This is a genomic window from Mesorhizobium sp. L-8-10 (genome assembly GCF_016756635.1).
In the GTDB taxonomy this organism is placed as follows: Bacteria; Pseudomonadota; Alphaproteobacteria; order Rhizobiales; family Rhizobiaceae.
Genome location: NZ_AP023263.1, coordinates 1,367,501 through 1,422,986, shown reverse-complemented (window position 1 = coordinate 1,422,986; position 55,486 = coordinate 1,367,501). Strand labels below are relative to the sequence as shown.

Annotated in this window: 55 protein-coding genes, 1 tRNA gene, 2 rRNA genes and 2 pseudogenes (2 of these 60 cut by a window edge); 20 read left to right on the top strand and 40 right to left on the bottom strand. The window is 64.0% G+C overall.

The window, feature by feature from the left end; genetic code table 11:
- The 3 genes and pseudogenes from JN280_RS40250 to JN280_RS06485 form a co-directional block, all read right to left on the bottom strand.
- Nucleotides 1-409: pseudogene (locus tag JN280_RS40250) on the bottom strand (flavin reductase family protein) (it extends 143 nt beyond the left edge of the window).
- 10 nt (nt 410-419) lie between these two features.
- Complete coding sequence (locus JN280_RS06490) at nt 420-1,418, bottom strand: ABC transporter permease (RefSeq protein ID WP_202310868.1); 999 nt, start codon at nt 1,416-1,418, stop codon at nt 420-422.
- Nucleotides 1,415-2,176 (bottom strand): ABC transporter permease, encoded by a 762-nt coding sequence (locus tag JN280_RS06485; RefSeq protein WP_244743048.1) that lies wholly within the window; start codon nt 2,174-2,176, stop codon nt 1,415-1,417. The genes JN280_RS06490 and JN280_RS06485 overlap by 4 nt, the downstream gene beginning before the upstream one ends.
- Here JN280_RS06485 and JN280_RS06480 point away from each other — a divergent pair.
- Complete coding sequence (locus JN280_RS06480) at nt 2,166-2,399, top strand: hypothetical protein (RefSeq protein WP_210387844.1); 234 nt, start codon at nt 2,166-2,168, stop codon at nt 2,397-2,399. The genes JN280_RS06485 and JN280_RS06480 overlap by 11 nt on opposite strands.
- On the opposite strand, the gene JN280_RS06475 is transcribed toward JN280_RS06480, so the two are convergent.
- From JN280_RS06475 to JN280_RS06425, 11 genes are all read right to left on the bottom strand, one after another.
- Entirely contained in the window at nt 2,384-3,877 is a 1,494-nt protein-coding gene (locus JN280_RS06475) for a sugar ABC transporter ATP-binding protein (RefSeq protein ID WP_202310864.1), read from the bottom strand. The two genes, JN280_RS06480 and JN280_RS06475, sit on opposite strands and share 16 nt — an antisense overlap.
- Before the next feature lie 44 nt (nt 3,878-3,921).
- The gene (locus JN280_RS06470) at nt 3,922-4,899 is read right to left on the bottom strand and encodes a sugar ABC transporter substrate-binding protein (RefSeq protein WP_202310862.1); all 978 of its coding nucleotides are present in this window, start codon (nt 4,897-4,899) and stop codon (nt 3,922-3,924) included.
- Between the two features lie 86 nt (nt 4,900-4,985).
- Nucleotides 4,986-5,861 carry a polysaccharide deacetylase family protein gene (locus JN280_RS06465; RefSeq protein WP_202310860.1) on the bottom strand — a complete coding sequence of 292 codons (876 nt, stop codon included), beginning with the start codon at nt 5,859-5,861 and terminating at the stop codon, nt 4,986-4,988.
- 35 nt (nt 5,862-5,896) lie between these two features.
- Complete coding sequence (locus tag JN280_RS06460; RefSeq protein WP_202310858.1) at nt 5,897-6,535, bottom strand: isochorismatase family protein; 639 nt, start codon at nt 6,533-6,535, stop codon at nt 5,897-5,899.
- 96 nt (nt 6,536-6,631) lie between these two features.
- A complete protein-coding gene (locus tag JN280_RS06455; RefSeq protein WP_202310856.1) occupies nt 6,632-7,693 on the bottom strand; it encodes an LLM class flavin-dependent oxidoreductase in 1,062 nt (353 codons plus the stop codon).
- 308 nt (nt 7,694-8,001) lie between these two features.
- Complete coding sequence (locus JN280_RS06450) at nt 8,002-8,787, bottom strand: maleylpyruvate isomerase N-terminal domain-containing protein (protein ID WP_202310854.1); 786 nt, start codon at nt 8,785-8,787, stop codon at nt 8,002-8,004.
- Between the two features lie 18 nt (nt 8,788-8,805).
- Nucleotides 8,806-9,900: a cupin domain-containing protein gene (locus JN280_RS06445; protein WP_202310852.1), complete on the bottom strand. Its 1,095-nt coding sequence runs from the start codon at nt 9,898-9,900 to the stop codon at nt 8,806-8,808.
- Between the two features lie 45 nt (nt 9,901-9,945).
- Complete coding sequence (locus JN280_RS06440; RefSeq protein WP_202310850.1) at nt 9,946-10,452, bottom strand: MarR family winged helix-turn-helix transcriptional regulator; 507 nt, start codon at nt 10,450-10,452, stop codon at nt 9,946-9,948.
- A gap of 14 nt (nt 10,453-10,466) precedes the next feature.
- A complete protein-coding gene (gene maiA, locus JN280_RS06435; protein WP_202310847.1) occupies nt 10,467-11,117 on the bottom strand; it encodes a maleylacetoacetate isomerase in 651 nt (216 codons plus the stop codon).
- Nucleotides 11,114-11,812, bottom strand: a complete 699-nt coding sequence (locus JN280_RS06430; RefSeq protein WP_202310845.1) for a fumarylacetoacetate hydrolase family protein — start codon at nt 11,810-11,812, stop codon at nt 11,114-11,116. Before JN280_RS06430 ends, maiA begins: the two co-directional genes overlap by 4 nt.
- Nucleotides 11,813-11,850: 38 nt before the next feature.
- The gene (locus tag JN280_RS06425; RefSeq protein ID WP_202310843.1) at nt 11,851-13,044 is read right to left on the bottom strand and encodes a 3-hydroxybenzoate 6-monooxygenase; all 1,194 of its coding nucleotides are present in this window, start codon (nt 13,042-13,044) and stop codon (nt 11,851-11,853) included.
- 365 nt (nt 13,045-13,409) lie between these two features.
- Between JN280_RS06425 and JN280_RS06420 the strand changes: the two genes are divergently transcribed.
- Nucleotides 13,410-14,540: an LLM class flavin-dependent oxidoreductase gene (locus JN280_RS06420; protein WP_202310841.1), complete on the top strand. Its 1,131-nt coding sequence runs from the start codon at nt 13,410-13,412 to the stop codon at nt 14,538-14,540.
- Nucleotides 14,541-14,545: 5 nt separating this feature from the next.
- Nucleotides 14,546-15,307, top strand: coding sequence for an SDR family NAD(P)-dependent oxidoreductase (locus JN280_RS06415; protein ID WP_202310839.1), 762 nt, complete (start codon nt 14,546-14,548; stop codon nt 15,305-15,307).
- 93 nt (nt 15,308-15,400) lie between these two features.
- Here the strand turns inward: JN280_RS06415 and JN280_RS06410 are convergent, their stop codons facing one another.
- The 4 genes from JN280_RS06410 to JN280_RS06395 form a co-directional block, all read right to left on the bottom strand.
- Nucleotides 15,401-17,107, bottom strand: a complete 1,707-nt coding sequence (locus tag JN280_RS06410) for a M28 family peptidase (protein ID WP_202310838.1) — start codon at nt 17,105-17,107, stop codon at nt 15,401-15,403.
- Between the two features lie 3 nt (nt 17,108-17,110).
- On the bottom strand, nt 17,111-18,016 hold the full coding sequence (locus JN280_RS06405; protein WP_202310837.1) for an alpha/beta fold hydrolase: 906 nt from the start codon (nt 18,014-18,016) through the stop codon (nt 17,111-17,113).
- A 14-nt stretch (nt 18,017-18,030) separates the two neighbouring features.
- Nucleotides 18,031-18,888, bottom strand: coding sequence for an alpha/beta fold hydrolase (locus JN280_RS06400; RefSeq protein WP_202310836.1), 858 nt, complete (start codon nt 18,886-18,888; stop codon nt 18,031-18,033).
- Between the two features lie 151 nt (nt 18,889-19,039).
- The gene (locus JN280_RS06395; RefSeq protein ID WP_202310835.1) at nt 19,040-20,077 is read right to left on the bottom strand and encodes a LysR family transcriptional regulator; all 1,038 of its coding nucleotides are present in this window, start codon (nt 20,075-20,077) and stop codon (nt 19,040-19,042) included.
- A gap of 293 nt (nt 20,078-20,370) precedes the next feature.
- On the opposite strand from JN280_RS06395, the gene JN280_RS06390 reads away from it, so the two are divergent.
- Genes JN280_RS06390 through JN280_RS06380 form a run of 3 tightly spaced genes read left to right on the top strand, consistent with a single transcriptional unit; the run spans nt 20,371 to nt 23,662 of the window.
- Nucleotides 20,371-21,390 (top strand): TRAP transporter substrate-binding protein, encoded by a 1,020-nt coding sequence (locus tag JN280_RS06390; protein ID WP_202310834.1) that lies wholly within the window; start codon nt 20,371-20,373, stop codon nt 21,388-21,390.
- Nucleotides 21,387-21,947, top strand: coding sequence for a TRAP transporter small permease (locus tag JN280_RS06385; protein WP_202310833.1), 561 nt, complete (start codon nt 21,387-21,389; stop codon nt 21,945-21,947). The genes JN280_RS06390 and JN280_RS06385 overlap by 4 nt, the downstream gene beginning before the upstream one ends.
- Complete coding sequence (locus JN280_RS06380; RefSeq protein ID WP_202310832.1) at nt 21,947-23,662, top strand: TRAP transporter large permease; 1,716 nt, start codon at nt 21,947-21,949, stop codon at nt 23,660-23,662. Before JN280_RS06385 ends, JN280_RS06380 begins: the two co-directional genes overlap by 1 nt.
- 34 nt (nt 23,663-23,696) lie before the next feature.
- On the opposite strand, the gene JN280_RS06375 is transcribed toward JN280_RS06380, so the two are convergent.
- The 4 genes from JN280_RS06375 to JN280_RS06360 form a co-directional block, all read right to left on the bottom strand.
- Nucleotides 23,697-24,206, bottom strand: a complete 510-nt coding sequence (locus JN280_RS06375) for a flavin reductase family protein (RefSeq protein WP_202310831.1) — start codon at nt 24,204-24,206, stop codon at nt 23,697-23,699.
- A gap of 144 nt (nt 24,207-24,350) precedes the next feature.
- Nucleotides 24,351-24,860 carry a flavin reductase family protein gene (locus JN280_RS06370; protein ID WP_202310829.1) on the bottom strand — a complete coding sequence of 170 codons (510 nt, stop codon included), beginning with the start codon at nt 24,858-24,860 and terminating at the stop codon, nt 24,351-24,353.
- A 123-nt stretch (nt 24,861-24,983) separates the two neighbouring features.
- Nucleotides 24,984-25,484 (bottom strand): MarR family winged helix-turn-helix transcriptional regulator, encoded by a 501-nt coding sequence (locus JN280_RS06365; protein WP_244743045.1) that lies wholly within the window; start codon nt 25,482-25,484, stop codon nt 24,984-24,986.
- 108 nt (nt 25,485-25,592) lie between these two features.
- A complete protein-coding gene (locus JN280_RS06360) occupies nt 25,593-26,198 on the bottom strand; it encodes a flavin reductase family protein (RefSeq protein WP_202310827.1) in 606 nt (201 codons plus the stop codon).
- A 218-nt stretch (nt 26,199-26,416) separates the two neighbouring features.
- Here JN280_RS06360 and JN280_RS06355 point away from each other — a divergent pair, with 218 nt between their 5' ends.
- The 6 genes from JN280_RS06355 (at nt 26,417) to JN280_RS06330 (ending at nt 31,911) form a co-directional block, all read left to right on the top strand.
- Complete coding sequence (locus JN280_RS06355; protein WP_202310825.1) at nt 26,417-27,172, top strand: ABC transporter ATP-binding protein; 756 nt, start codon at nt 26,417-26,419, stop codon at nt 27,170-27,172.
- Nucleotides 27,173-27,223: 51 nt separating this feature from the next.
- Nucleotides 27,224-28,222 (top strand): ABC transporter substrate-binding protein, encoded by a 999-nt coding sequence (locus tag JN280_RS06350; protein WP_202310824.1) that lies wholly within the window; start codon nt 27,224-27,226, stop codon nt 28,220-28,222.
- 75 nt (nt 28,223-28,297) lie between these two features.
- On the top strand, nt 28,298-29,125 hold the full coding sequence (locus tag JN280_RS06345; protein WP_202310823.1) for an ABC transporter permease: 828 nt from the start codon (nt 28,298-28,300) through the stop codon (nt 29,123-29,125).
- Nucleotides 29,118-29,945, top strand: a complete 828-nt coding sequence (locus tag JN280_RS06340; protein WP_202310822.1) for an ABC transporter permease — start codon at nt 29,118-29,120, stop codon at nt 29,943-29,945. The genes JN280_RS06345 and JN280_RS06340 overlap by 8 nt, the downstream gene beginning before the upstream one ends.
- Nucleotides 29,945-31,057 carry a ketopantoate reductase family protein gene (locus JN280_RS06335; protein ID WP_202310821.1) on the top strand — a complete coding sequence of 371 codons (1,113 nt, stop codon included), beginning with the start codon at nt 29,945-29,947 and terminating at the stop codon, nt 31,055-31,057. The genes JN280_RS06340 and JN280_RS06335 overlap by 1 nt, the downstream gene beginning before the upstream one ends.
- The gene (locus JN280_RS06330; protein WP_202310820.1) at nt 31,054-31,911 is read left to right on the top strand and encodes a polysaccharide deacetylase family protein; all 858 of its coding nucleotides are present in this window, start codon (nt 31,054-31,056) and stop codon (nt 31,909-31,911) included. Before JN280_RS06335 ends, JN280_RS06330 begins: the two co-directional genes overlap by 4 nt.
- A 65-nt stretch (nt 31,912-31,976) precedes the next feature.
- On the opposite strand, the gene JN280_RS06325 is transcribed toward JN280_RS06330, so the two are convergent.
- Entirely contained in the window at nt 31,977-32,924 is a 948-nt protein-coding gene (locus JN280_RS06325) for an AraC family transcriptional regulator (protein ID WP_202310819.1), read from the bottom strand.
- Nucleotides 32,925-33,255: 331 nt separating this feature from the next.
- Here JN280_RS06325 and JN280_RS06320 point away from each other — a divergent pair, with 331 nt between their 5' ends.
- Nucleotides 33,256-34,137: a polysaccharide deacetylase family protein gene (locus tag JN280_RS06320; RefSeq protein ID WP_202310818.1), complete on the top strand. Its 882-nt coding sequence runs from the start codon at nt 33,256-33,258 to the stop codon at nt 34,135-34,137.
- A gap of 143 nt (nt 34,138-34,280) precedes the next feature.
- Here JN280_RS06320 and JN280_RS06315 read toward each other — a convergent pair.
- The 4 genes and pseudogenes from JN280_RS06315 to JN280_RS06300 all read right to left on the bottom strand — a co-directional run.
- A pseudogene (locus tag JN280_RS06315) lies at nt 34,281-34,445 on the bottom strand (transposase); the annotation flags it as partial.
- A gap of 142 nt (nt 34,446-34,587) precedes the next feature.
- Nucleotides 34,588-35,478, bottom strand: a complete 891-nt coding sequence (locus JN280_RS06310; RefSeq protein ID WP_202310816.1) for an alpha/beta fold hydrolase — start codon at nt 35,476-35,478, stop codon at nt 34,588-34,590.
- A gap of 10 nt (nt 35,479-35,488) precedes the next feature.
- Nucleotides 35,489-36,412, bottom strand: coding sequence for an alpha/beta fold hydrolase (locus JN280_RS06305; protein WP_202310814.1), 924 nt, complete (start codon nt 36,410-36,412; stop codon nt 35,489-35,491).
- A 10-nt stretch (nt 36,413-36,422) separates the two neighbouring features.
- Entirely contained in the window at nt 36,423-37,577 is a 1,155-nt protein-coding gene (locus JN280_RS06300; RefSeq protein ID WP_202310812.1) for an LLM class flavin-dependent oxidoreductase, read from the bottom strand.
- A gap of 220 nt (nt 37,578-37,797) precedes the next feature.
- On the opposite strand from JN280_RS06300, the gene JN280_RS06295 reads away from it, so the two are divergent.
- Nucleotides 37,798-38,589: an SDR family NAD(P)-dependent oxidoreductase gene (locus JN280_RS06295; RefSeq protein ID WP_202310810.1), complete on the top strand. Its 792-nt coding sequence runs from the start codon at nt 37,798-37,800 to the stop codon at nt 38,587-38,589.
- Nucleotides 38,590-38,616: 27 nt separating this feature from the next.
- Here the strand turns inward: JN280_RS06295 and JN280_RS06290 are convergent, their stop codons facing one another.
- The 8 genes from JN280_RS06290 to JN280_RS06255 all read right to left on the bottom strand — a co-directional run bounded on the left by JN280_RS06290 (nt 38,617) and on the right by JN280_RS06255 (nt 46,082).
- Complete coding sequence (locus JN280_RS06290; RefSeq protein ID WP_202310808.1) at nt 38,617-39,276, bottom strand: potassium channel family protein; 660 nt, start codon at nt 39,274-39,276, stop codon at nt 38,617-38,619.
- Nucleotides 39,273-40,454: a low temperature requirement protein A gene (locus tag JN280_RS06285; protein WP_244743039.1), complete on the bottom strand. Its 1,182-nt coding sequence runs from the start codon at nt 40,452-40,454 to the stop codon at nt 39,273-39,275. The genes JN280_RS06290 and JN280_RS06285 overlap by 4 nt, the downstream gene beginning before the upstream one ends.
- A 30-nt stretch (nt 40,455-40,484) precedes the next feature.
- Nucleotides 40,485-41,039, bottom strand: a complete 555-nt coding sequence (locus JN280_RS06280) for a DUF924 family protein (RefSeq protein ID WP_202310806.1) — start codon at nt 41,037-41,039, stop codon at nt 40,485-40,487.
- Between the two features lie 2 nt (nt 41,040-41,041).
- Nucleotides 41,042-41,293: a hypothetical protein gene (locus JN280_RS06275; protein WP_202310804.1), complete on the bottom strand. Its 252-nt coding sequence runs from the start codon at nt 41,291-41,293 to the stop codon at nt 41,042-41,044.
- Between the two features lie 348 nt (nt 41,294-41,641).
- Nucleotides 41,642-43,825, bottom strand: coding sequence for a xanthine dehydrogenase family protein molybdopterin-binding subunit (locus JN280_RS06270; RefSeq protein ID WP_202310802.1), 2,184 nt, complete (start codon nt 43,823-43,825; stop codon nt 41,642-41,644).
- An 11-nt stretch (nt 43,826-43,836) separates the two neighbouring features.
- A complete protein-coding gene (locus JN280_RS06265; RefSeq protein WP_202310800.1) occupies nt 43,837-44,292 on the bottom strand; it encodes a (2Fe-2S)-binding protein in 456 nt (151 codons plus the stop codon).
- Nucleotides 44,293-44,339: 47 nt separating this feature from the next.
- Entirely contained in the window at nt 44,340-45,113 is a 774-nt protein-coding gene (locus JN280_RS06260) for an Isoquinoline 1-oxidoreductase subunit (RefSeq protein ID WP_244743035.1), read from the bottom strand.
- A 45-nt stretch (nt 45,114-45,158) separates the two neighbouring features.
- Entirely contained in the window at nt 45,159-46,082 is a 924-nt protein-coding gene (locus tag JN280_RS06255; RefSeq protein WP_202310798.1) for a LysR family transcriptional regulator, read from the bottom strand.
- Nucleotides 46,083-46,192: 110 nt separating this feature from the next.
- Between JN280_RS06255 and JN280_RS06250 the strand changes: the two genes are divergently transcribed.
- Together JN280_RS06250 and JN280_RS06245 are read left to right on the top strand one after the other, a co-directional pair.
- Nucleotides 46,193-47,185 carry an aldo/keto reductase gene (locus JN280_RS06250; RefSeq protein ID WP_202310796.1) on the top strand — a complete coding sequence of 331 codons (993 nt, stop codon included), beginning with the start codon at nt 46,193-46,195 and terminating at the stop codon, nt 47,183-47,185.
- Nucleotides 47,186-47,390: 205 nt separating this feature from the next.
- Nucleotides 47,391-48,266, top strand: coding sequence for a helix-turn-helix transcriptional regulator (locus tag JN280_RS06245; protein WP_202310794.1), 876 nt, complete (start codon nt 47,391-47,393; stop codon nt 48,264-48,266).
- 78 nt (nt 48,267-48,344) lie between these two features.
- Here JN280_RS06245 and JN280_RS06240 read toward each other — a convergent pair whose 3' ends face one another.
- The gene (locus JN280_RS06240; RefSeq protein WP_202310792.1) at nt 48,345-49,271 is read right to left on the bottom strand and encodes a LysR family transcriptional regulator; all 927 of its coding nucleotides are present in this window, start codon (nt 49,269-49,271) and stop codon (nt 48,345-48,347) included.
- Nucleotides 49,272-49,368: 97 nt separating this feature from the next.
- On the opposite strand from JN280_RS06240, the gene JN280_RS06235 reads away from it, so the two are divergent.
- From JN280_RS06235 to JN280_RS06225, 3 genes are all read left to right on the top strand, one after another.
- Nucleotides 49,369-50,100: a class II aldolase/adducin family protein gene (locus tag JN280_RS06235; RefSeq protein WP_202310790.1), complete on the top strand. Its 732-nt coding sequence runs from the start codon at nt 49,369-49,371 to the stop codon at nt 50,098-50,100.
- A 321-nt stretch (nt 50,101-50,421) separates the two neighbouring features.
- Nucleotides 50,422-50,760 carry a hypothetical protein gene (locus JN280_RS06230; RefSeq protein WP_202310788.1) on the top strand — a complete coding sequence of 113 codons (339 nt, stop codon included), beginning with the start codon at nt 50,422-50,424 and terminating at the stop codon, nt 50,758-50,760.
- Between the two features lie 26 nt (nt 50,761-50,786).
- On the top strand, nt 50,787-51,386 hold the full coding sequence (locus JN280_RS06225) for a hypothetical protein (RefSeq protein WP_202310786.1): 600 nt from the start codon (nt 50,787-50,789) through the stop codon (nt 51,384-51,386).
- A gap of 15 nt (nt 51,387-51,401) precedes the next feature.
- On the opposite strand, the gene JN280_RS06220 is transcribed toward JN280_RS06225, so the two are convergent.
- Nucleotides 51,402-52,214: an IS5 family transposase gene (locus JN280_RS06220; RefSeq protein ID WP_202310785.1), complete on the bottom strand. Its 813-nt coding sequence runs from the start codon at nt 52,212-52,214 to the stop codon at nt 51,402-51,404.
- Nucleotides 52,215-52,535: 321 nt separating this feature from the next.
- Between JN280_RS06220 and JN280_RS06215 the strand changes: the two genes are divergently transcribed.
- On the top strand, nt 52,536-54,197 hold the full coding sequence (locus JN280_RS06215) for a recombinase family protein (protein WP_202314584.1): 1,662 nt from the start codon (nt 52,536-52,538) through the stop codon (nt 54,195-54,197).
- On the opposite strand, the gene JN280_RS06210 is transcribed toward JN280_RS06215, so the two are convergent.
- The 3 genes from JN280_RS06210 to JN280_RS06200 form a co-directional block, all read right to left on the bottom strand.
- Nucleotides 54,154-54,230: transfer RNA gene (locus JN280_RS06210), tRNA-Met, on the bottom strand. The two genes, JN280_RS06215 and JN280_RS06210, sit on opposite strands and share 44 nt — an antisense overlap.
- A gap of 69 nt (nt 54,231-54,299) precedes the next feature.
- A 5S ribosomal RNA gene (gene rrf, locus JN280_RS06205) occupies nt 54,300-54,414 on the bottom strand.
- A 180-nt stretch (nt 54,415-54,594) separates the two neighbouring features.
- A 23S ribosomal RNA gene (locus tag JN280_RS06200) occupies nt 54,595-55,486 on the bottom strand; it runs 1,977 nt beyond the window's last position.

Genomic DNA, 55,486 nt, shown 5'->3' with positions numbered 1-55,486 from the left:
CGAACATGGCCGCCGCCCCCGCGATCAAAACGGCACCGCTTTCTGTCTCAAGCCATTCCAGACCTGCAAAACGCTCGCCAAGCTTCGACGAGAGATTTCGGCAAACCAGAACCTGATCATCGCCGAGGACACTGATGCCGATGTGCCGGGCAGTCCGGAGTTTTGGCCAGGTTGTCGAACTGCGTTGGATTCATACTGCGACGAGCGGCGGCTCGAGAGATGCGGACGTAAAAGACGACGCAATGATGCCTGTGGGCGCGTCTTCTACCGAGGCGCACAATGCCGCTACACCACTCGGGAAGCGGGCAAACGCATCACGAAGAGAGCGTGAGCTTTCCGGCGGCACAAGCTTGGGAATGCTGTCCGCAGAGGCAGGATGACCTGCATGAGGCCCGCGCCTTAGCCGCATAGTGGAAGGCTCAACCACGCGGCAGTCGCCGCAGCGGCTTGAGCGTTCGGACGGCCTCATGGACGCGCTGCCGGAGCGCCTCGCCGTCAAGGACGGCGACTGACAGAAGCAGTAGCCCCGTGACGATGTCATGGGCATGAGGCGGCAGGCCGAGGATCGTCATCCCCGTCCGCAACAGGGAGAGGATGAGGACTCCGGCCGCGATCCCCAAGGGCAAGCCCGTTCCGCCGGAAAGCGATCCGCCACCCAGGATGACGGCTGCGATGGCCGGGATTAGCACAGCAGTCAGGCCCGAGGGCGAAGCCGCGGCCAGACCGAAGGAGAGCAGACCGCCACCCAGGGCCGCGAGGGCGCCCGAGGTCGCGAACACGGCCATCACGACGGCATTGGTGTTGATGCCGGCTATTCTGCTCGCCCGGGCGTTGCTTCCCGTAGCAATTACGTCCCGCCCAGGCCGCGTGTAGGAAATCAAGAGAGCTGCGACGACGAACACCAGCAGCGTAATGGCGCTGTGGATGGAGAACATTCCCGCAAGCGGCGTGTTGATCCAGAGTGCAAGATCCAAGTTCGTGAACGGGATGCTCCGGTTGCCAGAGATCACTACGGCAATGCCGTTAAACGTCAGCAAGCCGCCAAGCGTGATCGGCACCGAGCCCAGTCCGAATCGGACCATGCAGAACGACTGCGCCAAGCCGCCCGCAAGGCCGATTCCGACGGCAGTCGCCAGCCCAATGACGGGATGGCCGTTCCCAACCAAGACCGCCACTATTCCGCCGAGGCCGAACATGCCGGCGACGGAAAGGTCGAACTCGCGGATAAGCATGGTGATCCCAAGCCCGAGGGCCACCAGTCCGACGACTGCGAAGTTCTGAAAGATGCTGAAAGCAGTGGCAGCGCTCAGCTTCGCCCCGGTGGAAGCGGCGAGCCCGACGAATATCGCGAGCACCACGACAAGGAGAGCAAATGCGCGGATCGTCGGATCCTGCAGGCGACGCCTCGTCGCGCTCATGACTTCTTCCTTTGCAGCAATACCGAAATGAGCACGACCAGCCCGAGGACGAGTGCCTGATATTCGCTCGACACGCCATACAGAACGACAACGGATGAGAGCACGGCCAGTAGCGTCATGCCCGTCACGGCGCGGGTCGCGGACCCCTCGCCCCCACCGATGAATATGCCGCCGACGAGTACCGCCGCTATCGCCTGATAGTCGTAGCCGAGACCGAATTCCATGTTGGCCATGCCGTAACGTGCCGCCAGCATGATGGCAGCGAGGCCTACGAGCAGGCCCGCGCAGGCGTAAACGCCAACGACGACCTTCCAAACGACCAACCCCGCGGCATCGGCGGCCCGCACATTGCTTCCGACCATGATCAGTTTCCTGCCGAACCTGGTCCGCAAGAGCATGATCTCGACCAGAAGGGCGGCGACAATGAAGACGAGGATCGTCATCGGCACGCCGTAAACATTGGAGGAGAGCCAGCCCAACAACCTCTGGCCCGCATAAATCGTGCGGCCGCCCGCGGTGATCTCGGCAAACCCGGCCGTCAGCCCCAGAGCCGCGATGCTGACAATGATCGGGTTGGCGCGAAAATAGCCGACGATGAAACCCTGAACGCCGACGACAGCGATCGAAAAGATTACCGTTCCCAGCACCGCGACAACGGCACCGTGACCGCTGAGCGCCGAGAACACCATCGCGGCCGCGCCGGTCGTCACGCCCAAGGAAAGCGATAGGACATTGCCACTCATGGTAATGAGCGCCATTGCCAGGGCGACCGATCCGACGATGGCAATATTATTCAAGAGGGAAAAGATGCTTGGCGCCGAAAGGAACTCCGGCTTCAACACAACAAGGGTGCCCAAAATGACGCACAAAGAGGCATTGAATATGTTCGGCTTGAGCCCTCTTCCGCTCGAAGGGAGAACCGATGAACTTCTCGATTTGCTCACAGCCGATTCCTGCATCGTCGATCAACCCGCACTGTGAGTAATGTCCATAAGGATGCGATCGCGGGACACCTCTCCCCGAGAGTACTGGTTGACCTTCCTTCCGCGATACATCGTGACGATGACGTCGGACAATCCGATCAGTTCCTCCATGTCTGTCGTAGCCATGACAATCGTGTAGCCGACGTCGCAGAGCCGACGAAGCGTCTGGTAGATATCGGCGCGCGCACCCACATCCACGCCCCTGGTCGGCTCATTCATGATCAAGACACACGCCTCGCCGGGCACCACGGAGCGGGCAATCGCAATCTTCTGTTGATTGCCGCCGCTCAGATCCTGACATCTGGCATCGAGGCGCGCCGTATCGAAGGCGACCATTCCAGCGAGCGCATCCGCGTGTTCGTGGACACGGCTCGAGGCGATCAAACCGCGTTCCACAACCGTATCGAGCTGCGTTGCATACAAGTTCTCGGAGGCCTTCAGTTTCAGAAAGACCCCTTCGGCCGCCCTGTCTTCCGAGACGAATCGGACGTTCGCCTTCAGAGCGGCCGGCACCGACCCGAGCCTAAAATCCCGCCCCCATGAACTCGCTGCGCCGGTTGCGTCGTAGCGCAGGCCCGCAATTGCACGCAGCGCCATGAAGGCGCCGGATCCGATCTGTCCGGCAATGCCGGTGATGTGTCCCTTCGGCGCTGCAAAAGAAAGTCCCGACACATGCCCCTGAACGGACAGGCTCTCGACGATCAAGCCTGGCTGGCACGCGCTTCCCGTCTCGCCTTCGGGATAGAGCTCGTCCAGCGGTCGACCCAGCATGTGACGAACAAGCAGGGGGCGATCGACCTCCGACGTCGGCGACGACCAGACATCGGCCCCATTGCGCATCACAGTCACCCGGTCGCAGGTCTCCAGCACTTCGCCAAGACGATGTGTGATCAAAACGATGGTCTTGCCCTGATCCCGCAGTCGCTTGAGCGCGGCGAAGACAAGCTCGATCTCGTGATCGGATAAGGTAGCCGTCGGTTCGTCCAGCAGCAGCACCTCGACATTGCGGATCAACATGCGCGCGATCTCGAGCAACTGCTGCTCGCCGATGGAAAGACTGCCGGCGCGGTCCGTCAGCGAGATGGAGTTGAGGCCGATGGCCTCCATCACTTCCTTCGCCCTTGCAGCAAGGTACTTGCGGCGATGCAGCAAGGGAACTGCGCGATAGCCCAGCCAAATGTTGTCGTAGACCGACAGATGGGGCGCGATGCTCAGTTCCTGAGAAACAAGGCCGATTCCCAGGGACTGAGCCTCTGCGGGATCCCTGATCGATCGCACCTGCCCCTGCAGTGCGATCTCGCCGGCGTCAGGCTCGATGACGCCCATCAAGATACCGAGCAACGTGCTCTTGCCGGCTCCGTTTTCACCGCAGACGGCATGAATCTGGCCCGGCAGCGCCTCAAACGAGGCGTTGGCCAGCGCCTGCACCGCGCCAAAACTCTTGCTCACATGGCTGACCTTGAGAGCGGGTGTCATCGCTTATCCATCACCTTCGAGACGAGACGTCGGCCGTGGGGTTCTCAGAACGTGCAGTCATTGAGGAAGCCCTCGGCGTTCTCCTTGGTGATCGGCCCAATGGGCAGATTGTCGACCTTCTTGAGCTGCTGGCCGCCAAAATGCTGCACCACAGCCTCGACCGACGAGCGGCCAATACGGATCGGGCTGGAGTCGATCGTGCTGTACTGCTCACCAGCCAGGATCGCATTGATTCCGAGGTTGTGGCAGTCGCTGCTGACCACCGTCAGTTCGCCCTTGCCGGTACCCAGCGGAACTCCGGCCGACTTGGCCGCCTGTATGACTGCAAAGGCCATGTAGTCGGCCATACCGAACACGACATCGAGCCCGCCCGATGCCTGGAAGCGCGCAAAGAGTTGTCCCGCGATCTGCTCGCTCCTCGCCATGTCCCAGCGAGCATCCTCGACGGCCACGATTTTCATGTTGGGGTTCTCACCGATCGCCTGCTCGAAACCGGCAAGCCGCTTTTGCGGGGTGCTCTCCGAGAGGCTGCCAGCAATGACCGCAACTTTCGCGTCCTCACGGCCTGCCACGGCCGCGGCCGCCTGTTGGGCAGCGATACGCCCCATCTCGACCTGGTCCGTCCCGATCACCGAGACGAAGAGGTCGTCGTGGCCTTCCGCGATAGTCGAATTCACGAGGAAGACCGGAATGCCTGCCGCTTTCGCCCTCGTCAGGGCCGGAAGCAGCGCATTGGGATCGGCGGGGAAGACCAGCAGCGCATCGTAGTTCTGGGCTATCGCGTCGTCGATCTGGCGCGATTGCAGCGCGGCGTCGAACGGACCGGAGAATACCTGAGCGGTCATGCCGTGCTGGGTGCTGGTCTCCTCGATCGCCCCGGCGACAGCCGATACGAAGGGATTGTTCAACGCCAGGGTGATATGCGCCAGCCGCTTTCCATCCACCTGGGCATGCGCGCCAAGCACGGTCGCCGCGACCACGCTGGTTGAAACGGCGATTCCGATTATCAGCCTCTTTATCATGCTGTTCCACTCCCCTTGCTCTGTGGCATGTCGATGTCGTTCAACGAAGGTTCCGAGCGCTCCCTGTCGACGTTCGAACCCGCTACTTATTTTCCGGTATAGTTCTCGTAGTACCAGTCGGAGATTTCGCCGCCTGTAGAGATCCAGACCTTTTCCTTTTTCGAGATATACTCGAACGCCTTCTCAAGATACTTGGCGCGGAAGCCATGACCGATCAGGAACGGATGGAGGCACACCGCCATTATCCGAGGGTTCCTTTCGCCATCGGCGTAAAGGACATCGAACTGATCCACGATCATCTGGCCGAATTGCTCGGGTGACATACCGCGGTCGAGGAAGGCTGGAATGTCGTTCACCTCGATCGAGTAGGGTACCGAGATCAGCTTGCCGTTTCTGACGTTGAACTCATAAGGCTGTTCGTCGTTACACCAATCGCATAGATATTCGATCCCGTTCTCGGCGAGAATGTCGGGAGTGTTGTGGCTTTCGGTCAGCGCCGGCCCAAGCCAGCCCTTGGGCTTCACGCCGGTGCCCAACGCGATCGTGTCGACCACGCTCTTGACGATGACCCGCTCCTGCTCCTCGCTCTGGCCATTGAGCAACTCGGAATTGGTGCGACCATGCGCCATCCACTCCCAGCCCAGCTTGTTTCCGGCGTCGATGATCTCCGGATAGTACTCACAGACTTCGGCGTTCAGCGCGGCGGTTCCCTTGAAGCCATGACGCTCCATGATGTCCATCAGCCGCCACACGCCGACTCGGTTGCCGAAGTCGCGCCATGCGTAGTTCAGCACATCCGGCTTCAGATGGGCCGTTATCGGCGTGATCGAAGTGGAAGGCTTGTCGAAATGGAAGTGCTCGATATTCGGGATCACCCATACCGCTATCCTGGCCCCACCCGGCATTTCCAGCCTGCGCCTGCGGCTGATCGGGCTGAAGCCGAACCTCTGATGATTTTCCATTGTGTCCTCCGATTGTTGGTGCACCTGGCAGGTTGTCAGCCGATTGCCCGCAGACGGGCCGTGACTTCCTCTGCCTTCACGACATCGGCGTATTTCGCGTTCAGGTCGAAAAGGCTCTGATTGTGCGCTGCTGCCGACCGGTCTCCCACGGCCTCGCTTACAACCATCGGCCTGAAGCCGTTCTGGCAGGCATCGACTGCAGTCGCGCGCACGCAGCCGCTGGTCGTGCAGCCGGCGATGACGAGCGTGTCCACGCCCTGGGTCGTGAGCTTCGGCACCAGATCGGTGCCAAAGAAGCAGGACGCGTATTTCTTGACGAGGATGCGATCCTGCTGCCACCGATGAAGGCGTCCATCCACCTCGACCTCGGGCGACCCCGCCCGCAGCGTGGTCACGCCCTTCTGCTTGAGAGCCCAGATGCCGGCATCCTTCAGGTCGGTGTCTTCATACATCACGGTGCTGAAGATCACCGGCAAGCCTCGCTCATGGAACGCATCGAGCAGGCGGTTCGTGTACTCCACCTGCTCGTCCATGTTGGCGCCGAGCATCATGCTGCTGTCCGTGAAGGCGTTTATGAGGTCCACCACCAGCAGCAGCGGAGCCGTTCCGAAGCCAATTTTCTGACCGAAGCCGCGCCGCGCGAAGAAGACGTCATCGGCATTGTCGTTAGGCATCTGGGTTCTCCGCTTCAGCAGCGATTTGTCAGCCAACCGGGAGCATTGCCTTCGGCGCCGGGGGGGGGAATTCGCTATTGACACGCGAACGCGACGTCAACTCGCCGACAATCGCGGCCGGATGCGCTCGCCGAAGTTGTGGATTCCGTTCACGAAGTCAGGAAAGCTCAGCAGCATGCCGTCGATGCCGGTGTCCCTGAAAATCTGCTCGATCTTCTCGGCCGCCGTCTCATAGGAGCCGTGAATGACCGGTATCGTCATGAAGGCGCTATTACCTTCTTCCGGCGGGCGCGACATGCCGGTCGCCTGGAACTCCGAGATCCCCTTGGGGTTGGTGTCCAGACGGGCACTGGCGATGAAGTTGTTGATCGCGCCCAGATCCGCTCGTTCGACAATTCTCCGGGTTATCGCCGCTGCCTTCTCGTCCGTCTCGTCCGCGATCAAATGAAAGACGGCGAAGGTGCCTACCTTGCGCCCGAACTCGGTGCCGGCCTCCTTGAGGTTGGCGACGATCTGCGCGAGCCTGTCGGGGCCGGCCTGCACGAAGTTGCGATCGCCGTGCTCGGCGACGAAGCGAGCACCCGCTGGCGATTGCCCCGCACACACGATACGGATCGGATGTCGCGGCTGCGGATAGGCTTGGCAATCCGACACGTGAAAATGCTCGCCTTCGTAAGAGAAGCTACCGTTTTCCCAGAGGCCCTTCATCACCGCGAGGAACTCCTTCGCGTAGTCGTAGCGGCTGGTGTAGTAGCCGCTTCCGCGCCAGAGGCCCATTTGCTCATATTCGGCCTTGTTCCACCCGGTGACGATGTTGAGGCCGCATCGACCGCCACTGATGTCGTCGATCGTCGCAACCATTCGCGCCACTACGGCAGGATGGTGAGCAGGCAGCGTCACTGACGGGAAAAGCTCCACGCGCTTGGTTGCTGCAGCCAGTCCAGCCATCAAGGTGAAGGATTCGAGGCAGGAGTCCCAGAAGCCGGTCTCCCCACCAAAACCCCGATACTTCATCATCGAAAGGACCATATCGAAGCCCTGGCGCTCCGCCTCAACAGCAACCTGCAGGTTGTGTTCATAGGTCGGCATGTATTGCGGGCTTCCCGAAGAAATAATGTAGCCGTTTCGGCCGTTTGGAAGGAAGATTCCGAATTTCACCCGACTATTCCCCTGAGTGGCTGCATACAAGGCCGCACGCCGCATTGACGACCGGAGCTACTGCGGGAGACGGTAGATCGCCGGGGAGCGATATGGAAATTAGTTGTATTGATCAGGTTATTAGCAAATGAGGCTTCCAGCACGATCAAAATGTACTCCCCGAGAAACCACCCACTTTGCTAATCTCGACAGGCCGGCCGGCATGGGGTCGTGGTCATTCTGGCGAGTGTGCACAGCAGGTTAGGATGACGCGGCAAGAAGTGGTTAGGCTGCGCCCCTGCTTTGCAAACGTGGGCACTTCGACGCCGTCAGTTTCGCGCCGGCACCGGGTTCGCCGGCAGGTCGGGCAGGCGGGACGTGCATGAGAGCCGCCGCGCACCACGTCCGCAAAGCCAGCGGACGATGTCCGCCATCGTGCCGGACACGCGCGGGCCGCCGGTCCCGACGACCGTCTCCCCATCTCGGTCGGCCGCCGCCAGGATCATGCCCGGCAGCCGGGCCCCGTCGCCGGTGCCACTGGCGACCGCTTCGTCGCGCAGCGCGTCGAGCAGTTCCGGCGGGAAATCGGAATAGGAACCGCCGTTGTCGAGATCGACGGCCCGCTGCCAGATCGCGCGCGCCCGCAGCCATGGCGTGCGGCCTGCCGACACCGCGACGCCCTGCAACGTGCGCACGCTGGCCCTCCAGGCAGCCTCGTCGAGGTCGCGCCATTCGACATTGAGATGCACTTCCGAATGGTGGAAAAGATAGCGCAGCGCATGGGCAGGGAGCGTCGCCCCGAAGGCGACGTCTTCGCGCTGGTTCTCGGGCTCGCTCAGGATTTCCTGCGGCCGGCCCTGGCGTGCCGCCTCGACCAGCCTGGCCAAGCCGCGCGCGTGATAGCCGACATCCGCGACCACGTACCGGCGGCTCCAGCCGGGAACGAGCGAGGGAGCGTCGAGCGCCGCGTCGGAAAGCTCGTTCAGCTTGCGGGCAAAATAGGCCGTGCCCCGCCGCGCGAGGATAAGGTCCTGCGCGGGCGCGGCTACCGAGTCGTAGCGCGCACCCGCACCCTGCCGCTCGCGCAGCTGCGCGCGAGCCTCCTCGTCCGTCATGGCCGCCATCGGAGGTACCTAGCGCTCCTCCTGCTCGACATGGACGCGCCCGAAGTTGAGACGCTCCATGATTGGCGCATCGGAGAAGCGGAACAGATCGAACTGGGATTGCGCCTGCAGCGACCAGGCGACCCAGGACGGCACCACGAAGAGATCGCCCTTCTCGAGCCTGGTCTCGACCCGGTTCAGCGTTACGCTCCCCGAGCCCTCGAAAACCTGGAACACGGACGAGCCGACCTCGCGTCGCGGCGGCGTGGCCGTGCCGGCCCGCAGGCGGTGGAACTCGGCGCGAATCGTCGGCATCACGTCGCCCCCCGTCGTCGGATTGACGTAGCGGATGGCCGCATGCCCTTGCCCGACGGTCGCCGGCTGCCCCTCGTCCTCGAGCAGAAGCTGCTCTGTCAGCGCCCGGTCGGTAAGTTCCCAGCGGTAGGCTCCGAGCGGCGAACTGACCGTGTCCTTCAGCTCTGACAGCGGCCGCAGCCCCGGATGGGCCCACAGGCGCTCGCCGCGCGAAAATCGGGGCGTTGCATAGTCGGTGACGCGGTCCGATCCGAACTCGAAGAAGCCGACGTCATTCTGGTAGGAGAACGGGATGTCGAGGCCGTCGATCCACGCCATCGGACTGTCGGTGTCGTTGTGATGGCCGTGGAAGTGCCAGCCCGGGGTGAGCAGAAGGTCGCCGCGGCTCATGCGCACGGGATCGCCGTTCACGACCGTCCAGACGCCTTCGCCATCAACCACAAAGCGAAAGGCGTTCTGCGCGTGACGATGCTCCGGCGCGGTTTCGCGTGGGCCAAGATACTGGATCGCGGCCCACAGGGTTGGGCTGACATAGGTCTTGCCGCCGAGGCCGGGGTTGGCGAGGCCGATAGCGCGGCGCTCGCCGCCGCGCCCCACGGGAACGAGGTCGCCGGAGCGCTGCGCCAGCGGAAACAGGCGCGACCACTTCCAGACATGCGCCACAGCCTTGGGATTGGGGACCGGAGGCATCAGGTCGTCGATCTGCGTCCACAGCGGCTTCAGATGCTCGGCCTCGAAGTCGGCATAGAGCTGGCGCAGCTCCGGCGTGTCCTCCGGCTTCATCATATTGCTGTGTCCGGCGTCGTTCATGTTTTCCTCCTTCGTCGGTTGGTCAACCGGACGCCAGGGCCGCTTTCAAGGAAAGCGATGCGGCGCGCGGCTAAGACGATTGTTGCCTTCGGCCATCTTGCCGAGCAGCGCCAGAAGCTGCGCCTTTTCGCGCGCGTTCAGCGGCGCGAGCATGCGTTCCTGCGCCGACAAGACGCTGGGCATTACCTCACGCACGACCTTGCGGCCTGCCTCGGTGATGGCGACGATCTTCGCGCGCTTGTCCTTCCGTGAGGGCGCCCGCGTGATGAGCCCCCGCTCCTCGAGTTTCGTCAGCACGACAATGATGGTCGTCCGATCGAGCGCGGTCACGCCGCCCAAGCTCGCTTGGTCCATCGAGCCGAACCTGTCCAGCGCCGCCAGCGTGCTGAACTGGAGCGGCGTCAGCTCGAAAGCCCGGCACTCGTCGAGGAAAACCGCGACGCCGATCTGATGACAGCGCCGCAGCAGATGGCCGGGCATGGCCAGGAAACTGGCGGGCTCGCCCTCGGCACCGTCCGCGTCCGGCTTCGCCTGCCCATTCGCCGCTGCCATGTCATTCTCCATCTCTATTCCGCGTCCGGCTGTCGCTCGGGCGCGGCGTCAGCGAAGGCGGGAACCGCCGCACAGGCGTCGAAGATCCGCTGGATCGTGGGATAGGGGCCCATGTCGACTCCGAAGCGACGGTTGTTGATCACCTGCGCATAGAGGCACAGGTCGGCAAAGCCCGGCGCGTCGCCATGACAGAAGCGTCCCGTCCGCGGATCGGCGGCGAGCATCGACTCCAGCGGACCGAAGGTGTCTGCGACCCAGTGACTGAACCAGACGGCGGCCGCCCGGTCATCGGCGCCGAACTCGGACTTCAGGTAGCCGAGCACGCGCAGATTATTGACCGGATGAACCTCGCAGGCGATGGCGAAGGCGAGCGCCCTTACCCGCGCGCGGTCGAGCGCGTTGTCTGGCAGGAGTGGAGGTTGCGGGTGGGTTTCGTCCAGATATTCGATGATCGCGAGCGACTGCGTCAGCACAGCGCCATCACCAAGCACCAGCGCCGGCACCAGCCCCTGCGGATTGAGGGCGAGGAAGTCGGCCGATCGCTGCTCGCCCTTGCGCAGATGGTGGGCCACATAGTCGAAGGACAGCCCCTTCAGGTTGAGCGCCGCGCGCAGCCTGACGGAGGTGGAGGACCGGAAATAGTTGTGCAGGACGAGCCCGGTCACGTTGCGGCCTCGCCAACCGTCGTGGTGAGGTTGCCCAGCCCCTCGATCTCGACCACGCAGACATCGCCGGGGATGAGGGCGCCGACGCCGGCCGGCGTGCCGGTATAGACAAGGTCACCCGGCAGCAGCCTGACGGCCCGCGACAGAATCGAGACGATCTCCGGGACCGACCAGATCAGATCGGCGATGTCCGCCTGCTGGCGAATGGCGCCGTTCACCGTCAGCTGGATAAAGCCCTGTTCCAGCCGACCGACGTCGGTGGCCTTGCGGATCGGCCCGCATGCGGCCGAATTGTCGAAAGCCTTGCCCCAGTCCCATGGCCGACCCTTGTCGCGCGCCTCGAGTTGAAGATCGCGGCGCGTAAGATCGTTGCCGACCGCATAACCCCAGATCAGGTCCCAGGCATCAACCTCGGACACGTTGAAACCAGGCTTTCCGATCGCCAGCACGAGCTCGGCCTCGTGGTGCAGGTTCTTCGTCAGCGGCGGATACGGTACGGTTGCGCCGTCATCGACGACCGCATCGGCCGGCTTGGTGAAGAAGAACGGCGCCTCGCGCGTGGGGTCCTTTCCCATCTCGCGCGCATGCGCCTCGTAGTTTCGACCGACGCAGAAGATGCGCCGCACCGGAAAGCGGGCGCTCTCGCCCCCGACAACGACGCTCGGTGTCGGCTGGGGTGGGAATACGAACGTCACGTCGATGCTTCCTTTCGTTCGATTAGGGCGAGGACGCGTCACTGCGCCCCGTCCGCCGGAGGCAGGATGCCTCCACCATAGAGCCATTCGAGGCGGTTGTAGTACTCTTGCGGCGACCACGACCGGAGGATGTGGTTGCGCGCGAGCGCCGTCGCACCTGCCGGATGGTAGATGTACTGGCCGATCGCGCGGGAGCCGATCTGCACGCGCGCGGTGTGGGGTACGCGAATCCGCTGATAGGCCAGCAATGCCTTCTCCAGCTCGTCGGGGTGGGCAGCCACCAGTTCCGACAGCGTCACGCCGTCCTCCATCGCCATGCAGGCGCCCTGAGCAAAATACTGGAGCATCGGATGGGCGGCGTCACCAAGCAGCGCGACGCGGCCGTCGACCCACCGCTCGACCGGATCGCGGTCGCAGAGCACCCAGAGCTTCCAGTTCGAGCCGTGCTCGATGATCTTCTGGCCGCGCGGATGGATGTGCTCGAAGCCGCGCTTTACCTCCTCCACTGAAACCGGCTTGCCGGCCACCGCCTCCTTGACGTCGTTGTGATAGGTCACAACCAGGTTGAAGACCTTCCATCCCTTGAGCGGGTAGTGGACAATGTGGCACTTGGGGCCGGCCCACAGTGTCGCCGCGTTCCAGCGCAGGTCCTCCGGCATCTGCTCGACGGGAATGACGGATCGGTAGGTCGTATGACCGGAGACGATCGGCTCGCCGTCGGCCAGCATCTGCGCACGCACCGGCGATCGCAGCCCGTCCGCGCCGATGAGCGCGACGCCCCGGATCGGCTCACGGCCGGAGCAGAACACGGTCACCGAGGAACCGTCCTGCTCGTAGCGCTCCACCCGGTGGCTTGTCCTTATCTCGACCAGCCCGGTGGCGTGAGCCGCCTCCAGCAGTGCGGCGTGGAGGTCGGCCCTGTGCACCACCGCGTACGGATTGCGGAAACGCGCGCGAAAAGCGTCGTCGAGCGGGATGTGGACGATCTCTTCGCCTGTCAGTCCGTCCATCAGACGCAGCCTATCGACGAAGACGGCCTGCGAGCGCGCCCGGTCGCCGACGCCGAGGCGGTCGAAACAGTGGAACGCGTTGGGTGCAATCTGGATGCCAGCTCCGATCTCGCCGAGCTCGGCGGCCTGCTCGAGCACGATCGTGCGGATCCCCTTGCGCGCCAGTCCGAGCGCGGCCGCAATGCCTCCAATGCCGCCGCCGGCCACGATAAAGGAATTCATCGGCAGATCCTCCATTTCGTCAGTATTATGCACATATGACTGATTAACACAAGCAGGTAGAACCTTGGCGCGGTGCGTCGGTCCGTCGCTCCGGGGACGCACGCTCGCCTGCCGCAGCGCGGAGCGTATTCATAACCTTTTGGTTAATTCCACCCAAGGATCATTCCATTTCTGGTTTAGGCTCGGTCCGCTACAGATGATCGACCAGCGTAAGCTGGCCCCAATCTTCAATGCCGAGCCGGACGTCTGGCCGTGTGGGCGCCCTGCGCCACGGCCGGGCTCTCGCCCGATAGACGAAACGAGGCACCATGCGAGAACTTGCCCGCGGCGCGCAGCACGAAAAGCCGAGAAAGATCGACGACAAGATGCGCTTCGGCCTGATGTGGCCGAATTCACCCTCCCCGAACGTTACCTCGGCGGCCGTGGCGGAGCGCAATCCCGACGTTCTCGATGTAGATGCCCATATCGCACTTGCACGCACGGCCGAGTCGATCGGCGTGGATTTCGTCTTCTTCGCCGACGGTTACACCAACCACGGCGAACACAACGCCCGCGTGGGCCATGGCGAGCCCTGCATCTCGGCGCCCGTATGGGCACCCCTCGTGATGGCTTCCACTGAGCATATCGGCGTGGTGACAACCATGCACGCGCGCTATCTCTCCCCGGTGGTGTTGGCGCGTCTGGGCGCCAATCTCGACGTCCTGAGCGGCGGCCGCTGGGGTTGGAACATCGTTCCCGGCGCGAAGGGGTCGGAGGCCAAGCTGTTCGGACTAGCCGACGACGTCGAGCACGACGAGCGCTACGCGGTCGTGGCCGAAACGCTAGCAGCGGTGCGGACATTGTGGGACGCGAGGGGCAAGCCCGTCGACTTCAAGGGCAAATATTACCACCTCCAGGGCGTGCCGCGCGGTCCCTATCCGGTGCAGCAAAGTCCGCTGATTTTCAATGCCGGCGTGTCCCCGGCGGGACAAGAGTTCATTGCGACCAACGCGGACTACGCCTTCTTCGCGGTCGTGGAGGACCTGAACAAGGTCGCCTCTGCGGTCAAGCAGCTCGGCGACCGGACAGAAGCGGCGGGGCGCTCGCGCCTCGAGGTCAATCTCGCCGGCTCGATCGGGTACGTTCTCGACTCGTCGTCGTCGGCCGCGCGCGAGAAATACGAATGGGTGCGCGAGTCCGTCGACATGGACGCCGCGCGGGGTTGGGCGAAGGGCTTTCTCTCCGGCAGTCAGACGTACCAGCAGAATTTTGGCGGCGAGTTTGACGAGGCGGCGCGTAAGATCGGCCTCGCGGCGGGCAGCCAGGTCCTGGTTGGGACCCCGGCGGAAGTCGCCGAGCAACTGATCGAGATCCACCGCATCACGGGGCTGCGCGGTTTCATGTGGCTGAGCCTGCTGTGGGATCCAGCCGAAGTCGCCCAGCTCGGCGAAGTCTTTCCCTATCTCGAGAAGGCAGGGCTGTGGGAGCCGCCCGCGACCCGCAGATGGTCATGGTGACGTCGATGAGCGGTTTTCAAGGACGCTGCGCCGTCATCACCGGCGCCAAGGGGGATATCGGCGCCGCCATCGCCGCGGAACTCGCGCGCCGCGGCGCGCACGTGTTCGCGGTCGACATCGGGTACCGGGAGCGCTCGGGGCCGGAAACGGCGGGCGCCGGGCAGATCGTACGGCTTCCCCTCGACGTGACCGATGCGGCTGCCGTCTCGGAGACATTCCGCGAGATCTCCGTGCAAGCAGCGCCGATCTCGCTGCTGGTCAACGCCGCGGGCGGACCGGGCAACGTGCGCGTCCCGGTCGACCAGGTCACGGATGCGGACTGGCACCGCGTCGTGTCCCTCAACCTCGACGGTCTCTTCTTCTGCTGCCGCGAGGCCGCCCGCGCCATGAAGCCGATAGGCGGCGGTGCGATCGTGAACATCTCTTCGGGAGCCGGTCGCAACTGGACCCGCACCGGTGTGCAGGCCTATGCCGCGGCAAAGTCGGGCGTGATCGGACTGACCCGACAACTCGCCCGCGAACTCGGCCCGGCGGGCATCCGCGTCAACTGTATCGCACCGGGCCTCATCGAGGTCGATGCGACCCGCGAGGAGATTGCGCGCATTCCCCCGGAGGACCGCAAGGCTCACATTGCCAATATCGCCCTGGGCCGCCTCGGCAAGGCGACCGATCTCGTCGGGCCCACCCTATTCTTCCTCGGCGACGACGCGGCATTCGTCACCGGACAGACGATCAGCGTCGATGGCGGGTCGATCATGCTGGGCTGATGCCGGCGGAAAGCCAGACCATTGGTCGGTCGGCGCGCGAGCCTTCCTCGAAACTGCCGATGCGCGCCTCGCCGGCAGGCGAACAACGGTGGTTCACCCGATTTCCACAATCGCCTTGTCGAGCGCCGCGATGGCGAGGTCGAGCGCGTGCGCGACGCGGTTGCGCGCGCGCAGGGCGTCAACGGCAAGAAAGCGGGCTTCGTAGGCGTCCTCACTTCTGCCTGCGAGACGCCGCAACGGGTCGAGTGGCGGGAAGGCCGGCTGCGGCAGCGCGGGATCCTGGCCGAACCTATCGCCCGTGGTGAATTGCATGGGCACGATGGCGCGCGAAATCCCGACGAACGCCCGGTTGATCGCGTTGGTTCGCGCGTCGGCACCGCGGGCCGCCGCCGCATCGATCTGCCCCAACAGCGTGGTAAGCCGGGACAACCGGCTTGTAAGCGGCGACAGGTCGAGCCAGCCGAACAAACTGTCCGCCAGCTTCTCTAGTTCCAAACCCAGCTCGTCAACCGCCGCGGCGAAGTCGAACGGCAACACAGGTTCGCAAAGCGCGCGCATCACGACGTTGACGTAGAAGCGCGCGTCCCGGACAAGGATGTCCGGGTCGATCTTGTCCAGCGTATCGCCGGTGGTGTGCCACCACCAGCCGAGCGGATGCGGAAAATGGGCGTGCATGCCGCTGGAGGGCGGCTGCTCGCCGAAGGCCAGCAGGGCGGGAATGCCGATGCCCCAAAACGACTGGTCCCCGAATCGTCCGAGCCGCTTCAGGTGGATCGGTTCATCCGAGACCTCGGCCATCGCCGCCTTTGCGGTCGTCCAGAACTCGGGGCCCGAAAGCGAGACGAAGTCGCGGTTGTCGCGGCCTCCTGTGGAATCGATGTTCACGTGCAGCACGCAGTTCCGATCGAGGTCGCTCCAGAAGGCATCCGCGTACCAAGTCGAGCCTGCGTACCGGCCCTGGGAATGTCCGGACCAGAATGCCAGCTTCAGCCCGCGCCGGAGCCGGTCGCGGTGCAGCGCCGCGATTCGCGCCACCTCCAGCATCGTGACGTTGGCGGTGCCGTTGTCCATCACGCCGTAGTGCCAAGTGTCGTGGTGGCCGGAGAAGAGCACGAAGCTTTCGTCGGTGGGCGCCTCGGCATCGAGGTCGGCGATCAGGATCGGGATGGCCCGCCAGCGGGTGTCAACCTCGGCATGAAGAACGACGCGCAGCGCTTCCCCCGCCGCCAGACGCGCTCTCAGTCTCCCGCCGTCGGACCGCGCGACGGTGCATGCGACCGTTCGCGGCAGATAGGACCTGGTGTCGCCGCCGGGGTTGCCCCAGACTGGCGACAGCGTCATTTCGTGCCTGTGCTCGTCCGGGCTCACATGGAGCTGGCCTGCCGCGCCTGCCGCGGTCAACCTCACCGCGGTCGCGGGCGTCGCGAGCCCGTCAACCAGCGCGATGCACCCTCGGAGGTCATTGCCGGCAAGGTCGTCGGGACCCGCCCGACCGACATCGACCAGGCGTCCTTCGAGCCCGCCTGCCGGAGAGGAGCGCGAGAAGGAATGCGTGATGCACTCCATCGTGTCGCCGGCAACCTCGATCCGCGCCGCGCCGGGCAGGCTGATGTAGGCGTCATGAAACAGGATCTGCGTCCGCAAACCGCTGCTTGCCGCCTGTTGCTCGATATAGCGAAGGCTTTCGATTTCGTCCTGGCTACCGGGATATTTCTGCCAGCGCGCGATCGCTTCCAGCTGATCCATCATTGTCGCGCGGTTTACGGCGTCCATCGCCGCGCTACGGGTCGCCTTGTCCATCTCTTACTCCGTGGTGGGAGGCCCGGGTCGCGCGCTGGCAGCCTCCAGCGCGCTGACGAATCCCGATACGATTCCGTTGAAGGCAGCGGATTGCTCGCGAAACGGCATGTAGCCCGCGCGGCCGATGATCCGCAGCTGCGTGTCGCGCTGCCGCTCCGCGATCAGCCGGAACAGCGCCATCGCGTTCTGCACCGGGCTCAGCGGGTCCTGTTCGCCCCAGACCAGCATGACCGGCCGCGGCACGCCCTGCTCGCGCAAGCGCGTCCAGTTGTCGACCCGCATCCGGGACAGCGACGGCCTCATGACGGCGTCGAAGGTGCTGTCGCCATGCAGGGACCTGAACGCTGGCTCGCCTGCGATCTCCATGGCTTCCGCGAGGAACCGGCCCGCGTCGATATGGTCCACGCGATGGCATATCCGCTCCATCACCCATGTCTGGCCGATCCCGCTGTAACGGGGCTCGAGCGGCGCCGAAAGCGTGAGGTTCGACACGGGATCCCCAGCCGGGGCGACGGCCTTCCCGGCGACGATTGTCACCGAACTGACCATCGCCGGCTCCTCGAAGGCCAGCCTGAGCGCTGCCAGTCCGCCTTCGTCGTGCCCGACGAGGTGGACCGGACCGGAGGCGATCGCCCCGATGAAGGCGCGGGCATGGCCGATGACGCGGTCAAATCCGAATGGCGCATCCGGGGGCGCATCCGTACGCCCCTGGCCGAGGGCGTCAAAAGCCACAACGCGAGCGCGGCGCGCCATGTCCGCGATGTTCGCTTCCCAGATCCGCAGGTTGTGGCAAATGCCCTGATCGGAAAGGCCGCTCGCGTGTAGCAGGACGATCGTCGGCCCCGAGCTTCCCGCCTTGACATAGCGGGTCCGTACGCCACCGATGTCGATCCATCTATCTTCCAGCATCATGCGTATCCGTCCTAGCGCCGCAGGCGAGCGAGGAATTCGAGCAGGATCGCGTTGAACTGCTCCGGGTGTTCGTGAAACGGGTGATGGCCCGCCTCGTTGATGAGATGGAATCCGGCACCGCGGTCCCGCGACGAAATCAGGCGGAAGAGGTCAACCGCGGCCTCCAGCGTCGTCGTGTGGTCGTTGTAACCCCACACGATCTGGGTCGGGCGGCCCAGCCCCGCGTCGGCGATCCACTGCAGGGTTTCCCGCTTCAGCGGCGCCAGCCGCCTGAGAAAGAGCGTCTCGGCCAGCCCGCCGACGGTCATCTTGCTCACCGCCTCCTGGTATTTGGGCAGGCACATCACTTCGTGGCCGGCCTCCACGAGCGGATCGATGATGCTGTCGGCCCGGTATGCGCAGCGCTCGAAAACCCATCGCTGCGACTCGCGCGAGACTGCCGGATACGGACATCCCGAGAGTTCGACCTCGTTCAGGCCGACGCCGGGAGAAAGCGTGCCCGTGTTCACCAGAGTGCAGCTGCGGATACGCTCGGGGCACTCCAGCGTCAGCCGCGCCGCGAGCATAGCGCCGCGCGACTGCCCCACGATGTGAATGCCGCGCAGGTTGAGCCGCGCCAGAAACGACCTGGCATGCGCCACGACCGCTTGCATGGTGTAGTCGTCGTCGCGCGGGTTGTCAGTATGGCCCTGTCCGAGCTTGTCGAAAGCGATCACACGATAGTGGCGTGCGAGAACGTGGAAGTTGTCGTGCCAGATCTCGACCACGGACGCAGAGTTTGGCGAGCCGAAATTGCCCCCCGTGATCAGGACGATCGGCTCGCCCTGGCCTTTCTCGAAATATCGTGTCCGGATGCCGTCGGCATCCATCCACCTTGGACTTCCTAGCAACACGATGTTCCAGCTTCCCTGTCGCGATCCTCGACGCTTTGGCGCGCCGCGCGGACCTTAGACACCCGCCTGCATAAACGACAATTCTAGGAAGGGTTGGACTAGATTAACCTTTTAGTTATGCGGTTAGCTAATCGCGACCTGCTTCCGGCTCCACCGCGGGACCGGTCCATTTGAAGTCCGGCACAGAGCGCCGCTCGTCCGGGTTGAACCTCAGGATGAGGAAATCGCGCAAGAGCCGGGCGGCGGGCGTCGGTACGCGGTCGCTGGCCCAGGTGAGGGTTACGGTGTCGCCCATGTCGTACAGAGGAAGGTTGATCGGACCGCCGACATTGTCGCGCACCAGGAGCTTGAACTGGCCAAGCTCGTCATCGGGCGTGGCGCCCAGGCCCTGGGCCACACCAACGGGAATCACGGTCAGGAGCTTCCCTTCGCGCAGCAGATTCATGCTGAGGACGAGCGAATTGGTCTCGATAACGTTGCTCGGGAAAGGAAGTCTCAGCTTCTCGATCAGAACCTCGAAGTGGCGTCGTGTGCGTGTTCCCGTGGGAGAAAGGCACCACGGATATTCGATGGCCTCCTTCCAGGTCGGGTTGTCCTTGATCCCGAGGGGATGACCGACGCTGCCGAAGATCATGTGGCGCGCACCCTTGATGGGAATGCTGCTGTACCGGAACCGTGGAACCTCCTCGGCGAGCGGGCTGATGACCATGTCGATCTGGCCGCGCTCGGCCTGTTCGATCAGCTCGCCATAGGGCGCGTCGACGAGGCTCAGGGTGACCTGGGGGAACAACTCCTTGAACATCGTGGTGGCCTTGGCCAGGCTGGGAAGCAGCGCATAGGTACGCAGGCCCACCGCAACCGTCCCCTGGACCCCTTCCCTCAGATGCATCAGCTCGTCGTTGATGGCATCGATCTCGCTGAGGATCAGGTACGCGCCGTGGATCAGCCGGCTGCCGATTTCCGTCGGCTGCCAGCGCTCCTGATCGTGCCGGAACAACGGCATGCCGATGAAATCCTCGATCTCGGCCTTGGTCTTGGACACAGCCGCCTGCGTGACACCCATTTCCTCTGCCGCGAGGCTGATCGACTTGCGTTCATGGATGGAGCGGATCAGGCGCAGATGCCGGATTTTCAGGCGTTGTCGAAGGAAGTTGTCGTTGATCATCGAGCGAGTCCCGGGTCTACGACGTCATAACCATACAGTTAATCGATCGCAACAATATATGGCATTTCATCTATGCAACGCTCTTGTTAGCGTGCCACTCATTCGCAATGTCACGGATGAAATGCCGCTTTGACTGAGGGTGGCATGGGTCCGAAGGGGAGCCCGGACCGTGCCGCGAAGGGGTCGCCGCACAGAAGCGGCGCTGCTCATCCGCAGGCTCGTGCTGGTTGTATGTCGACAGCCTGATCAGGCCGTTACAACAGGCACCCGACCGATCACCACAGGAGGTACGAATGTTCCGCAGGAAGCTTGGACTTGCTATCGTCTGTTCACTTTTCGCCGTCGCCCCGCTGCGGGCGGAAACGGTCTTTACGTTCTCCTCCTGGATACCGCTCACCCACGGCCTCAACACCAATCTCTACATCCCCTGGGCGGAGGCGGTCGAAAAGGCCTCCGACGGCGAGGTCAAGATCCGCTTTCTACCCAAGGCCGTAGCGGCCCCGGACGCGCATTTCGACGCGGTCCGCACCGGCCAAGCCGATATCGCTTTCGGCACGCATGGCTATTCTCCGCAGCAGTTCTCCGCCTATCACTTCACGGATTTTCCGTTTCTCGGAGACAAGTCCGCCGTCACCTCGCTCGCGCTACAACGCACGCACGAGCAGTTCCTGACCGATAAGGACTATTATCGCGGTGTTCATCTGATCGGCATGAATACGCTGGGGCCGGGTGTCCTCTATCACACCAAGAAGTTCATTGAATCGCCCGAGGACATGGCCGGTCAGAAGTTTCGTACGGGAGGCGTCTATGTCCGCCGCCTCGTCGAGGGACTGGGCGGCGTGTCGGTGGCGCAGCCGATCACCAAGGCCTACGAACTGCTGTCGACGGGGGTCGTCGACGGCCATGCCGGCCACTCCGAACAGATGGTGGGCTTCAGACTTGCCGATGTGCTTCCCTTTGCCACCTACATTCCGGGCGGGCTGAACAGCGGCAGCATGTACCTGATCGTCAATCAGGCCAAGTACGATGCGCTTTCGCCAAAGGGCAAGCAGGCCTTCGACCAGTATTCCGGCGAGGTTTTCGCGCGCATGGCGGGCGAGGCCTGGGACAAGATCAACGGCGAAGGCAAGGCGGCGCACGAGGCTGCGGGCGGCAAGACGATCGTGGCGCCAGACTCGGTTGTCGAGGCGATGCGCAAGATCGACGCCGAGTTCGAAACAGAGTATTTCGCGACTGCAAAGGAAGCGGCTCTCGACGGGTCGGCCATCCTGAAGTTCTTCCACGCCGAGGTTGAGAAACTGAGCGGACAATGACACCATCCTCGCGCCAACACGACACGGTGACGCGTGCGGCGAGCCGGCTCGGCGGCAGGCCGAGCCGGCTGCTCGCCGGGGCAGGCGGCATCATGCTGTTTGCTATGATGTTGCTGACGCTGCTTGACGTTGCCGGTCGATACCTCTTCGACAGCCCCCTTCCGGCGACCTCGGAACTGGTGGCCTACATGATGGCCGGTCTGGTGTTCGGCACCCTGCCCTATGTCAGCTACACGGAACGCAACGTCACCATTGATCTCCTGGACGAGACCGTTCCCGCCCGGCTGAAACGTTCGCAGGGCATCTTCGTCAATCTGTTCTCGACCGCGGCGCTGGGATTCATCACCTGGCGGCTGGCCGACAAGGCCGCCTTCGACCTGGCGTATCCCGAGACGACCCCCGAACTCTCGATGAGCATATGGCCGTTTACGGTTCTCATGGCGCTGTTGTGCGCCTTCGCTACCGTGACCCAGTTCTGCGCCGCCCTCCTCTACATCACGGGCGAGCGGCAAAGCCCTTCCGATACCACTTCCGATATCACTTCCCAGGACATCTGATGCTTGAAGTTATCGTCGGTCTCGCGGCGCTGTTCTTTCTGTCGCTGCTGCGCGTCCCCATCGCGTTCGCCATGGCTCTGGTCGGCGCCGCCGGCATGGCCTACGTCAACGGATTGACGGGCGCTTTGGCCAATGTCGGCCAGACAGCCTACGACGCGGCGATCAACTACGAACTCTCGGTCATGCCGCTGTTCGTGTTGATGGGTAGCTTCGTGACCCGCTCGCGGCTGTCAAACGAGCTCTATGCGGCCTCTTACGCCTTCCTCGGCCATCGCAAGGGTGGTCTTGCCATGGCCACGGTTGTCGCCTGCGGCGGCTTTTCGGCCGTCTGCGGCTCTTCGCTGGCTACCGCGGCCACCATGTCGAAGGTCGCGATGCCGTCGATGCGCCACTACCGCTACGACGACGGTCTCGCGGCCGGCGCGATCGCCGCCGGGGGCACGCTTGGCATCCTGATCCCGCCGAGCGTCCTCATGGTGCTCTATGGCGTGATGACCCAGACAAGCATCGGCAAGCTCTTCGCCGCGGGCGTGCTACCAGGTCTCGTCGGCATCCTCTTCTATGTCCTGGCGGTCGCCGTCGCCACCGCGATCAAGCCGGAACTCGGGCCGCGGGGACCGTATGCGGGGTGGAGCAAGCGGTTTGCGGCGTTGCGCTCGGTATGGGGCGTGCTCCTGCTCTTCGCAATCGTGATGGGCGGCATCTACGGAGGCGTCTTCACGCCCACAGAGGCGGCAGGCATCGGTGCGGCTGGCGCTTTCGTGTTTTTCCTGGTCCGCCGGGAAACGTCTGCGCGCCTTGCACGGCAGGTGATCACCACTTGCGCCGCCGGCGTCGTGCTGCTGATAGCCCTGTCGCTCCTGCAATCGGCCGCCGGTCATGTCGACCGGACGTTCGCGCTCCATGTGGCCGCGAGCGCCGCCGTGCTGCTGATCATCGTATCCGGCCAGCTTGTGCTTGGTCGCGGCGAGCTTCTTGCCCGAAACGGGTGGCGGGACGCTCTGCAGTCGGTACCGCGACTGGCGGCCCTTCTCACCGCGCTGGGGCTCCTCGTGGCGTTGGCGGCGGGACGTCCGTGGTCGGGCGGTGCCGAGGGCGTCCTGCTCTTCTTGAAGGAACGCGGTGTGCTGCTGTGCGCCGCGTTGACGCTGTTCGCTTTTCTGGCGGGCTTGGTCCGCTCCACCGCCGCGTGGGGGGAACTCTACGAGACGTTGCTGGAGAGCGTCGTCGTCATCGCCACGCTCTTCATGATCCTCATCGGCGCGCTGCTGTTCGCCAACTTCGTCAACTACACCTACTTTCCCGACACCCTCCTGCAGATGGCGGCCAGCTTCCGGGATTCCCCCTGGCTCGTGCTGGTCGCGATCCTGCTCATCTACGTGGTGCTGGGATGCTTCTTCGAAAGCATCTCGATGATCCTGCTCACCGTGCCGATCTTCTTCCCGCTCGTCCAGCAGTTGGCGCCCGGCTTCGGTCTGACCCCGATGGAAGCGTCGGTGTGGTTCGGCATCCTCGTCGTGGTGATCACCGAGATCAGCCTGATCACGCCTCCGGTCGGCATGAACGTCTTCGTGCTGCGCGGGCTTCTGCCCGACATCGCCACGTCCCGGATATTCCGCGGAATCGCGCCGTTCCTGATGGCGGATATCTTCCGGCTGTTCGTGATCGCGGCGTTCCCGGCGCTGTCGCTCTGGCTGACCTACTACGTGAAGTAGTCCGTGGGAACCGGACGCAGGCCCGGTTCGACGATCAGCGGCCGGCGGCCATGTAGCTGTCGTTGTGGGAAACCAGCGGGAAGGATCTCGACCTGCTTCCGCGCAGGACGCGGCCGACGAAGATCGTCTGGCAGGCGACCGTGAGTTGGTCGACGGTCTCGCATTCGAGCACGGCCAGGACACCGTCCAGGATGGGCGTGCCCTCCAGGGAAAGCGTGTAGTCGACGTCGCCGAAACGATCGTCCCCGATGCCGCCGAAACGATTGCCCAGTTCGATCTGGTCATCCGCCAGCACGTTCACCACGAAACGCCGGCTTGACGCGACCAACCCGTGCGCGCAATGCGCACGGTCGAGGCCGATCAGTACCGTGGCCGGCGCCGCGCAGACGGGCTGGAACGCGCCCGCGATCGCGCCGGCGATGCGTTCGCGGTGGGACGCCGTGACGACGGCCACGCTGTTCACCATCGAGCGCGTGATCGCCCGGAATGCCTGGATGTCGAGCCCGTCGCCGACGTGCCTCAGACCCTTCACATGAACGTTCATCGCCTTCGCTCCCATTGTCCCCGCGGCGCCTCGGCAGGATGCAGACGGCCGCGGGTGCCATCAAGCTGGCCCGGCGAGGATTGCGCGCCTCGGCAACAACTGGTTCGGCAACGCGTAAATTTGCGCGCTGGAGCCGCTTGCGTGTTAGCTGGCGTCCACCCCCGGCATGGCACCATAGCGCCCTTGATGGAAGAGCAGCGCGGGAGCCGTTCCCGGGACGGCGGCGGCGATGCGACCTAACAGCAGCGTCGTGGCCTCATGCTCGACTGTGCGCTCGATCGTGCAGTCGAGGGCCAGGGCAGCGTTCCGGTAAACGGGGGCGCCGGTGACCAGGCTGGTCCAGTCGCCGGGCCGGAACCGGTCGGCACCCGAAAGCTGGCGCCTTCCCCCGAAGATTTCCGCCGTTTCCTGCGCGCCCTGTGGCAGGTAGCTGATGGCGAATGTGCCGGCCGAGAGGAGCGTTCCCAGCGCGCCTGTCGTGTTGGATACAGCCACCAGCATGGTCGGCGGCGACGCCGCGATATGGGTCGTCGACAGGGCCAGCAGGCCGGCCGGGCCCCGCGCATCGCAGGCGGCCACGACCGGGACGGCTGTCGGCCGCCGGGCAAGCATGCGCCAGAAGTCGCCGGAGTTTTCGAGCGTCGTCACTTCCATTCGGCGCGTGCCTCCCTTTCCCGGACCGGTGAACGATTTGCCCGGCGGTTCCCCGGTCCGAAGTGACCGTCGGCCGCTGTCCCGAAAAGAACCGATCGGAGCGCCACAACCGCATCGGAACTCCTAATCGGGAACGTCGTGCGGCAGGTCATCCCGAATGAGCTTTGCCACCATGGCGAGAAACCGATCGTGGTCCTTCTTCGGCAACGGAGCAAGGATGCGGGCCTGCGCCGCGGACACGGTGTCCTCCACCCGCTCGATGAGGTCGTGGCCGGCAGTTTCCAGGTAGAGGGCGCGTGCGCGGCGGTCTTGAGGATGGACGCGCCGGGACAGCAAGCCCTTTCGCTCCAGCCTGTCAACGACCCCACCGATGGTGGCGCGGTCATAGCCGATCACGTTGGCGAGGGACGCCTGGTCGATGCCGGGGTGGGCCTGGGTGGCGACGAGTGCGGCGTATTGCACCGGGGTGATATCGGCGCCCGCCTTTTCCAGTTCCTCGGTCACGATGCCCATCGAGGTCTTGTGCAGACACCAGAACAGATAATTCGGACTTGAGTGCAACGGCAGGGTTCCAGTCATGCGGTCGGTCGACGACGTCGCCTCACCCTCGGTATCCTGCAGCACTTGCCCGCCTCCCGTCACTTGCCGCGCCTCCAATCGCACGGATCATGCGGCAACCGTCTCACGGGAATAGTCTTCATCGGCGTAGAATACCAGATGGGGCGGTGAAACTCATTCGGCCAAGATATCGAGCGTGGAGACGGCCTTGTAGCTGCCTTCATGATAAATCAGCGGCAGTGCGTCCGATCCGTGGCCCGAAACGACCTGACCCACAAAAATCGTGTGGGTGCCCATATCTATCTCGCGGACGGTTTCGCATTCGAGACTGGCCGCCACTCCCTCCAGCACTGGCGCGCCGCGCTCGGTCAGGCGGTAGGGCACGCCGTCGAACTGATTGTCCAGCTTCCCGGCAAAGCGCTGCCCTAGCCCGATCTGGCTCTCGGACAGGAGGTTGATCACGAAGTGGCCGCTGGCCATCACCAGCGGATGGGTCCGCGTCGAGCGGTTGAGGACGATCAGGACCATCGCCGGATCGGCGCTGACACTTGAAAAAGCGGTCGCGGTCATGCCGTGCGGACTTCCCTCGTGCTCGGTCGTCACGACTGTGACGCCTGCAACCATCGATCTCATGATCGAACGGAAGGACGCGCCATCCATCGGTGCGCGCCTGGAAAGGACGGTGCTGTCCACGTGGCAGTTCATGTTTGTATCCTCGTTCTGCGGTGACGTGTTCTGTGCCATCGCTGTCAGGATGCGGAGATGTGTCGCGATCGACAACGCCGGATCGCCCTGACTGCGCTCGGGCGAAACTACTCATACGGGCAGCGGCAAAAACCGCGCCGGAGGCGTGCAGAGCGCGCGGCGACTTTTTGTGCGAGCGCACAAAAGTTTTCGAAATCCCATGCCGCTGATGACTCGGCCCAACGGCCGCCCATAGCCTCCGGCGAAAGAACGCCGCCAAAGCCCGGGCGGTTCGAGCCGAGAGGAGTCCGCTGTTGAATGCCATCGTCGACTTGAGGGAGATCAGCATCGCTTTCGGTGGGGAGACCATCTACGATCGCCTCTCGTTCACGATTCGCGACGGCGAATTCCTTTGCATCGTCGGGCAAAGCGGTTGTGGCAAATCGACCCTGCTGCGCGTGATCGGCGACCTTCTCAAAGTGGATGCGGGCGAGGTCCGCGTCGCCGGACGGCCTGCTGCGATCGCGTGGGAGGATATCGCCTATGTCTTCCAGTCGCCGCGGCTCCTGCCCTGGCGCAATGCCGAAGACAATGTCGTCCTCGGCCAGCAGCTCCGCTTTGGCAAACGCGTCCCGCAGCAGGCCATGCGCGAGAAGGCGCGCGAGCTGCTGGCCCTGGTCGGCCTCGACAAGGACCGGCTGAAGACCCCGGGGATGCTTTCCGGCGGTGAACGTCAGCGTGTCTCGATTGCCCGCGCGCTGGCGGTCAACCCCCGCATCATTCTCATGGACGAGCCATTTTCCGCGCTCGACGTAGCGACGCGCCAGCGCATGCGAGCCGAAATCGTCGAGATCTGGCGAAAGACCGGCAAGACGATCGTTTTCGTGACCCACGAAGTGGACGAGGCCATCGAGCTGGCGGACCGGATCGTGGTGCTTTCCAGCAAACCAACCAAGGTCAGGTCGATCATAGAAGTCGAGCAGCCGCGTCCGCGCGACCTGTCGTTGCCGGAGCTCCGCTCGGTTCACGAACGGCTGCGCCAACTCATCGGGGAGCAGGACGTGCGATAGCTGCCAGCTCCGGGCAATTCGGGAACAGAACCAGAGAAAGAGGAGAAGACTATGCGACTACGATTTGGCGCCCTACTCGGCATGGCCATGGCCATTGCCGCCAATGGGACGGCGGCCGGCGCTGCCGAAGAGGTCACCGTCGGCATGGTCGCGGATCCGGGCTACCACGCCGCGATGTGGGCCATCATGAGCGGAAAGGTCAGCGACCCGGACGTCACCGTGAAGGTCGACCTGATGCCGATCCCGGCCATTCATCAGGCCGCGCTCTCCAAGCAGTACGACCTGATGCCGAACGGCGTCCTCGCCATTCCGGCCATGAACGAACAGGGGCTCGACGTGAAAGTGATGGCCACGGTCATCCGCTATCTGCCGGGCGATGACGTCGTTCAACCCGGCCTGTGGGTGACGAAGGACAGCCCGATCCAGTCGGTCGCCGACCTGAAGGGCAAGTCGATCGCCGTCCAGTCGGTTTCGGCGGGCGACGTCATCTCGCGCCGCGCGATCCTGCAGAAGCTCTACGGCTACAACGTCGATGCGATCGGCGGCGACTTCAATTGGGTGGAGATTCCGGCCTCGCAGTTCGAGGCGGCGCTGGAGACGGGACGCGTGGATGCCGCCGCCTTCTCCAACGTCAAGGCCTATCAGATCTCGAAATCACCGGAATACCGGGCGGTCATGCGCGGTGGCGGCGATCTGGTCAAGCTCTACGGCGCACCCCTCCCCGCGATCGTGTTGATGACCTATCAGAGCAAGCTTGAAGAAAAGGGTGAGGCGATCGCCAAGGCGGCCGAGTTGCTCCGGCAGTCTGCGCAGTACCTGCGCGATCACACTGACGAGGTCTTCGCCGTCGTCGGTCCGGAGTACAAGATGAACCCCGAGGATCTCAAGGGCTGGTTCACGGAGTTTGGCGAGATGCCCTACAGCCTGAAGGAGTCCGACAAGGCCGTGATGGCCAAGGCTTGGGGCAGCGGGGTCGACCTCGGAATCCTCGTGAAGGCCCCCGAGTCGGCTGAACCCTTCATCGCTCCACAGGCGGTCATGGCGGACTAGCCGCCCGTAAGCGAGCCCGGCGCGCGAGGCCGCGCGCCGGGCGACCCGTTTCTTCAATCGACCGCAGAGAGCCGCATGCAATCCGTGTCGGAAAACCTACGCTCAGACAAGACCGCACGGGTGCGCGACGCCTCGCAGACATACGGATTTGGCGTGTCGCGCCGCACCCTGGCAGCGATTCTGTTCGCGCTCGCGGTGCTTCTCCTTTGGGAGGTCTATTCGAGCTTTATGCCGCCGGTGCAGATCCCGAGCCCGGTACGCGTCATGCGCCGGTTCATCTCCATGTGGTCGGACGCCGGATTTCTCACTTATGCCGGCTATACGCTGATCCACGTTCTCCTGTCGGTGACGCTCGCCTTCTTCCTCGGTCTGGGCATCGCGCTGCTGGCCTACTTCTTCCCCGTCCTCGAGGACGCCGTCTACGGCCGGCTGGCGCCGTTCATGAACTCCTTTCCCGGCATCGGCTGGGCGTTTCTTGCGCTCATCTGGTTCGGCATCAACAGTCAAGCGGTGATCTTCTCCGCGACCGCGGCGATGCTGCCGCTCGCGCTGATCAACATCGGTGCAGGCCTGCGCGAGCTCAATCGCGAGACGATCGAGATGTCGGTCTCCTTCAGCCGCAGTTCGGGGCGTCGCACGCGCCTTGTCATCCTGCCGATGTTGTTTCCGTACCTGTTCGCAGCGCTGCGCCTGTGCTTCGGCGTCTCCTGGCAGATCGTGCTGATCGTGGAGCTGCTGTGCGGCGCGCCCGGCCTCGGCAGCATCATCTCCTTCGCCCGGTCGCGCTACTGGACCGACATGATCTTCGCGGTCGTCATCCTCATCCTTATCGTCGTCTTCGTGGTCGATCGTGGGCTTTTCGCTCGCATCCAGACCCGCATCGGCAAGGTCTACAATGTCTGAGCGCACCGGAATTCTCGCCGATATGGGCAAACGCCAGCTGGTGGCGAACCTGCTCATCGTCGCCGCGGTCGTCGGGTGGTGGCTGACTTCGCAGACACTGCCGACGCGCATCTTCCCGCCCCTGACGGCGGTCCTCCAGACCCTGGGGGGATTTGCGGCGAGCCTCGATTTCTGGGCCAACGCGGGCATCACCTTCGCGCGCATCGTCGCCGCGATCGTCGCGGCCACGCTGGTCGGCGGCATCATCGGGATCATGCCGCGCTATCTCCCCTCGACCGGCAGCATCGTCGATAACATCCTGGTGCCGTTCTTCTCCTCCTTCCCGGGTCTGGCCTGGGCGATCCTGGGGACGGTCTGGTTCGGCGTGACAACGCAGGCCGTGATCCTCGTCACGTTCCTGATCATCCTGCCCTTTGCTCTGGTCAACGTGGCCGAGGGGGCGAAGTCGATTGGCCCGGAAGAGGTCGAGATGGGCCGCAGCTTCAGCCGCAGCCACTGGGCGATCTTCTGGCGGATCGAACTGCCGCTGCTCAGCCCGTTCATCCTGTCGGCCGTGACCATCTCCTATGGCGTCTGTTGGAAAATCAGCTTGATCGCCGAGCTGTTCGGCGCGCGGTCGGGCATCGGCTACATGATGCAGCATGCGCAGGATCTCGGTCAGACCGACCACATCATGGCGCTGTGCGTCGCCATCGTGCTTTTCGTCATCACGGGCCAGAAGCTGATCCTCCACCCCCTGTCGCGCCTGCTGCTGAAGCGTGAAGGCAGAGCCGGGCGGCCCGCGCGGACGCCGCGAAGCACGTCGGCGGGCGGGGCGTGATGGGCGAGCGCGTCCTCGTCTGGGGAACCGGCGCGATCGGCGGCACGGTCGGCGCATATCTGGCGCGCGCCGGCCACGAGATCACCTTCGTTGACGCGTCACCGGACCATGTCGCCGCCATCCGCCGAAACGGTCTGCGCATCGTCGGCGACGTCGACAATTTCGTCGTCCATGCTTCTGCCGTTGCGCCGGCAGAGGTCGCTGGCGAGTGGAGGGTGGTCCTGCTCGCCGTAAAGGCCCAGCACACCCAGGCAGCCTGCACCCAGCTGCTGCCGCATCTGGAGGCCGACTGCTGCGTGGTGTCACTCCAGAACGGCCTTCGCCAGACCGTGATCGAAAATGTGATCGGGGCGGGGCGCTGCGTTCCGGCCTTGGTTGGCTTCATGGGAGACCGGCTCGGGCCGGGAGAAATCCGCTTCGGAAAACGGGCGCGGTTCTGCATCGGCGAGGGCGACGGAGCCCTAACGCCGCGCGTTGCGGCTCTGACGCGCCTGCTCGCCGATTTCGAGCCCGCGATCGAAGCTACCGACGACATACAAGGTTACCTCTGGGGCAAGCTGGGCTTCATGGCGCTGCTGTCCGCGACGGCGCTCGGCATGTCCACGATCGTGGATCTGTTCATGGCGGCGAATTTGCTGCCTGTCTGGCGGGCGCTCGCCGGTGAGGTCCTCGCCGTCGCCAGCGCGCACGGCATCGCCGCGAAGGGGTTCGACGGGTTTGATCCGGCCGCCTTCTTGCCGGGAGTAAGCGAGGCCGATGCACGGCTTTCGTTGCTCGCGATGGCCGCGCCGCTCTCCGACGATGCCAAGCCGCACTCCGGCATGTGGCGCGACATCGCCATCCATCACCGCGAAACCGAGATCGCCCACCAGTTCGGTCCGGTCATCGAACTCGCGCGTGCGAAACGTGTCCCGGTTCCGGCGCTGGAACGGCTGGTGAAGCTGATGCAGGCGGTCGAGAGTGGGCGTGTCGCGCAAGCGGATTCGCTGATCTCGAAACTCGTCGGCGCATCTGGCACAGCGCCGCTGTTTCTCGCCAGCGATCCCGTGCCGGCGAGCCTGATTGCACATACAAACTTCGAACTGGCCATAAATCAGAGAGACGACAAATGAGTATCGGACCGAATAGCCGCCGTGACTGGCATCTACCCGACGGCGCCAGGATTGCCGTGTCGGTCAATCTCGCGCTCGAGGCCTTCCGCCACAAGAGTCAGCTGACGCTGGAGTCGCGGCCGGGCAAGACAGACCATTTTTCGCTGTCCTATGCCGAGTACGGCGCACGCGCCGGAATCTGGCGCATTCTCGAACTCCTCGACGATCTCGGCCTGAAGGCCTCGATGTCGACCAACGGCAGGGCAGCGGAGCTCTATCCCGACGCGGTCCGCTCGGTCGCCGAGGCCGGCCACGAGCTGGTCGGTCACGGATGGGAGAACGACGTCCTCAGCGAGGATGTCTCGCCCGATGCCGAACTAGTGGAGATCCGGCGGGTGACGGAGGCAATCGAGAAGGCGTCGGGACAACGCCCCGTGGGGTGGACGAGCCCCGGCTCGGCAGGTTCGGAAAACACGCTCGAACTGCTGGCCGGCGAAGGCTATCTTTGGAACGGCGACCAAGCCAACGACGACCTGCCGTACAGCCGACAGACCGCAAACGGTCCCATGATCATCCTGCCGCGGGTGAACATGCCACAGAACGATCTCATCATGTGGGCCAAGTCGCACAACTCGCCGAGCGTCATCTGGGAAGGTTTCAAGGACACGTTCGACGAACTTTATCGCGAGGGCGAACGTGGCAACCCGAAGTGGGTCGAGATCGTGCTGCACGCCCATATGGGCGGACGGCCGACGCTGATCCCGACGGTGCGCCGCTGCATCGCCTATGCCCGCGAGCATGCCGGCGTGTGGTTTCCGCGCAAGGGCGACATGGCGCGCTGGGCCGCCCGCCTCGAAGGTCTGAACGTCTCATAGGCGTCGGCCCTGCGACCTGTTCAAGCCGGCGGATCCGATGGGACCGCCCGCATGTGCCCGCTGGGTTAGGCATGGCCGCCCATTCCCGGTTCCCCGCCGTTCGATGGAACCAGCGACGCCACAGGCTGGTTCCGCGCGCTCTTGCGCCATTCGCTGGCGGATATGCCGTAGCGTTGCTTGAAGCTGGCCGCGAAATGCGCCTGGCTGCGGAAACCGACGCGGTGCGCGATCTCGCGGATCTGGATCGCGGCCTTCAGCGGATCGGCGAGTTCCTGCCGCGCGGTATCGAGTCGTGTGGTGCGCAGGTACTCGCATACCGTTTCCCCGGCCTCCTGGAAGACCTTGTGGAGATAGCGCACGGAGATTCCGGTCGCATCCGCGATCTTCTGCGGGTCGAGCGAGCTATCGGCGAGATGGCCGCGCAGATAGGCCGTGCAGCGCCGGAAGATCGCGTTGCGGCCACTGCGCTCGACCGCAAGCTCGGTGCCGGACTCGACGGCGATCGAGACCATTTCGACCAATTGGTTGGCATAGCCGAAGGCCGTCGGTGCCGAAATGTGACGGATCTCGCTGGCCAGAAGCTTCACCAGGTTGGCGGCGATGCGCCACGGTGAACCGGTGCAGGCAAGGGGTTGGGCCGCTATCGTGGGCACGTTGCGCAGCCGCGCCTGCAGCAGGATCGCGGGAATGAAGATGGCCATGACGCTATGATCGGAGAGACCCGAGAAGATGGCTGCGTGACCGCAGTCGAAGAGCGCGTACTGTCCCTCCTGGAGCCGGCATTGCCGGCCACGCTGGGCGACGGAGACGGCGCCCGCTTCCACGATCAGGATCACGAACTTGTCTGCCCGCTGGTAGGCAAGCGTTCCGAGTTGCTCGATCGTGTGCGGCCGGTCCACCGCCAGCGTCACCAGTTCCACGGTACCGAGACTGATGACGGGAGGCGCGCTTGCGCGCAGTCGCGGCCGCTCGCGAAGTTCCCGCACGCCGATACTTGCCATGGTCGCCAGCATGGAAATCTCCCGTTTTATTGTGCAGTATTATACGCATAATGCTGAGCAAATGGGCGGATCAGTGCCGCCCGTTGCGTCGATGACCGTACCTTGTCCCAAACGGTCCCAATCTGCGGCCACTTGTTTAGTATCTATACATACCATATGTATGCGGTCAATAGGCAGCTGATTCCTGTGGGGCCGATCCCGCGCGACCGCCGGGCGGCCGCCCTGGCCGCTCTGCCTAAAGTTTCGGTGCGCTCTACCGACGCCCGCCACGCCGACGCGCGTTGAGCGGGCGGACCCCGCCACCTAGACTCGCCTCGTCACTATGAGGGAGAGGGAGACGCAGATGCAGACGAGACGGCGATTCGCACGGGAGTGGGCGTGGCCGGAGGGCAAGAAGCTGGCCGTAACGGTCGGCGTACCGTTCGAGGCGTTCAAGTTCCAGAGCCAGTTCAACTACATCGCGACGCCCGGCAAGGCGGACCTTTTCTCGCTCTCTTATGGCGACTACGGCTGGAAGGCCGGCATCTGGCGGCTTCTCGACCTCCTCGACCGGTACGGCGTGAAGGGGTCGATGGCGACCAACGGGCTCGCGGCCGCGCGTCATTCCGAGATCGTCCGCACCTTCGTCGCCGAGGGACACGAGGTGACCGGCCACGGATGGGCGAACGACGTCTATGTCAAGGATGCCGGCGAGGAGGCTGAACGCGAGGAGATCCGGCGCTGCACGCAGGTCCTGACGGAGGCTTCGGGCGGCGTGCGGCCGGTCGGCTGGACGAGCCCCGGCAGCACCGGTTCGCAACACACGATCCGCATCCTGAAGGAGGAGGGTTACATCTGGAACGGTGACGATGTCAGCGACGACCTGCCCTTCGTGATCGAAAGCGGCGCCGGCCCGTTCGTGATGATGCCGCGACAGAGCCTGGCCACCAATGACATCACCCAGTGGGTGCTCTCGCGCAACCCGCCGAGCGTCATGTGGGAGGGTTTCAAGGACACGTTCGACACGCTCTACTCCGAAGCGTGCGACGGCTGGGGCCGTTCGATCGACATCACCCTGCACGCCCACATGGCTGGTCGGCCGACGCTCATACCCACCATCCAGCGGATGCTGGACTATACGCGCCAGCACGAGGGCGTATTCTTCACCCGCAAACGCGATATCGCCGATTGGGCTGTGAAGCGCGAGCTTCAAGCGGCTTCAATGCGCGCCCGCAAATCGCTGTGAATTCTCCACCGCCTGAAAGGCGGTGGCTTCACGTTACGGCTTAAAGCCGGATCGGCCCGCCCTTCGGCGGGCAGGCGCGCACTCACGTCACGTTGAAGTTGTCGTCGGGCTCCGGTGGCGTCTGGTTCTTTTGCGCCCTTTCACCCGGCATGAATGACCATCGAGTGCGCTCGCGCCGTCTCGCGCAACAGTTCCCGGCACCGGTTGCCCGCGTCGCCGCCAAGCACCGCGTGGCGGTCCTTCGTCACCCACACCAGATGATACTTGCAGTCCCAGACCGTGTGGCTGCCGCGCTTGTACGCTTCCATTCGGCCAATCTACACCGGAAACGGCACCATCCCAGCCGCCTAAAGGCATGGAGTTTCCTGATCCCCTATCAGGGACTCTGAAGGCGAAGACAAGAAGGCGGCTCGAGCGAGCCGCCTTCCTTCGTTCCGGCCGGCACGTGCCTCACGCGGCCTCGCCGGCCACTCCGATCCGAAAGGACTCGACCAGACGCAGGAATTCGTCCGGCTGTTCGCGGAAAGGGAAATTGCCGCTGCGGTTCACGAGATGGAAGTGTGCGGAGCGCTGCCGCGCGGCGATGATACGGTAGAGCCAGATGCCATGATCCACCGTGACGAGCGGATCGTTTCTGGCCCAAACGATCTGGGTCGGCACCTTGACGCCATCCTCCCGCGCCACGCGGAAGAAGCGCGATTTCGCCCGCATGATCGACGCGAAGAGTTCGCTTTCGGTCGAGCGTGTTTGCGCGCTCGCATAGGCCAGGTGCCCGGGCCGCCCCGCTGCCTCAACCGACGTGTCGAGCAGTCGCTCGTCGATGTGGTGGTGGGCGTATGACAGGCGGTCGTATGCCCACGCCTGCGAAGCGCGCGACCAGAGCGGCAGCGGCGGCGCCAGCAGCGCCAGGTTCTCCACGCCGTCACCTGTGGGCGAGGCGGCGTGGCTGGAGACGATGGTCAACGAGGCGACGCGTTCCGGCGCCTCGATCGCGACCCAGAGCCCGACCATGCCGCCGAGATCGTGACCGATGAGATGGACCGGTCCCTCGGCGAAAGCCTCGATGGTCGCTCGTGCGTGCGCGCTCAGGCGCCCGACGGTCAGCGGACCATCGGCCGGTCCGGTGCCGCCGCTACCGGGAAGGTCGGGCGCGATGACCCGGCGCCCATGGGCAAGGCGCGCGATCGTGTCTCCCCAAAGGTGGGTACCGCCGCAATAGGGGGACAATCCGGGAGAGCCGCCGTGGAGGAGAAGCGTGGCCGGCGCGCCCTCCTCTCCCCCCAGCACGAGCCGTGTGGGGATGCCGTCGATAATGGCGGACGTTTCGGTCAGGTCGTTCATCTTGCCTCTCTCATCCACGGTGGAGGTCGACGAAGCTGTCTAGCAGCGCGTTGAAACGTTCCGGGTGCTCGCGATAGACGAAGTGTCCGGCTTCATTGATGATGTTGAGCGTGGTGCGCCTTTCGTGCGCCGATACCATGTTGAACATCTCCACCCCGCGTTCCGCCACGACGGTCCGATCGTTGAATCCCCACACGATCTGCGTGGGTCTCTGGAGCCTACCCTCGTTGATGCAGGCGAGCGTCTCGCGCTTGTAGCGCGCGAGATCGGGCAGGAAGAGGCGCACCCCGAGCTGCTCGTCGATCATCTTGCGGACGCCCTCGCGGTAGATCGGCTGGGCCAGCACATCCATCACCACGTCGATCCATTCGTCCGTGACCACGCCGGGCTGATGGCAATAGTTCTCATAGACCCAGCGGGCCGATTCCCGGGTAAACGGGGGATGCGGCGGCATCGCCAGCGTCACCTCGTTGGTGCCCACGCCGGGGCTCAGCGTGCCGCTGGAGACTACGGTCAATGACCGCACCAGCTCGGGATGCTCGATCGTCAGCCTGGCTGAGACGAAGCCGCCTCGCGAATGGCCGACGATGTGCACGGGGGGCAGGCGCATCGCACGTACGAAATCGCGGATGTGACCGACAACCGCGGACATGGTGTAGTCTTCGTCGCGAAGCGGAACGCCGGTGTATCCCTGCCCGATCTTGTCGGGCACGACCACGCGAAAGCGTCTGCATAGCGCCGCCACGTTGGGTTCCCACACCGCTGCGCTCGAGGCGGCGTCCGCGCCGCCGAAATTGCCTCCGTAGACGAACAGGATCGTCTCGGGCCCGTCGCCCGCGACGTGATAGGCCGTGCGGACACCGCCGACATCGATATGCTGGCGGGGCGGAAATGCGCCCCTGCCCGTGCCGGTAGCGGATGCTGCGACATTCATTGCTGTCTCCTCAAGCTGCTTGACGGCCGCCGCCGGCAAAGGGCTTGCGGAGCCCCCGTGCTTCCAGTGCGGGCAGCACATCCCGGTTGAAGCGTGACATGCCGTCCAGGAAATCGACCCAGGTGAACAGGATCCCGTCGAGGCCGGCATCGGAAAGCTGCTGCAGGCGATCGGCGATGTGATCGGCGGTGCCGACGAGCTGGTTGCCGCCGCCGCCCGCCGCGAAGTGGTTGCGCAGCTTCTCGAGCGTCTCCTGCGACATGCCCTTGGCCGTGGCCGCGTTGCCGGCGATCCAGCCGTCAACGCTTTCGCGGTCTTGGTGGTCGACCGCGTAGTGCTGCAGGTAAGCCTGCGCCTCGCGCATCGTGTCGCGCTGGACCATCGGCGCGTAGGTCCACACCTGGACCTCCCGCCCGAACTCGTCGCGCGCGAACTGCTTGTACGCGCCGATCTGCCGGGCCCAGTCGGTGGGATCCTCGGAATGCAGCAGTAGGAAGCAGACATCGGCGTGTGCGCAGGCAAACCTGCGGCCGGTGTCCGACCCGCCGGCGCTCATGATCGGTGGTCCCGGCCGCTGCACCGGCTTCGGCATCGACATGCCGCGGACCACCTTGAAGAACCGGCCGTCGTGGTCGAATTCGTCGTTCTCGGTCCAAAGCCGTTGAAGGATCTCGAGCCATTCGGCCAGGTGTTCGTAGCGGTCGGTATGCTCCCTCAGGGCCGCGCCGAACATTTCCAGCTCCGGCTTGTTCCAGCCAGCGACGACGTTGAGCACCAGCCTGCCGCCGGAAATGATGTCGATGGTCGCGCACTGCTTGGCGGCGGCGATGGGGTGGATCGTCGGGGCGTGGCTGGTTGCGAAGATGGCCGGATAGGACGTCGCCTGGGCAACACCGGCGGCGTAGGTGAAGGGGTCGAGAATGATGCCGGCGGGATGATCGATGCGACCGGGAATATAGCCTTTCCAGCGTGCATAGGCCACGATCGCCTCGTAGCCGGCCTTGTCGGCGATACGCGAGGTCTCGATCACGTTCTCCCACGTTGGCCTGTAGTTCTCGGAAAGCAGGGTCTGCGCCGATCCCTTGCCGTTGGTTCCGAAAATGCCGATCTTGAGCCGGTTCGGGCCGAAAAGCGGGTTGATGGGTCTGCTCGCTGGCTCCGTCATGTGCGCATCCGCCGGAAGGCCTCCCTTCTTCGTATCGATTGACCGCAGGATTAGAGCGCTGCCGCCCCGATGGCCATGCCCGGCTTTTCGAGCGCGCGCACTCATTGTTTCCGCTACGCGGTCGATGGTTTCGGTGGGTGCGTCGGATGGCTTACTCGCTGACCTGTCCGGCAGGCATTCGGCGGCCGGCAGAGTTGGAAATGCGCGAGGAGGCGGTTCAATGTATTCGTTCAAGGGCAGGGTCGCGGTCGTCACCGGCGCGGCGGAAGGCATCGGCGCCGCCATCGCTCGCGCGCTGTGGGCGCATGGCGCGGACCTCGCGGTCGTCGACATCAAGCCTGTCGACATCGCCCGCATCACTGCCGACAGGGGAACGCGCGACCAGCGCATCTTCGGCTACGAATGCGACGCTACTTCCTCCGCGCAGGTATCGCAGATCTGCGCGGCGCTGCAGGCCGATCTCGGCCCGGCCTCCATCCTCGTCAACAATGTCGGTGGCGGCGGCAAGGACGCCGGCGACGACGTCGAGACGATGAGCGACGAGCAGTGGGAGTTCGTGCTGTCGCTCAGCCTTTCCAGTGTGATGCGCTTCTGCCGCGGGCTTGTCGGAGGGATGAAGGCCGCTCGTTACGGTCGCATCGTCAACATCTCCTCCTCGCTGAAGGATGGCGTTTACGGACCGGTCGGAACCGTCAAAGGCCGCCTGCCCTACGTCACCGCTAAGATGGCGGTGGTGGGCCTCACCCAACAGCTTGCCAACGATCTCGGTCCGTTCGCCATATCGGTCAACGCCGTCAGCCCGGGCCTTACCCTGCCGGGCGACGACGCTCGGATAACCCAGCGCTACCGTGCGCTGTCACCTGAGGAGCAGGCCCGTCTCCGCGCGCATATTCCGCTCGGTCGACTCGCGGACGGCGCCGACATTGCCAACGCGGTGTGTTTCCTCGCCGCGGAGCAGAGTGGCTACGTGAGCGGCCAGACCATTACCGTCGCCGGCGGGGGCTACAGGTAGAGCGCGTTACTTTGATCAGCCCAGGGCTCACCGCGCCGATCCGCCCGCGTGTAGGCCCACCAGGCGCGACAGCAAGATGACAGTGTAGAGAACGCCGACGACCGCTTCGAAGGACGCGAATGCCTGCGCGTAGAAGCCGATCGGCGTGATGTCTCCATACCCCAGCGTCGTCAGCGTCACGTAGCTGTAGTAGACCATTTGCTGCCAGGTGATCTCAGCGCCGGAACTCGCCACGAAAGAACCCGGCCAAATCCACTCGATCAGCGCCAGAATCGCAGCGAAGCCCGAGCCGATCACCAGGTAAAGCGAGGTGGCGGCGAGCACGACATCGCTCATCACCGTCCGCGCTCCAAATGTGTAGCGTGCCAGCACGAAGCACATCACCGCATGATAGGCGATCGATGTCAGGTAAACCGCCAGCGCCGCGACGGAGCCCGGCGCATATGAGTTCACGAGCCCGGCCAGAAAGACCGCGGCACCGCTGAGTGACGCCAGCCACCGCAGCCGCACGTCGGAGCTCAGAAGGATGGTGGCGAAAACAAAGATCGTCGCATAAAACAGATAGAAGATCGCCGGCCAGATTCCACCCGCGATCGACAGGGGGTAGGTCAGGTTGTGGAGGAGGATCGCCAGCAAGAGGGCGACATTGACCGCTACCTTGTTCCGGCTTGTGGCATGGTCGCTCATTGCGGGGTCTCGTCGGGCCGGTCGAAAGCGGCAAGCAGAATCATTGTCGCCAGCACTCCCGCGCCCAGCCAAAGCCCCGAAAGGTGCATGACAAGCGAGAGCGAGCTCCAGAGGGCGATGAGGACGACGGCGATCCAATAGGCTGGCCGTATGCTCCGCGCCATGACGCGGTGAAACAGGGCGCTGCCGGCGAGGAAGATCCCTGGTCCCGCGGCTGTGATGATCACCGCCGGCGCATGAACGGCGTCGCGAGGATGCGCCACGATCAATTCGATGGCCACGGCCACGACGATGGCGCCGCAAACCATCACGCCGTGGGCGTAGGCCAGACTAGCCCGCGCAAGCTTGGTATGGTCGCCGTCATGCGCGAAACGATGCTCGCCCGTTTCGGTAAGATGAACAAAGTACAACCACCAAAGAGACACGATCAGGAGGAAGCCGATGGCGGCGGCGATGACGCTGTCCGCGCCCAGGGCGTTCCCGACGAGCATTCCCCCCAGCAGAAGGATCGACTCCCCGAGCGCGATGATAAAGACCTGCTGGTTGCGCTCAAGCAGGTGCAGCCCCTTGAGCGGCCAACTTTCCATCGGCGTAGAGCTGATGCCTGGAAGCCAAAACCCCACATAAGGCGCCGCGTAGTCCAGCAACACCGCCACTATCCACAGCCAGACGCGCAACTCGGGCAGCAGCGCGCCCGCGATCCAGAAACACCCCGAAATCGCGCTCCAGGCGCCGAGTTGCGCGTAGTTCCGGCCCATGCGCTGTCCGCGGAAGACAAGCGCCATGTAGGCGGCGCGGATGATGGCCATCGCGACGTAGGCTCCAACAAACAACTCCGCGCGTGACGAGTAGGCGTACGGCATGGCGATCGCCATCAGCAGCGCGCAAGCCATGAGAACCACTATTAGGAGCCGGCCGCTCGGATGGTTCGGATCAACCCAGTTCGTGGCCCAGGCCGTGTAGTTCCACGCCCACCAGACCGCAGCGAAGAGCGTTGCCGCCTGCAGTGCACCCATCCAGGACTGGTGGTCGAGCAGGAAGTGCGAGAGCTGAATGATCGTGAATACGTAAACGAGATCGAAGAACAGCTCCATATTGGTGACGCGCGGCATGTCGCGCTCGCCGAGACTGCGAAGCGCGCTCGTCGGGACGATACGATCAAGAAGTGTGCGGCTCACTGGTCACCCCCAAACATCCACTCTTTGCGGTCACCCCTGAAAGCCTCCTGCGGCCAGGTACCGCTGCTCCTCGGGACGACTTGCACGGCCGAGGATCGGATTGCGATGTGGGAAGCGGCCAAAGCGTTCGACGATAGCCCGATGCCGGCGTGCCCGGCCAAGGCCGGCGGGCAGGAACCGCCGGTGGAGGTTCACGGACAGGTCTTGATCTTCCAGGGTTTCGGAATGCGCGAACGGCAGGATCATGAAAAGTCGCATTTCGTCGGAGACCCGACGTACGAAGTCCCTGTCCACTACCCTCCTGGCAATCCTTCGGGCCTCGTCATCGCTTTCGTACATCCGCGGCGTGCCCCGAAAGGCGTTGCGGGGATACTGATCGAGCAGGACCAGCAGCGCGAGGCATCCATCGGCCGTGTCCTCCCAATGTGCCAGGACGCCGCTCCGCGCGGTTTCGTAAAGCGCCGCGAATGTCTGGCGAAAGCGCTCATCGAACTCCGGGTCGTGCGCAAACCAGGCGGTACGCGAGCGTGCCCAGAAGTCGACCACGTCGTCGATCCTTGAATCGGTGCCAGGCGTTTCGGGCATCCTCAATTCCTGAGCCCAACGGCGACGCCAAGGGCCGCAGGGAGGCCAAAGATGACGACAAGGAACGGCAACTCTTCTGCCACGCTGTAGCTGGCCCGCGTTACGCCGATCCACATCTTGATCGCCGCAGCAACGCACGAGACTACCAGGTAGGCGGGCGGAAAAGCGCTGAACGGCTGCCCACGCAAACGGGCCGACCCATAGACCAATGCCAGCAATCCCAAGCCGGCGATGACCATCGTGATTGTGTTCATAATAGGCCAGCCCTAGCCCTCTCCGCCGGATTGCGGACCCCGCTCCCGAGAGGCCCGTTCCGCGACCGCCGCCCTCCCCGCCTTCTCATCGTCCGTATCTCGCCAGACGGTACAGTATCAGGCACCCGTCCGTGATGTCCAAGCTGTATGGAGCGGATCCCCATTTTCTCGACCGACCCTTGGCTCCACCTATGTCCACATAGCGGCTGACGCGAAGCGCGCCACGATCAGAAAGACGATTGCGCACAGGACATCGCGGACCAGCATCTGCGCGCCGAACCCGCGACGGCCAGAGCAACCACGCCTGCAAGGCGCGGATTTCCTCGCCCGGTCTACCGGGCGTCGGCGCTAGCCCGCCGCGCCGACGTCGAACGGCAGCGAACGCAGTCGCCGGCCGGTCACCGCCGCAATTGCGTTGCCGATGGCTGGTGCAAGCGGCGGCACTCCTGGCTCGCCGATGCCGCTTGGCCATTCATTCGAGGGAACGATGTGGACCTCGACCTTTGGCATCTCGCGTATCCGCGTCGGCTCGTAGTCGTCGAAGTTGCTCTCCACAACGCGTCCGTTGTCGAGGGTGATGGCGTTGCGCATAAGCGACGACAGCGCAAAGCCGATCGCGCCTTCGATCTGCGCTGTGACGACGTCCGGATTGACCGCCACGCCGCAATCGACGGCCGCGACGATGCGATCGACCGACCAGCTTCCGCCCTCTACCGTCACGTCCGCGACATAGGCAACACGCGTCCCGAACGAGAAGTGATAGGCCACGCCGCGTCCCTTTCCGGAAGGCATCGCCTCGCCCCAGCCGGAGAGTCCCGCGGCGAGCTTCAGCACCGCCACGTCGCGCGGCTTGTCCGCCAGCATGTCGAGTCGGAACTGGACGGGATCCTTGCCGGCCACCTCCGCCAGCTCGTCGACCATCGTCTCCATGACATGGGCGGTGTGGCTGTGGCCCACGGAACGCCACCAAAGCACCGGAACGGGGGAGGTGGCGTTGTACAACTGGAGATCGAAGTCCGCGATCGCGTAGGCGCTGTCGACGACCCCTTCCACCGAGCTGTGGTCGATGCCGTCATGGACGGCCATCGCCTCGAACGGCGTGCCGGTGAAGATCGACTGGCTGACCAGACTGTGCTGCCAGCCCGAAAGGCGGCCGTCGGCATCGAGCCCAGCCTTGACCTTGTGCAGCACGAGAGGCCGATAGAAGCCACCTTTGATGTCATCTTCCCGAGTCCAGACCAGGTGCACGGGCGCGCGACCGCCGATCGCTTTCGCGATGGCGGCCACCTCACGCGTCCAGTCCGCCAAGGGATTCCCGCGTCTCCCGAAGCTGCCACCGCCCGGCAGGGTGTGGATAGTGACCTGCTCCGGCTGGAGCCCCAATACGCTCATGAGCGCAAATTGGTCGATGCTCTGCAACTGGCAGCCCGACCAGAGCTCGGCGCCGTCCGGCTTCAATTCGAGTGTGCAGTTCAAAGGCTCCATAGGCGCGTGCGCCAGGAAAGGGAAGGTGAACTCGGCTTCGATCGTCCTCACTGCCCTACTCAGCGCCGCCTCCGAATCTCCGCGGTTTGCCGCGGCAAGGCCGGGCGACGAGAGCATCTGCCGGTAAGACTCGAGAATCTGGGCGGTGGACCGGGTTTCGGCCTGGGATGCATCCCACACGACCTTGAGCGCGTCGCGGCCGCGCATCGCCGACCATGTGTCGTTGGCAAGTACCGCGACGCCTTGGGGTATCTGCACCACCTCGACCACGCCGGCCACGGCCCGCGCGCCAGCATCGTCGAACGAGGCGACGGTTGCGCCGAATTGCGACGGACGCTTCACCATCGCGATCAGTTCGCCGTCGCGCTTGGTGTCGAGCGCGAACATCGCCGCGCCGGTCGTCTTGGCGACGGAGTCCAGCCTGGGCGCGCGCTTGCCGATCAGCTTCCAGTCCTCCGGCTGCTTGAGCGTGACGGTCTCGGGAACAGGCTGCCCCATGGCTTCGCCCGCGAGATCGCCGAGGGTCGCCTCATGCGCCCCGTCCCGCGTGCGCACAACGCTTGCCGCGACCTCGATGTCGTTCTCCGCCACGCCCCACTTCGCGGCGGCGGCCTTCACGAACATGGCCCGCGTGGCTGCGCCCACCTGACGCATCTGCGTCCATGTCTCCAGCATCGAGGTCGAGCCGCCCGTGGCCATCACCGGGCCGAACACCAGGTTGTTGTAGAGGGCGGGGTTGTTCGGAGCGTATTCGATGCGCATCAGCGACCAATCGGCGTCCAGCTCGTCGGCAACGAGGGTCGCGATGCCGGTGGTAACGCCCTGCCCCATCTCGAACTTCTTCGACAGAAGCGTGACGATGTTGTCCGGCGTGATCCGCAGGAATACGTTTGGGTCGAAAGGTCCTTGCGGAACCTGGGCGGTGGCCCGGTGGTCAAGGGGCAGATAGGTGCCCAGCACGAAGGCTCCCGCGACGGCCGCCGTTGACTTGAGGAAAGTCCGCCGCGACAGAGGCTGCGTCCTGCCGTACTGGCTGTGAATGGCCATGGGAGTACCTCCTAAGCAAGTTCTTTGGCGGCTTCATGGATCGCCGCGCGAATCCGCTGATAGGTGCCGCATCGGCAGATGTTGCCTTCCATGCCGGCGTCGATGTCGGCGTCGGTCGGCTCCTTGACCTCCGAAAGCAGCCGGATCGCGGACATGATCTGGCCGGACTGGCAATAGCCGCACTGGACGACGTCGAGCGTCTGCCACGCCTTCTTGACAGCGTCCGTCACCGGGCCGGACACCGCTTCGATGGTGATGATCGTCTTGCCGGCGGCCTCGCCCGCCATGATCGAGCAGGCGCGGGCCGCCTCACCGTCCAGGTGGACGGTGCACGCTCCGCACATCGCCCTGCCGCAGCCGAACTTGGTGCCGGTCAGCCCTAGGTGGTCACGGATCGCCCACAGTAGGGGCATTTCCGGGGCGACGTCGATCTCGTGATCGGCGCCATTGACATTGAGAGTAACCATTTGGCGGTCTCCATCGAGAATGTAACGCGGCTTTTCGGATCGCCTTGCTATTGCGGGCAGGGCATTCCGCTTTCCACCCAGCCCTCGAGAACGGTCATGAAGTCCTCATGCGCCACCGGTACCGGCTCACGGCCTTCGCCGGGATCCCAGCCCCAGAGCACCAGCGCATCGTTGCCCATGTGCTCGATCAGCAGTTCGCCGCCGCGGTTGCCGTTGCGGCTGGTATCCTTCAGCGCCTCGCAAAGCTCGCTGGACGAGAGACCCGCCCAGTTCATCGAACGCGGCGCCAGCTGCCAGTGCGGCGCCCCCGGCGTTCGGGACGTCGGGTTGTTGCCGGCGGCCACGTTGTGGCAGTTCTCGCAGCGCATCGCGGTGACGCCGTGGTTGTCCGCCCCGCGCACGACCAGCGGGATGTGGAGCCGAGCCTGATTGCCCTGCAGCGGCACGTTCTCCTGATGGCAGTTGAGGCAGCGCGGATGCTGCAGAACCTGGGCAATGCTCTCCCAGGCACTTCCCGTGGCGGTCGTCTGCGCCCTCGATTGGTTGGCGCCTGCCAAGGCTGCGGCGACAACTGCAACTGCGCCTATTCCGGCGATCATGATGGTGAAGGGGCGATGCAGGGGCATTGTCCTGGCTCCCGGATCCGTCTCGGCACCAAAGCCGCCGAGCGCAAAGGTAATGAGAGAATGATACGCCCAACACAAGGAAGCTGCTTTCAAATTCTCCGGATGAGACACACCGCCCGGCGCGGGCGCCATCCGGGATGAAAGTGCGAATCCGTTATCTAACTGAAGCAGAACGGATTTTAGCGCTACTTTCATGGCAGGTCTGCAAACGAGTACCGCACTGCGAAACCCAGGCGGCACCTACACGCGTGGCGCGAGCGATTTCGCCCTGTGCAGCCGCTGCGTTCGAACATAGTCGACAAAGGCGCGAAGCGCCGGCGGAACATGGCGGTTGGCGGGGTAGTAAAGGAACGGCCCGGGAAAGCTCGGACACCAGTCCTCGAGCACGCTGATGAGCCGGCCGGCCGCGATGTCGTCACGCACATAACCGTCGAACGTCGACCAGAAGCCGATCCCCTCCAGGGCAGCCTGCTTCTGCACGGCAATGCTGGTCGAGACGAGCGGCCCCCCCGGGTCGATCTTCACACCGGTCCCGTCGCGTTCGAATTCCAGGGCGGGCGTCACACCACTCGGGTAGCGCTGCCGGATGCATGGCCTGCCGATGAGCTCGCGTGGATCGGTGGGACGCCCCCAGCGCGAAACGAGATCGGGGCTGGCGACCACGGCGAACCGCTGCGCCTCGGATAGGGGAACCGCGATCACATCCTGCGCCAGCCGCTCCTCCCAACGTACCCCCGCGTCAAAGCCTAGCTCGACGATGTCGATGGGCGTTGTTTCGGCGATGATCTCGACCCGGACCTGCGGATGCGCCTTCAGGAAACCGCTGATCATCGGCGCAAGGACGAGATCGATGGCCGGAGGAGGCGCATTGATGCGCAAGGTTCCCGCCGGCGTGCCCGGCTCGCGCCCGACGCGATCGAGCGCCCGCGCGATCGCCGCCAAGGCGGGCTCCAGCTCGGCCATCAGCCGATGGCCCGCCTCGGTCAGGGATACGCTGCGCGTGGTTCGGTTGAGAAGGCGCATGCCCAGTTGCGCCTCCAGATCGCGGACCGACTGGCTGACGGTGGACGCGGAGACGCCCAGACACGCGGCGGCGCCGCGGAAGCTGCGCTGCCGCGCAACGGTGACGAACACATCCAGGCGATCGAGTTCGAGGCGTTTCATTGTGCGGTTCTCCGAACAGCCCGTTCGCTTTTGTCCGGATTATCACATCTGATCGCCGACCTTAACTCCTAAGCAGCCGGCACGCCGGCATTGCTAGAAGGAGAAGCGAGATGTTGAAGAGAACACTCGGCATGAACGGGCCTCAGGTTTCCGCCATCGGTCTCGGTTGCATGGGGATGTCGGACCTGTACGGGGCGGCGGACCGCGACGAGGCGCTTGCCACGCTCGGCGGCGCGCTCGACGCGGGCATCACCCTGCTCGACACGGGCGATTTCTACGGCATGGGCCACAACGAACTGCTGATCGCCGACGCCCTCAAGGGGCGCCCCCGCGACAACGCCGTTATCAGCGTCAAGTTCGGCGCGCTGCGCGGACCGAGTGGCGAATGGCTGGGCTACGACGTGCGCCCGCAGGCAGTGAAGGCTTTCGCCGCCTACACGCTGAAGCGGCTCGGCGTCGAGGCTATCGACATCTATCGTCCTGCCCGGCTCGATCCCGCCGTGCCCGTCGAGGATACGGTCGGCGCGATTGCCGACCTCGTGAAGGCCGGCTACGTGCGCCACATCGGCCTTTCCGAAGTCGGGGCCGAGACCCTGCGCCGGGCAAGCGCGGTGCACCCGATCGCGGATTTGCAGATCGAATACTCGCTCGTATCGAGGGGCATTGAGGACGAGATCCTGCCCACCGCGCGACAACTGGGGATCGGCGTCACCGCCTATGGCGTCCTGTCGCGCGGCCTGATCAGCGGTCACTGGGGCAACCGGACCACGGCGGCCAACGACTTCCGCAGCCACAGCCCCCGCTTCCAGCCGGGCAATCTCGAGCGCAATCTGGACCTTGTCGAAGCTCTGCGCGCGGTTGCGGGCAATCTCGGCGCCACGATCGCCCAGGTGGCGATCGCCTGGGTGATGGCGCAGGGCGAGGACATCGTGCCGCTGGTCGGGGCACGCCGGCGCAAGCGGCTCGCCGAAGCCTTGGGCGCGGCCAAAATCGGGCTTGACGCCGCCGACATCGCGGCGATCGAACATGCGATTCCGCGCGGCGCGGCGGCGGGCGAGCGCTACGCATCGGCGCACATGGCAATGCTCGACAGCGAGCGATAATCGCGACACCGCCCGCCGCGACGCTGGGGTGTCGCCGCAAGATCGGCGTCGTGACTATGCCGGAAAATCACTAAGATCGAAGCGGAATCCTCCGATCTGCGCAGAAAGTCCCGGGCGGGCTGGCGATAGCACTTGACGCAACCCCGATATAGTGTGGACTCGCGAAATGCCCACAGCCGATCAGGAGCGTCCCATGGATGGATCGATGCCTGACTCGAAACCGCGCGCGGAGGCCAACGAGCCGGCGCAACGAGCCCGTCATGCCATTCCGTCGTCGGCTGCGGAGTTTCTGGTCGCCGAAGACGACATCAGCAAGACGGCGGTATGGACGCTCGATCCGACGGCGAACTTCGTCGTCGTCCATCTCGCCGGCCGCATGTCGCGCTTCGAGAGCATCGTCGAGGACGGCAGTGTGGCGATCGGCCCGCCGGCGCCCGGGGAAGCCTGGATCGTGCCCGCCGGTTGCCGCTACAGCGCCGAGGCTCGGGGAACTCTCGTGCGTTATGCCGAGTTCAGGCTTTCACCGGATTTCCTCGACACGCTCTCCGGCGAGGTGATCGAGCTGAGACCGCGCCTCGCCCTGCGCGACGAGTTCATCTACCGCGCGGCCCTGCGCTTGGCCGATTTGGAGACCGGGGCGAATGACGTCAACCTTGCCCTAGCAGAGGAAGTCACCTTTGCGCTGGGCAGGTACGTCGTCGCCAACCACCGGGTCGACGGTCCCACCCGCTCGGCCGCGGCCCAGGGACCCGGTCTCGACCAGAACGGTCAGCGTAGAGTGCAGGAGTTCATCGGCGACAATATCAGCCGATCGATCAGGCTCGATGACCTGTGCGGTCTCCTGGGCATGACCAAGCATCGCCTGCTGGAAGCTTTTCGGGCCGCTTTCGGCATCAGCCCCGCCCAGTACATCATCAATCGCCGGCTGGGTCTCGCGCGGCACCTGCTTGCCTCGACGCCGCGCGATATCACCGATATCGCGCTCGCCACCGGATTCAGCAGCCACAGTCATTTGAGTTCGACATTCCGCAGGGCCACGGGCGTGACGCCGAGCGCGTTTCGCGAAGGCTGCCGCCGTTGACGCCGGTGGACTACAGTGAGGAGGCGCGCTTCGGTGCGCCTTCGTTCACCGTGACGCCGCACCACTTCGCGCAAAGTGCTAGCGGTCGCCCCGTGCCCTCAACGCCATGACCAGGTCGTTCATGAGGGCGAGTTGGAAGCTGGACAGGCGCTTGGCCTTGCGCCGGACGAGATAGACGGGCACCTGCAGGTTCATGCCGGGGGTCTCGATCAGATGAACACTGCCCGACGCGAGTTCGTCGCGCACCGACGAAAGGAAGAGGAACGCCGCCCCGGCCCCGGCCCTGACCGCTTGCTTGATCGACTCGCCGTGGCCGAACTCCATGGCGATCCGGCGCCGGCCGACATCGTATCTCGCCAGGCACTGTTCCTCGATCTCGCGGCGGGTCGTCCCGAACTGGGCCGTGACGAACGGAATCTCGCCCAGTTGCGAAACCTCCAGGCGCTCAACGGCCAGGCCACCGCGTTCTGACCCGACGAGCACCAGTCTCTCGTCCATGACCTTCTGGACATCGAAGCCGGCCGCTTCATGCCGTGGATCGAGAATGGTGAAGGCGAAGTCGCAATCGCCCGCATGAACGGCGTCCATCACAGGGAGCGGCGTGGCCACCCGAACCGAGACCTCCCCTTGCGGAAACCGGTCGCGAAACTGGCTGACGAGACCCGGAAGGACGTAGGACCCAAGCGTCATCGATGCTCCGACCGACGCCTTGCCCACCACGCCCCGCTTGCTTTCGGCCATTTCGCGTTCGAGTTCGAGGGTGCGTCCGACGACGTCGCGGGCCCAGGAAAAGACGCGCTGTCCCTCTTCGGTCAGAGTCACGCGCCGCCCACTGCGGTCCGTCAGGGGAACGCCGAATTTTTCCGAAAGGGCTTTGATATGCGCCGAGACGACGGGCTGGGCGATGCCGAGCCGCTCGGCCGCCCGCGAGAAGCTGTTGAGCTCCGCCACGAGGCAGAAGACCTCCAGCTTGTGGATCGATACCTGCGAGACGAGTGACCGCATATATACCATTGAGAATATGGACGTGTCCCAACTATATATTATGCGATAGCACTTCGACGGTCTATGGTCCGCTCCGTCAGCGTTCGGGAGCATGCACATGACAAGTCGGGACGATGCCGTCATTGATGATACGATCACGTCGCTGGTGATCGCTAACCGGATCTTGGCCCGAGAGGACATCGTCGACGATTTCGGCCACGTCAGCGTGCGCAATCCGCTTAATCCGGAGCGCTATTTTCTGTCGCGTTCGCGCAGCCCTGGCGTGGTGACGCGCGGCGACATCATGGAATTCACGCTGGACGGAGAGCAGGTCACCAGCGATCCGCGCCGACCCTATGCGGAGCGTCACATCCATGGCGCCATCTATAAGGATCGGGCCGACGTCAACGCTGTCACGCACCATCACGCGCGCTCGGTGCTGCCCTTCACAGTCGTCGACGTCTCCCTGCGGCCCATGTTCCACATGGCGTCCGTGATCGGAGCCACGATCGAGACTTGGGACAGCCAGGACGAGTTCGGCGACACCAACATGCTCGTCGACCGCATGGACATGGGCCACTCGCTGGCCCGCACCCTCGGGCCCAACCGGGTGGCGTTGCTGCGCGGACATGGCTGCGTCTGCGTGGCCGAGAGCCTCAAGGCCGTCGTCATGATCTCCATCGGCCTGAAGGACAACGCTTCGCTGATCCAGCAGACGCGCCAGTTCGGCGAGGTCAGGTATCTTTCCGACGGCGAGATCGCCATGGCCAGCAAGATGCTGCTAAGCGAGATGCCGCTGGCGCGGGCATGGGACAACTGGGTCGCGCGGGCGGGCTTCAGCGGCCTGTAGCGCGCCGGCCGCCCCTGGTCGCATGCCGCCGCCCACAACGTCAACCGGCGCCGGCGAAGCGCCCTGCGACATCCGGCGGCCGGCGGGAGAGGGTTGCAGGCGCGGCCACCGGCTTGCCGCGAATGATGTCGCAGGCCCGTTCGGTGATCATCATGACGCTATACGATGATCTCCAAGGACTTGCTCGGCTGCTTCGGCGCCCGTAACAAGGGCGTCTGCGGGAACCGGCTGAACATTCGCCGTGATACGTTGGAGAAATCGGTCCTGAGATGAACCGGCGGCGTATCAAGCGCAGCACCGGCCTGGAGGCCGCGCCGTCAGTTGGAAAAGACCGAGAAGCAGATCCGGGGCATCATCGAAGCCATCAAGGAGGGTATGTTGCAACCCTTGATGAAGAGCGAGGTGGACGCTCTTGAGGCGCGTAAGGCCGAGCTAACCGAGATTCTGGGATTGCTCGGCTCGCTTGATCACCCGGAGGATTGGCCGCTTACAAAAGATGCGGCTTGGGGTCAAACGGAGCACGTCTTCATCGAGTCGAAGGTTCCCTGGTATGAAATCAACGACGGTTTGCCACAGACCCAAGCGAATCCAAGCGAGTTGATGGTGGCGACAGCGGCCGCGATTGACTACCGACGCCGATCGAGTTTCTTTACTACCTGAAATGCCGGTCGGACGTATTCGACAAGATGCACTCCGATAGCGAATACAATTTTCTCGTGAAGCCGGCCCGGCCCTTCAGCATCCTTGAACGGCTCGACATTCCGGTCATTTCCGACCTGTTCAAAAGCCTGAAGACGGCGCCGCCCGAACTGGCCTCGGTGGTGATCGACCTCTATGATTTTTCCTATGGCTCCTTGACCGATCTCGCCAAGACCGTTGAGTGCATTCGGACAGAGGTGGCGGCGGGCAAGGAGATGAAGTCGTTCTCGATTCCAACGGAATCGGGCGGTCTGACCTATCTGGTGTGCAGGGCCATGAATGAGAAATTCCGGATCGCCGCCGAAGCGATCGGCCAAAAGCACAAGTACGATTCCAAGCGCGATCGCTGGTATGTCATCGTGGACAATATCAACACGGCAGCGCCGGTCGACGCGTTGCTACCATTGACGGAGAAGTGGCACGAGGACGCCGACTTGGCCGAAAACTCGCGGAAGATGGACGAACTGTTCGACACCAGATGGCAGCCGCGCGCCGTTCCGGTTCGCGCGGCCGTCCGCCCGCCTGCTATAGCGGATGCCGCCGAGCCTGTGGATAGTTTTCCGAAACCTGAAACTGAGGGGTCTTAGAGTCCGTTTCGAAACTCATGACGTGCGTGCCAATCGGCGGATGAGCAACATGGCGGAAGCGGCGTAGAGGAAGGCGGCTGCGGAATCGATGGTCGCCTCGAAGTCCTTTGCGAGCCGCCTGTTGCGGTTGATCCATGCGAAGAAGCGCTCGACCACCCATCGGCGCGGCAGGACGACGAAGCCGACTTGATCCGGCTGCTTCTTGACGATTTCGACAAGGATGTTCGTGGCTGTTGTCACACGCTCATGATTGTATCCGCCATCGGCCCAGACGTGCTTGATGAAGGGGAATAGCGGGCGCGACACCTGCAGCAGCGGTCCGCCGCCGTCACGATCCTGAATGTTGGCCGGATGCGGTTCGACAAGCAGCGCCCGTCCGTCGGTGTCGACCAGCGCGTGGCGCTTGCGGCCGTTGATCTTCTTGCCGGCATCATAGCCGCGCGGCCCGCCGGCCTCGGTGGTTTTGACGCTCTGGCTGTCGATGATCGCCGCCGATGGGCTGGCGTCGCGGCCAACGCGTTCGCGATCCGCCATGACCAGGGCGTGATTGATCTTCTCGAACACCGAGCCGTCGCGAAAGGCCGCAAACCAGCGATAGACGGTCGGCCAGGGTGGAAAATCCGATGGCAGCAGTCGCCAGGCGATGCCACCGCGCAGCACGTAGAAAATCGCGTTGATGATCTCCCGCATGGGCCAGGCGCGAGACCGCCCGGTCTTTCGCGCGGCGGGAAGATAGGGCTCGATCAGCAGCCACTCCTTATCGGTCAAATCGGTCTGGTAACGCGCCGCGGGACGGCTATGCTGTTCACGGGTGGTCGGGGTCCACATGACAATCTCCAGGAAGCTCGCAACTCCTTGGAATCATCTGAACCTCGGTCACTCAACCCCTTCCGAAACGGCCTCTGAGAGCGGAATGGTCCGCTCGAGGGCGAGGATCACCTTGTGGCCAGGCCGAGAAGGACAGAAGCTGCGAGAGTGCGGGTGGTTCTCGAACCATCGCGGCGCTTGCCTGCCTGCGATCCGGCCAAACCTGATCCCCGCCTTGTCGAACTCGTCCGCATGCTTGCGCGACAGGCCGCAAAGGACTTCATTGAAGCCGAAGGGAAGCGCAAAGCCGACAATCGCCTCCCGGAATAGGGAGGCCGTCTGATGAAGGTTGCGCTATACGCCCGTTATTCCTCCGACAATCAGCGTGACGCCTCTATCGAAGACCAGCTTCGCATCTGCCGCGCCCGCGCTGAGCGCGAAGGTTGGCAGGTCGTCGACAGCTACACGGATCGCGCAATTTCAGGCGCGTCCCTGATCCGGCCCGGTATCCAGGAGCTAATCGCCGATGGCCTCAAGCGCCGGTTCGACGTAGTCCTCACTGAGTCGCTCGACCGGCTGTCGCGCGACCAGGAAGACATCGCCGGCTTCTACAAGCGCATGCGCTTCGCCGGCATTGCCATCGTCACCCTGTCGGAAGGCGAAGTGAGCGAGCTGCATATCGGCCTCAAGGGAACGATGGGCGCACTTTATCTGAAGGATCTTGCCGATAAGACGCGCCGCGGCCTACGGGGCCGTGTCGAGGAAGGGAAGTCCGGTGGCGGCCTGTGCTTCGGCTACGACGTCGTCAAGCAATTCGACGCGAGTGGCAAGGCGATCCGCGGCGAACGGAAGATCAACGAAGCGGAGGCGGCGGTGGCGCGCCGCATCTTCGCAGACTATCTCGCCGGGCAATCGTCCCGCACGATCGCCATGGCCCTGAACCGGGAGGGAATCCCCGGCCCGCAAGGCAAGGAATGGGGGCCGACGACGATTCACGGCAATCCGAAGCGCGGCGTCGGCATCCTCAACAATGAACTCTATGTCGGCAAGCTGGTCTGGAACCGCCTGCGCTATCTGAAGGACCCTGATACGGGCAAGCGCGTCTCACGCCTCAACCCAGAAGGCGAATGGGTCACCCAGGATGTGCCTGAGCTACGGATCGTGGATCAGGAGGTGTGGGAAGCGGTGAAGGCGCGTCAGAAGGCGCTCGCCTATCAGCCGCCGGCCGAGCCGGGCGAAAACACCTTGAACGACCGTCGCCGGCCGAAGCATATGTTCACCAGCCTCGTCAAATGTGGTTGCTGCGGCAGCGGCTATACGATGATCTCCAAGGACTTGCTCGGCTGCTTCGGCGCCCGCAACAAGGGCGTCTGCGAGAACCGGCTGAACATCCGCCGTGATGCGTTGGAGAAATCGGTACTGCAAGGCCTCCACACGCATTTGATGGAGCCGGGACTGTTCAAAGAGTTCTGTGCCGAGTTCACCCGTGAGGTGAACCGGCGGCGTGTCGAGCGCAGCACCGGCCTGGAGGCCGCGCGCCGTCAGTTGGAAAAGACCGAGAAGCAGATCCGGGGCATCATCGAAGCCATCAAGGAGGGCATGTTCCAGCCCTCGATGAAGAGCGAGATGGACGCTCTTGAGGCGCGTAAGGCCGAGCTAACCGAGATGCTGGTGCAGGCCGAGGAGCCGCCGCCCCTACTGCATCCGAATATGGCGGAAATCTACCATCAGCGGATCTCCGCACTCTACGGCGATCTCCAGAACGAGGAGACGACGACACAGGCGGCGCTGACTTTCCGTTCTCTTGTCGACCAGATTGAGCTGATGCCCGAGGGCAATGACCTGCAGGTCGTGCTGCGTGGCGATCTGGGGGCGATCCTGCGGTTTGCTGCTGGCAAGAAAAACCCCGGCGTCCTTTCGGAGGCCGGGGCGTTGACAGACCTGCTATCGCAGGGATCGGTGGTTGCGGGGACAGGATTTGAACCTGTGACCTTCAGGTTATGAGCCTGACGAGCTACCGGGCTGCTCCACCCCGCGTCAACCTGCTTTATGTAGGCATTCGCCTACGGAATTTCCATAAAGAGAAGCTGTTCGTGCGTTTTGCAGACCTGGCGGCGACCTACTCTCCCGCGTCTTGAGACGAAGTACCATCAGCGCTGGAGCGTTTCACGGCCGAGTTCGGAATGGGATCGGGTGCAGCCGCTCCGCCATGACCACCAGGTCGGCGAAACGCACGAAGAGAAGCTGGTTTGTTTTCAGGGCTTGACGGCCAACGAAGCGAAGCTTCGCAAGGCCGACCGGCCGTCGCGGCTGATGCCGCGCCCCGCCCGGAGGCGTCCCGAAGGGACTGCCGTGAGGGCAGACAAACCATCGCGATAGCGATGGACATAGGCAAATGAGAACGATCAAGCCGATCGAGCTATTAGTACCGGTAAGCTTCAAGCATTGCTGCTCTTCCACACCCGGCCTATCGACGTGGTGGTCTTCCACGGCTCTCAGGGAACACTCGTTTTCAGGTGGGTTTCCCGCTTAGATGCCTTCAGCGGTTATCCCGTCCGTATATAGCTACCCTGCTATGCGGCTGGCGCCACAACAGGTCCACCAGAGATACGTCCATCCCGGTCCTCTCGTACTAGGGACAGATCCTGTCAATATTCCTGCACCCACGGCAGATAGGGACCGAACTGTCTCACGACGTTCTGAACCCAACTCACGTACCGCTTTAAATGGCGAACAGCCATACCCTTGGGACCTGCTCCAGCCCCAGGATGCGATGAGTCGACATCGAGGTGCCAAACAACCCCGTCGATATGGACTCTTGGGGGTCATCAGCCTGTTATCCCCGGCGTACCTTTTATCCGTTGAGCGATGGCCCTTCCACACGGGACCACCGGATCACTATGACCGACTTTCGTCTCTGCTCGACTTGTCAGTCTCGCAGTCAGGCAGGCTTATGCCATTGCACTCAGCGAACGATTTCCGACCGTTCTGAGCCCACCATCGCGCGCCTCCGTTACTCTTTAGGAGGCGACCGCCCCAGTCAAACTACCCACCATACATTGTCCCGGACCCGGATGACGGGCCGCGGTTAGACATCCATAGAGATAAGGGTGGTATTTCAAGGGTGGCTCCACAGAAACTGGCGTCCCTGCTTCAAAGCCTACCACCTATCCTACACATGCCACTACGAATGCCAATGTAAAGCTATAGTAAAGGTGCACGGGGTCTTTCCGTCTAACCGCAGGAACCCCGCATCTTCACGGGGAATTCAATTTCACTGAGTCTATGCTGGA

Excerpts from the sequence above, each read along its gene's own strand:
- JN280_RS06280 (WP_202310806.1), bottom strand. The coding sequence starts at position 41,039 with ATGCCCGAAACGCCTGGCACCGATTCAAGGATCGACGACGTGGTCGAC.
- JN280_RS06295 (WP_202310810.1), top strand. The coding sequence starts at position 37,798 with ATGTATTCGTTCAAGGGCAGGGTCGCGGTCGTCACCGGCGCGGCGGAA.
- JN280_RS06375 (WP_202310831.1), bottom strand. The coding sequence starts at position 24,206 with ATGAACGTTCATGTGAAGGGTCTGAGGCACGTCGGCGACGGGCTCGAC.
- JN280_RS06310 (WP_202310816.1), bottom strand. The coding sequence starts at position 35,478 with ATGAACGACCTGACCGAAACGTCCGCCATTATCGACGGCATCCCCACA.
- JN280_RS06335 (WP_202310821.1), top strand. The coding sequence starts at position 29,945 with ATGGGCGAGCGCGTCCTCGTCTGGGGAACCGGCGCGATCGGCGGCACG.
- JN280_RS06260 (WP_244743035.1), bottom strand. The coding sequence starts at position 45,113 with ATGAAAGTAGCGCTAAAATCCGTTCTGCTTCAGTTAGATAACGGATTC.
- JN280_RS06340 (WP_202310822.1), top strand. The coding sequence starts at position 29,118 with ATGTCTGAGCGCACCGGAATTCTCGCCGATATGGGCAAACGCCAGCTG.
- JN280_RS06415 (WP_202310839.1), top strand. The coding sequence starts at position 14,546 with ATGAGCGGTTTTCAAGGACGCTGCGCCGTCATCACCGGCGCCAAGGGG.
- JN280_RS06395 (WP_202310835.1), bottom strand. The coding sequence starts at position 20,077 with ATGATCAACGACAACTTCCTTCGACAACGCCTGAAAATCCGGCATCTG.
- JN280_RS06450 (WP_202310854.1), bottom strand. The coding sequence starts at position 8,787 with ATGACGGACGAGGAGGCTCGCGCGCAGCTGCGCGAGCGGCAGGGTGCG.
- JN280_RS06480 (WP_210387844.1), top strand. The coding sequence starts at position 2,166 with ATGAGCGCCATTGCCAGGGCGACCGATCCGACGATGGCAATATTATTC.
- JN280_RS06240 (WP_202310792.1), bottom strand. The coding sequence starts at position 49,271 with ATGCGGTCACTCGTCTCGCAGGTATCGATCCACAAGCTGGAGGTCTTC.
- JN280_RS06300 (WP_202310812.1), bottom strand. The coding sequence starts at position 37,577 with ATGACGGAGCCAGCGAGCAGACCCATCAACCCGCTTTTCGGCCCGAAC.
- JN280_RS06370 (WP_202310829.1), bottom strand. The coding sequence starts at position 24,860 with ATGGAAGTGACGACGCTCGAAAACTCCGGCGACTTCTGGCGCATGCTT.
- JN280_RS06440 (WP_202310850.1), bottom strand. The coding sequence starts at position 10,452 with ATGGCAGCGGCGAATGGGCAGGCGAAGCCGGACGCGGACGGTGCCGAG.
- JN280_RS06250 (WP_202310796.1), top strand. The coding sequence starts at position 46,193 with ATGTTGAAGAGAACACTCGGCATGAACGGGCCTCAGGTTTCCGCCATC.
- JN280_RS06220 (WP_202310785.1), bottom strand. The coding sequence starts at position 52,214 with ATGTGGACCCCGACCACCCGTGAACAGCATAGCCGTCCCGCGGCGCGT.
- JN280_RS06345 (WP_202310823.1), top strand. The coding sequence starts at position 28,298 with ATGCAATCCGTGTCGGAAAACCTACGCTCAGACAAGACCGCACGGGTG.
- JN280_RS06320 (WP_202310818.1), top strand. The coding sequence starts at position 33,256 with ATGCAGACGAGACGGCGATTCGCACGGGAGTGGGCGTGGCCGGAGGGC.
- JN280_RS06225 (WP_202310786.1), top strand. The coding sequence starts at position 50,787 with ATGCACTCCGATAGCGAATACAATTTTCTCGTGAAGCCGGCCCGGCCC.
- JN280_RS06350 (WP_202310824.1), top strand. The coding sequence starts at position 27,224 with ATGCGACTACGATTTGGCGCCCTACTCGGCATGGCCATGGCCATTGCC.
- JN280_RS06390 (WP_202310834.1), top strand. The coding sequence starts at position 20,371 with ATGTTCCGCAGGAAGCTTGGACTTGCTATCGTCTGTTCACTTTTCGCC.
- JN280_RS06405 (WP_202310837.1), bottom strand. The coding sequence starts at position 18,016 with ATGCTGGAAGATAGATGGATCGACATCGGTGGCGTACGGACCCGCTAT.
- JN280_RS06275 (WP_202310804.1), bottom strand. The coding sequence starts at position 41,293 with ATGAACACAATCACGATGGTCATCGCCGGCTTGGGATTGCTGGCATTG.
- JN280_RS06255 (WP_202310798.1), bottom strand. The coding sequence starts at position 46,082 with ATGAAACGCCTCGAACTCGATCGCCTGGATGTGTTCGTCACCGTTGCG.
- JN280_RS06425 (WP_202310843.1), bottom strand. The coding sequence starts at position 13,044 with ATGAATTCCTTTATCGTGGCCGGCGGCGGCATTGGAGGCATTGCGGCC.
- JN280_RS06265 (WP_202310800.1), bottom strand. The coding sequence starts at position 44,292 with ATGGTTACTCTCAATGTCAATGGCGCCGATCACGAGATCGACGTCGCC.
- JN280_RS06290 (WP_202310808.1), bottom strand. The coding sequence starts at position 39,276 with ATGAGCGACCATGCCACAAGCCGGAACAAGGTAGCGGTCAATGTCGCC.
- JN280_RS06470 (WP_202310862.1), bottom strand. The coding sequence starts at position 4,899 with ATGATAAAGAGGCTGATAATCGGAATCGCCGTTTCAACCAGCGTGGTC.
- JN280_RS06410 (WP_202310838.1), bottom strand. The coding sequence starts at position 17,107 with ATGGACAAGGCGACCCGTAGCGCGGCGATGGACGCCGTAAACCGCGCG.
- JN280_RS06385 (WP_202310833.1), top strand. The coding sequence starts at position 21,387 with ATGACACCATCCTCGCGCCAACACGACACGGTGACGCGTGCGGCGAGC.
- JN280_RS06305 (WP_202310814.1), bottom strand. The coding sequence starts at position 36,412 with ATGAATGTCGCAGCATCCGCTACCGGCACGGGCAGGGGCGCATTTCCG.
- JN280_RS06400 (WP_202310836.1), bottom strand. The coding sequence starts at position 18,888 with ATGGATGCCGACGGCATCCGGACACGATATTTCGAGAAAGGCCAGGGC.
- JN280_RS06235 (WP_202310790.1), top strand. The coding sequence starts at position 49,369 with ATGACAAGTCGGGACGATGCCGTCATTGATGATACGATCACGTCGCTG.
- JN280_RS06465 (WP_202310860.1), bottom strand. The coding sequence starts at position 5,861 with ATGGAAAATCATCAGAGGTTCGGCTTCAGCCCGATCAGCCGCAGGCGC.
- JN280_RS06245 (WP_202310794.1), top strand. The coding sequence starts at position 47,391 with ATGCCTGACTCGAAACCGCGCGCGGAGGCCAACGAGCCGGCGCAACGA.
- JN280_RS06330 (WP_202310820.1), top strand. The coding sequence starts at position 31,054 with ATGAGTATCGGACCGAATAGCCGCCGTGACTGGCATCTACCCGACGGC.
- JN280_RS06325 (WP_202310819.1), bottom strand. The coding sequence starts at position 32,924 with ATGCTGGCGACCATGGCAAGTATCGGCGTGCGGGAACTTCGCGAGCGG.
- JN280_RS06420 (WP_202310841.1), top strand. The coding sequence starts at position 13,410 with ATGCGCTTCGGCCTGATGTGGCCGAATTCACCCTCCCCGAACGTTACC.
- JN280_RS06380 (WP_202310832.1), top strand. The coding sequence starts at position 21,947 with ATGCTTGAAGTTATCGTCGGTCTCGCGGCGCTGTTCTTTCTGTCGCTG.
- JN280_RS06215 (WP_202314584.1), top strand. The coding sequence starts at position 52,536 with ATGAAGGTTGCGCTATACGCCCGTTATTCCTCCGACAATCAGCGTGAC.
- JN280_RS06445 (WP_202310852.1), bottom strand. The coding sequence starts at position 9,900 with ATGAACGACGCCGGACACAGCAATATGATGAAGCCGGAGGACACGCCG.
- JN280_RS06475 (WP_202310864.1), bottom strand. The coding sequence starts at position 3,877 with ATGACACCCGCTCTCAAGGTCAGCCATGTGAGCAAGAGTTTTGGCGCG.
- JN280_RS06270 (WP_202310802.1), bottom strand. The coding sequence starts at position 43,825 with ATGGCCATTCACAGCCAGTACGGCAGGACGCAGCCTCTGTCGCGGCGG.
- JN280_RS06460 (WP_202310858.1), bottom strand. The coding sequence starts at position 6,535 with ATGCCTAACGACAATGCCGATGACGTCTTCTTCGCGCGGCGCGGCTTC.
- JN280_RS06490 (WP_202310868.1), bottom strand. The coding sequence starts at position 1,418 with ATGAGCGCGACGAGGCGTCGCCTGCAGGATCCGACGATCCGCGCATTT.
- JN280_RS06485 (WP_244743048.1), bottom strand. The coding sequence starts at position 2,176 with ATGGCGCTCATTACCATGAGTGGCAATGTCCTATCGCTTTCCTTGGGC.